At 44.1% G+C, this 44,897-nt stretch carries 38 protein-coding genes and 2 tRNA genes (1 of these 40 only partly in view); 10 read left to right on the top strand and 30 right to left on the bottom strand.

Going from position 1 to position 44,897, the window contains the following annotated elements:
• The 12 genes from NTW12_05305 to purB form a co-directional block, all read right to left on the bottom strand.
• Window positions 1–476, bottom strand: a 476-nt coding sequence (locus NTW12_05305; GenBank protein MCX5845762.1) for a response regulator, incomplete at its 3' end; no start/stop codon positions are given.
• Window positions 477–587: 111 nt separating this feature from the next.
• Window positions 588–953: a response regulator gene (locus NTW12_05300; GenBank protein MCX5845761.1), complete on the bottom strand. Its 366-nt coding sequence runs from the start codon at window positions 951–953 to the stop codon at window positions 588–590.
• A gap of 38 nt (window positions 954–991) precedes the next feature.
• Window positions 992–3,298 (bottom strand): ATP-binding protein, encoded by a 2,307-nt coding sequence (locus NTW12_05295; protein ID MCX5845760.1) that lies wholly within the window; start codon window positions 3,296–3,298, stop codon window positions 992–994.
• On the bottom strand, window positions 3,295–4,368 hold the full coding sequence (locus NTW12_05290) for a response regulator (protein ID MCX5845759.1): 1,074 nt from the start codon (window positions 4,366–4,368) through the stop codon (window positions 3,295–3,297). The genes NTW12_05295 and NTW12_05290 overlap by 4 nt, the downstream gene beginning before the upstream one ends.
• Window positions 4,369–4,403: 35 nt before the next feature.
• Entirely contained in the window at window positions 4,404–6,194 is a 1,791-nt protein-coding gene (locus tag NTW12_05285; GenBank protein ID MCX5845758.1) for a PAS domain S-box protein, read from the bottom strand.
• Between the two features lie 916 nt (window positions 6,195–7,110).
• Window positions 7,111–8,358 (bottom strand): group II intron reverse transcriptase/maturase, encoded by a 1,248-nt coding sequence (ltrA, locus tag NTW12_05280; GenBank protein MCX5845757.1) that lies wholly within the window; start codon window positions 8,356–8,358, stop codon window positions 7,111–7,113.
• Complete coding sequence (locus NTW12_05275) at window positions 8,355–8,489, bottom strand: hypothetical protein (protein ID MCX5845756.1); 135 nt, start codon at window positions 8,487–8,489, stop codon at window positions 8,355–8,357. Before NTW12_05275 ends, ltrA begins: the two co-directional genes overlap by 4 nt.
• Window positions 8,486–8,662 carry a hypothetical protein gene (locus tag NTW12_05270; protein MCX5845755.1) on the bottom strand — a complete coding sequence of 59 codons (177 nt, stop codon included), beginning with the start codon at window positions 8,660–8,662 and terminating at the stop codon, window positions 8,486–8,488. The genes NTW12_05275 and NTW12_05270 overlap by 4 nt, the downstream gene beginning before the upstream one ends.
• Window positions 8,663–8,903: 241 nt before the next feature.
• On the bottom strand, window positions 8,904–10,964 hold the full coding sequence (locus NTW12_05265) for a PAS domain S-box protein (protein ID MCX5845754.1): 2,061 nt from the start codon (window positions 10,962–10,964) through the stop codon (window positions 8,904–8,906).
• Between the two features lie 451 nt (window positions 10,965–11,415).
• The gene (locus NTW12_05260) at window positions 11,416–11,859 is read right to left on the bottom strand and encodes a DNA-binding protein (protein ID MCX5845753.1); all 444 of its coding nucleotides are present in this window, start codon (window positions 11,857–11,859) and stop codon (window positions 11,416–11,418) included.
• A gap of 12 nt (window positions 11,860–11,871) precedes the next feature.
• Window positions 11,872–12,501, bottom strand: a complete 630-nt coding sequence (locus NTW12_05255) for a hypothetical protein (protein ID MCX5845752.1) — start codon at window positions 12,499–12,501, stop codon at window positions 11,872–11,874.
• A 176-nt stretch (window positions 12,502–12,677) separates the two neighbouring features.
• Complete coding sequence (purB, locus tag NTW12_05250; protein ID MCX5845751.1) at window positions 12,678–13,970, bottom strand: adenylosuccinate lyase; 1,293 nt, start codon at window positions 13,968–13,970, stop codon at window positions 12,678–12,680.
• 290 nt (window positions 13,971–14,260) lie between these two features.
• On the opposite strand from purB, the gene NTW12_05245 reads away from it, so the two are divergent.
• The 10 genes from NTW12_05245 to NTW12_05200 all read left to right on the top strand — a co-directional run bounded on the left by NTW12_05245 (window position 14,261) and on the right by NTW12_05200 (window position 26,805).
• Window positions 14,261–16,192 carry a GNAT family N-acetyltransferase gene (locus tag NTW12_05245; GenBank protein ID MCX5845750.1) on the top strand — a complete coding sequence of 644 codons (1,932 nt, stop codon included), beginning with the start codon at window positions 14,261–14,263 and terminating at the stop codon, window positions 16,190–16,192.
• Between the two features lie 206 nt (window positions 16,193–16,398).
• The gene (locus NTW12_05240; protein MCX5845749.1) at window positions 16,399–18,093 is read left to right on the top strand and encodes an FG-GAP-like repeat-containing protein; all 1,695 of its coding nucleotides are present in this window, start codon (window positions 16,399–16,401) and stop codon (window positions 18,091–18,093) included.
• Between the two features lie 104 nt (window positions 18,094–18,197).
• A tRNA-Met gene (locus NTW12_05235) sits at window positions 18,198–18,274 on the top strand.
• A 221-nt stretch (window positions 18,275–18,495) separates the two neighbouring features.
• Entirely contained in the window at window positions 18,496–19,380 is an 885-nt protein-coding gene (locus NTW12_05230; protein MCX5845748.1) for an alpha/beta fold hydrolase, read from the top strand.
• Window positions 19,377–20,252, top strand: a complete 876-nt coding sequence (locus NTW12_05225) for a hypothetical protein (protein MCX5845747.1) — start codon at window positions 19,377–19,379, stop codon at window positions 20,250–20,252. Before NTW12_05230 ends, NTW12_05225 begins: the two co-directional genes overlap by 4 nt.
• Before the next feature lie 129 nt (window positions 20,253–20,381).
• Window positions 20,382–21,530, top strand: coding sequence for a pyridoxal phosphate-dependent aminotransferase (locus NTW12_05220; protein MCX5845746.1), 1,149 nt, complete (start codon window positions 20,382–20,384; stop codon window positions 21,528–21,530).
• Window positions 21,527–22,189 (top strand): HAD family hydrolase, encoded by a 663-nt coding sequence (locus tag NTW12_05215; protein MCX5845745.1) that lies wholly within the window; start codon window positions 21,527–21,529, stop codon window positions 22,187–22,189. Before NTW12_05220 ends, NTW12_05215 begins: the two co-directional genes overlap by 4 nt.
• A 259-nt stretch (window positions 22,190–22,448) precedes the next feature.
• Window positions 22,449–24,374: a GNAT family N-acetyltransferase gene (locus NTW12_05210; protein MCX5845744.1), complete on the top strand. Its 1,926-nt coding sequence runs from the start codon at window positions 22,449–22,451 to the stop codon at window positions 24,372–24,374.
• Window positions 24,375–24,391: 17 nt separating this feature from the next.
• Window positions 24,392–25,432 carry an AAA family ATPase gene (locus NTW12_05205; GenBank protein MCX5845743.1) on the top strand — a complete coding sequence of 347 codons (1,041 nt, stop codon included), beginning with the start codon at window positions 24,392–24,394 and terminating at the stop codon, window positions 25,430–25,432.
• Entirely contained in the window at window positions 25,432–26,805 is a 1,374-nt protein-coding gene (locus tag NTW12_05200) for a phosphomannomutase/phosphoglucomutase (protein ID MCX5845742.1), read from the top strand. Before NTW12_05205 ends, NTW12_05200 begins: the two co-directional genes overlap by 1 nt.
• A gap of 9 nt (window positions 26,806–26,814) precedes the next feature.
• On the opposite strand, the gene NTW12_05195 is transcribed toward NTW12_05200, so the two are convergent.
• The 18 genes from NTW12_05195 to rseP all read right to left on the bottom strand — a co-directional run.
• Complete coding sequence (locus NTW12_05195; protein MCX5845741.1) at window positions 26,815–28,101, bottom strand: MFS transporter; 1,287 nt, start codon at window positions 28,099–28,101, stop codon at window positions 26,815–26,817.
• 963 nt (window positions 28,102–29,064) lie between these two features.
• Window positions 29,065–29,141: transfer RNA gene (locus NTW12_05190), tRNA-Pro, on the bottom strand.
• 24 nt (window positions 29,142–29,165) lie between these two features.
• Window positions 29,166–29,762, bottom strand: coding sequence for an XTP/dITP diphosphatase (locus NTW12_05185; GenBank protein MCX5845740.1), 597 nt, complete (start codon window positions 29,760–29,762; stop codon window positions 29,166–29,168).
• On the bottom strand, window positions 29,759–30,481 hold the full coding sequence (gene rph, locus NTW12_05180) for a ribonuclease PH (GenBank protein MCX5845739.1): 723 nt from the start codon (window positions 30,479–30,481) through the stop codon (window positions 29,759–29,761). Before rph ends, NTW12_05185 begins: the two co-directional genes overlap by 4 nt.
• A gap of 46 nt (window positions 30,482–30,527) precedes the next feature.
• Window positions 30,528–31,322, bottom strand: coding sequence for an N-acetylmuramoyl-L-alanine amidase (locus tag NTW12_05175; protein ID MCX5845738.1), 795 nt, complete (start codon window positions 31,320–31,322; stop codon window positions 30,528–30,530).
• A gap of 12 nt (window positions 31,323–31,334) precedes the next feature.
• Window positions 31,335–33,485 (bottom strand): bifunctional (p)ppGpp synthetase/guanosine-3',5'-bis(diphosphate) 3'-pyrophosphohydrolase, encoded by a 2,151-nt coding sequence (locus tag NTW12_05170; protein MCX5845737.1) that lies wholly within the window; start codon window positions 33,483–33,485, stop codon window positions 31,335–31,337.
• Window positions 33,486–33,490: 5 nt separating this feature from the next.
• Entirely contained in the window at window positions 33,491–35,203 is a 1,713-nt protein-coding gene (locus NTW12_05165; protein MCX5845736.1) for a proline--tRNA ligase, read from the bottom strand.
• Window positions 35,203–36,282, bottom strand: a complete 1,080-nt coding sequence (gene ispG / locus NTW12_05160) for a flavodoxin-dependent (E)-4-hydroxy-3-methylbut-2-enyl-diphosphate synthase (protein ID MCX5845735.1) — start codon at window positions 36,280–36,282, stop codon at window positions 35,203–35,205. The genes NTW12_05165 and ispG overlap by 1 nt, the downstream gene beginning before the upstream one ends.
• A 537-nt stretch (window positions 36,283–36,819) precedes the next feature.
• Complete coding sequence (locus tag NTW12_05155; protein ID MCX5845734.1) at window positions 36,820–38,217, bottom strand: amidophosphoribosyltransferase; 1,398 nt, start codon at window positions 38,215–38,217, stop codon at window positions 36,820–36,822.
• Between the two features lie 149 nt (window positions 38,218–38,366).
• Window positions 38,367–39,560 carry a pyridoxal phosphate-dependent aminotransferase gene (locus NTW12_05150; protein MCX5845733.1) on the bottom strand — a complete coding sequence of 398 codons (1,194 nt, stop codon included), beginning with the start codon at window positions 39,558–39,560 and terminating at the stop codon, window positions 38,367–38,369.
• A 14-nt stretch (window positions 39,561–39,574) separates the two neighbouring features.
• Window positions 39,575–40,060 (bottom strand): pantetheine-phosphate adenylyltransferase, encoded by a 486-nt coding sequence (gene coaD, locus NTW12_05145; GenBank protein ID MCX5845732.1) that lies wholly within the window; start codon window positions 40,058–40,060, stop codon window positions 39,575–39,577.
• 13 nt (window positions 40,061–40,073) lie between these two features.
• On the bottom strand, window positions 40,074–40,631 hold the full coding sequence (rsmD, locus tag NTW12_05140; protein MCX5845731.1) for a 16S rRNA (guanine(966)-N(2))-methyltransferase RsmD: 558 nt from the start codon (window positions 40,629–40,631) through the stop codon (window positions 40,074–40,076).
• The gene (locus NTW12_05135) at window positions 40,628–41,644 is read right to left on the bottom strand and encodes an aspartate-semialdehyde dehydrogenase (protein ID MCX5845730.1); all 1,017 of its coding nucleotides are present in this window, start codon (window positions 41,642–41,644) and stop codon (window positions 40,628–40,630) included. Before NTW12_05135 ends, rsmD begins: the two co-directional genes overlap by 4 nt.
• A 113-nt stretch (window positions 41,645–41,757) precedes the next feature.
• Entirely contained in the window at window positions 41,758–42,549 is a 792-nt protein-coding gene (pssA, locus tag NTW12_05130) for a CDP-diacylglycerol--serine O-phosphatidyltransferase (protein MCX5845729.1), read from the bottom strand.
• Window positions 42,546–43,187 (bottom strand): phosphatidylserine decarboxylase family protein, encoded by a 642-nt coding sequence (locus tag NTW12_05125; GenBank protein ID MCX5845728.1) that lies wholly within the window; start codon window positions 43,185–43,187, stop codon window positions 42,546–42,548. The genes pssA and NTW12_05125 overlap by 4 nt, the downstream gene beginning before the upstream one ends.
• A 60-nt stretch (window positions 43,188–43,247) precedes the next feature.
• Window positions 43,248–43,469 (bottom strand): DUF465 domain-containing protein, encoded by a 222-nt coding sequence (locus NTW12_05120; GenBank protein MCX5845727.1) that lies wholly within the window; start codon window positions 43,467–43,469, stop codon window positions 43,248–43,250.
• A gap of 110 nt (window positions 43,470–43,579) precedes the next feature.
• Complete coding sequence (gene tsaB, locus NTW12_05115; GenBank protein ID MCX5845726.1) at window positions 43,580–44,269, bottom strand: tRNA (adenosine(37)-N6)-threonylcarbamoyltransferase complex dimerization subunit type 1 TsaB; 690 nt, start codon at window positions 44,267–44,269, stop codon at window positions 43,580–43,582.
• Between the two features lie 2 nt (window positions 44,270–44,271).
• A protein-coding gene (gene rseP, locus NTW12_05110) for an RIP metalloprotease RseP (GenBank protein ID MCX5845725.1) crosses the window boundary here: on the bottom strand, window positions 44,272–44,897 show its 3' portion. Its footprint extends 478 nt past the window's final position; only the last 626 of its 1,104 coding nucleotides appear in the window; its start codon lies off the right edge, out of view; its stop codon occupies window positions 44,272–44,274.

The raw sequence follows: 44,897 nt of genomic DNA, 5'->3' as shown, positions 1-44,897 counted from the left end.
GTAATCATGTTATCAATCATCCGGACGGTCGACAGCGAAACATAACGGGACAACTCCGACTTGATTTTAGACAGTTGATCGTGGGTGGACTTCACTCTCAAGTTGGTCTTGATTCTCGAAATCAGTTCAAACGTTTGGAAGGGCTTGCGGATATAATCATCTCCACCCGAATCGAGGCCTTCGACGGCATTCTGTTGATCCAGTTCACTGGCGGTGATGAAGATAATTGGAATATAGGGCAGCTCTTTTTTTTCTCGAATGCGGCGGCAGGTTTCAAACCCGTTCATTTCAGGCATCATGACGTCCAGAAGGATAAGGTCCGGAACCGATTTGTCGATGATTTTCAATGCATCGGCACCGCTTGCCGCTCCAATGACATGATACCCACGGGGTTCCAGCAATGCCTTCAAAAGTTCGATGTTTACGGGCATGTCATCCACTACCAGGATGTTGACCGATCCAGACCTGTCTTCCATTCGACTCTCCTCAGCATGAAGGCGGCTGTCCCCATATTCAAAACGTAAAAGGTATCGTTCGATTTCTTCATAATCTTAATGACAGAGGTCGGTTCGTTATTTCTAACTTTTTTACTTCAGGATCTCCTTGATCAGAACCGGAAGCGCCCGGGTATTGATGGGTTTGGCAATATAATGATCAAAACCGGCTTCCATGATGCGCTCCTTGTCTCCTAACATGGCGAAGGAGGTCACGGCGATCATCTTGATTTCTTTCGTATCCGGGTCGCCCCGGATGATTTTTCCGGCAGTGAAGCCGTCCATGACGGGCATCTGGAGGTCCATGAGGATCAGATCAGGCCTGTATTTCTTCGCCATTTCGATGCCCGCCTGACCATTTTCCGCCTCCATAATCTCATACCCATGAAACTCCAGGACGTCCTTTACAAGCAAGCGGTTTTGAGGATTATCCTCTACTATTAAGATGCGTCGCCCCATATAAGCCTCCCTCATTCTTCGATTTTATCTTTTTTCCCTTATGATACCGGCAGGGTGAAATAAAACCGGCTCCCTTTGCCATATTCACTCTCTACCCGGATGCTGCCGTGATGGAGTTCCACGAGGCGCTTCGTCAGGGCCAGCCCCAGGCCGGTACCCTCGTGTTCCTTTGTTAAAACAGACTGGTGAAGCTGGGTGAACTCGCCGAAGAGCCTGGGCAGGTCCTCCTCCTTTATGCCTATGCCCGTGTCCTCTATGCATACTTCGAGCATGCGCTGCTCTTCGCTCCCATTTTCGACCGCCGCCATGCGCACCCGCAACGTTACCCTTCCCCCGTCGGGCGTGAACTTGACGGCGTTGGAGAGAAGATTGAAGACGATCTGCTTGATTTTTCGCTCATCGACATCGACATGGATATCGGCCTCGGGCTCGACCTCAACGCTCAATGCGATGCCATGTTTCATGGCCTTTTCCTTCAGCATGACGACGGATGAATCCAGGACCGCACGGATGGGAAAACGGCTGACCTCGAATTCCATTTTCCCCGCCTCGACTTTGGACAGATCAAGGATGTCATTGATCAGGCTGAGCAAGTGCTTTCCCGAGGTGTAAATATGACGGACATAGGTTTTTTGCCGGTCATTGAGGTCGCCATAGAGTCCATCCTCCAAAACCTCCGAAAAGCCGATAATGGCATTGAGAGGGGTTCGCAGTTCGTGGCTCATATTGGCCAGAAAGTCGCTCTTGGAGCGGTTGGCCGTCTCTGCGTCGCGTGTTCGTTCTGCCAATTCTCTTTGCAGTTTCATTTTTTCAGTGATGTCTTCGATAGCCAGGAGAATCATCTGAGAATGGATTTCTTTTTGAGTGATCCGGCGGGCATTAAGCAGCATTATCCTGCGCCCGATGTTTGGAAAGTTATGGTCAATTTCATAGTCATCGAACTTGCTATCTTTGGAAAGAATCTCTTCCAGTAACGTCCGAAGCCTGGGAATATTCCATTGTCGGTTCCCGAGGTCATAGATAAGATTACCTATAGTTTCCTCCGGTGTTACCTTGAAGTAACCATGGAAACTACGGTTGGCGGAGAGAACTCTCAAGTCTGAATCCAGCACCAAGAGGGGTTCGCGTACTGTATCTATGATATCTTCATTGGCCCTTGTTGACGCCTCCGCCCGCAGTATGGCCGCATCAAGCTGCCCGGTCCTCTCCCCGACAAGGCCTTCCAAGTTTGCTATGAGATGTTCATTTTCCGCAAGCGCCTTCTTGAGAGCCACCTCGCGCTCCTGGAGGGAATCCGCCATCTGGTCGAACGCAGAGGACAGTTCGCCGATCTCGCCCCCGTGCTTGACCAGGCCCGTCCTAACGTCCAGATCGCCCTCCGCCACACGCCGCGTGGCCATTAATAATCTCTTGATGGGGTTTTCTATGTACCGATTTACCAGCCACCATGCCCCGGAAAAGGCGAGCAGTGCGATGACACCGAGCACTGAAAACTGGGTGATCATCATGCGCCGCACCTCTGCGAAGGCGACTTCCGCAGGTATCCCGACGGAGACATAGATTTCGCCTCCCGCCTGCCCAAGTTTTGTGAAACCATAGAGACGATCTTTTCCATCAACACCCCGTGCTTCTACAGTGCCTACCTTCAGGGACAGCGCTTTCCGGACGATCTCCGCCTCGGGCATGACCTTGCCCACAAAATCGCCTGCGGGATGGCGCATAAGGACAGAGCCCTTTTGGTCAAAAACGCTGACCTCAGACCCTGCCGGCAGTCTTATCTTTTCCGGAGATATGTCGAGGGCATCCAATTTAACGGCTGTAAGCAGAATGGCCTTGAGGTTGCCTGCATCATCCAATATGGGCGCTTCTATGGGAAGTACCGGTGTGCCTGTCCAAGGTCCAACGGTATATTCTCCGACGGCGAAGGACCGGTTTTTCAATATTTTCTGGAACAAGGGTCGCCCCGCGATATTTACCTTCTTCATCGTGGGAAGGCTGGTAATATATGAATCTCCATTGAGAAGGATGATATTGATGACCGAATATAATTTGCTGTTATCCCTTTGGAGATCGGCCAGAATTTTTTTAGAGGCTGTTCGGTCCAGTTGCCGGACAGACGGCAGATAGGAAATGGTAGTAAGGAGAGTTCTGGTATGGTTGATGATCTCTGCGTGTGTAACGGAGATTTTGTTTGCCTCATCCAGCGCCGCTCTGAAGGCGTCGTCTCGGGCGCGGCGCTGGGCTTCCAGGCTGCTATAAAGTGAGTAGGCAAACATGGGAAGCAGGATAATGACGATCAATAAAATCAACTTGAACCGCAGGCTGGCAAAATTAAACCGTTTCATGTGACCGCCTCCGCATGATTGGTATGCTCTTCATATATCTCGTCAAACCGCCGGTGATTGTCTTTGAAGGCTTCCAGTACGAGGGGATCAAAGTGTCCCGGCAGGGTGCGGCCGTCTCCCTCGGCGATGATGCGCAAAGTTTGCTCATGAGTGAAGGGGGGCTTGTAGGGCCGTCTGCTGCGCAGGGCGTCGTAGATGTCCACGATACCGAACATCCTTCCTTCCATTAGGATTTCCTCCTGCCTCAACCCTGCCGGATAGCCCGTGCCGTCCCAGCGTTCATGGTGATGGCTGGCGAAGCGCACCGCCGATTTCATGATGAGAGAACTGCCTCCGGCAAGGATACTCGCACCAATGGTGGTGTGGGTTTTCATAATACCAAACTCCTCCAGGGTCAGGGGGGCAGGTTTCAAAAGGATCTGGTCGGGGATGCCGATCTTGCCGATGTCATGCATGGGACTGGCATAAAAGAATGTGTCCACATCCTCATCGGAACAGCCGCTTTCCCTCGCCAGAAGGCGGGTGTAATGGCTCGTGCGCTTGATGTGGGAGGCCGTATCGTCATCTCTGTATTCTGCCGCTCTGGTGAGACGGTAAATGCTGTCGATGAAGGACTCCCGGAGATCCTGCGTCTTCTCCGCCACCTGGACGGTGAGAATCTTGTTGTGCTCTTTCAGAAAATCCTCGAATTCCTTGATACGTAACAGGTTATGCGTGCGGACGAGGAGTTCGATGCTGTCGATGGGTTTGCTCAGGAAATCGTTGGCCCCCGCTTCCAGCCCTTGCAGCCGGGATTGCTTATCCGCCAGGACGGTGACCATGACCACAGGGATGTGATTCATGGCGGGATTATCCTTGACGATCCTGCACACCTCGAAGCCGTTCATTCCGGGCATCATCACATCGAGCAGGACGAGATCAACCGCCTGGACGTTCATCATTTCCAAGGCCTCCGCACCCCCTTGCGCCTTCAGGATGATGTAATCCTTTTGCTGCAGAATCGCCTCCAGAAGATCGAGGTTAACGGGATCGTCGTCAACGCATAGAATCCTTTTTCTCAGGTTCTCCATAGTTGCCTCCATAAATCAGGTCGCGCGCCTTTTGTTCATTTCTCATGCCTATCCTTGACGGGGATGGTAAAGATAACCTTGGTTCCCTTGCCATAGTCGCTCTCCACCCGGATAGCGCCGCCATGAACCTCAATGAGTTTTCTGGCCAGGACCAGCCCCATCCCCACCCCTGCAAACTCCTTGGTCAGGGGCGCCTCTAACTGTTCAAAAGGCCGGAAGAGCCGGGGCAGGTCCTCCTCCCTGATGCCGATGCCCGTGTCCTCTACCGTGACTTCCATAAAGTCGTCCTTACCGGATTCTTCCGAACCTTTTCGATAGCGGACACTGAGGGTTATCTGCCCCCCATCCCTGGAAAACTTCACGGCGTTGGAGAGGAGGTTATGGAACATCTGGATAACTTTGCCCCGGTCCGCCCGGATCATCCTGTCCGCTTCCTTTTCAATGTCGGGGGTGAGGGTGAGATGATGAACTTCTGCGGCCTTCCGGAAAACGGACAACGCCGAAACGACGATATCCTTCAGGCGGAAGTCTTCCCAATCCATATCGGGATTACTGACATCCATACGCACAAAGCTGACAATGTTCTTCAGAGTGTCATGGAGTTGCTCGCCGGAGTTTAAAATATTCTCCAAATACCTCTGTTGCTTTTCATTGAGGTTTCCAAAATTCCTCGTTAAAAGGACCTGGGAAAAACCGATGATGCTGTTGAGGGGCGTGGTGAGCTCGTGACTGATATTCGCCAGGAACTCTGCCTTGGCCCGGTTGGCCTCTTCTTCGAGGGCCTTCGCCTCGGTGAGTTCCTGCAAACGGTCTTGAAGCTCCTCATTGAGCGCTCTTATCTTTTCTTCCGTCTGCTTGCGCTCGGTGATGTCGCGGAAAGTTCCCTGCATTATAGGCCGGCCATGCACGTGTGCAAAAGTGCCAGTGATGCTCACCCACCTCTGCTCACCGTTAGGCCTGAGGATCCATGTAACGAAAGGTTCCTGGTTATCGGAGTCTTTAAACTTGCGGAACGCCGCCATGGTCCGGTCCTGTTCCTCTGGCGGATACAGAGAGGAGAAGGGCTGGTCCAATATCTCTTCACGCCGCCGGCCCAAGAGCCGTTCAGCCGCGCGGTTCCATTCCGTCAGCATGCCGGTGGTCGGGTCGGCCCATAAGATCGCGTCGAGGTTCTTCTCGAAGAGCGTGCGGAAACACTGTTCACTCCAACGCAGCGCCTCCTCGACCTGCTTGCGCCCGGTGATCTCTTGGCGGAGCTGTTCATTTGCCGTCTGGAGTTCGGCTGTCCGCTGTCGCACCAGTTCCGCAAGGTGGTCACTATGCTGCTTCAATTCTTCTTCAAGCTGCTTGCGGTTGGTGTTGTCATATAGGATTGACCGGCTCATCAGATAATTCCCGTCAATGTCTGCAACGGCGGTCGCACTCAGAAGAACCGGCAGGAGGGTGCCATCTTTACGGATCAGTTCATACTCCAAATCCTGAACCCATCCACGTTCCTCGAAAATAGCGAAATTTTCCTGAAAGTCTTCTGAACTTTTTGAAGTAAGAAGAACGGACAAATTCATTTTCCCGATCACTTCATTACGAGAATACCCGAGCCAGTTTAGTTCCGTATCGTTTATGCGAATGATCAGGCCATCTTTGTCCAACGAGTGGTAACCACAGGGTGAATTATCGTATAGGTCATAAATCTCCCTTTCCGATTTTAGCAGCGACTCCTCCAAATGCTTGCTCTCAGATATCGATTGCTCAAGCTCTGCAATTCTCTGTCTCAGAGAAGCCAGTTCCTGAATTAATCCCTGCTGAATCTTTGCTTTGTTACTCAAAACGATACTCCTTCTCTCTGCATAGGCGCAGGCAGGCAGCGACCACTTCCCAATCGCACAATTATAACAAGTCCGATTTGACCTATAATCGCCATTACTACTTCCCCCCCTGCCTGACATGAAAACACTATCGCATTACCAGGTCGAGAATTTCCCTTTCCGGACCATTGCGCCAACCGGGAGTTGAAACTGAGCACTTACATCAAAGCAAATTTTATAAAAAACCCGGCCTTTCAGAAAACCATAGAACGGTTCACTGACGCCGGGCGCTATAGGTATACTTCTGGTAGTATTGTTTATTAAGATAAAAGAGTGAGTGAGTGAGCGAGCGCAAACACCGGGCCATCGTTAAACCCTCCATCGCAAAACCGGGCCTTTTTTTAGCGTTTGTCAGGAGATAACACGAGACGTTCCTTGCAATAAATGTATTGCTGAAATTGATTTTTCAATATTTTGAAGAAAAATCTGGCTCTTGTCAAGCAAATATATAAAGAAATCATCATTATTACGAGCATCGGATAGTGTTTCCTCTTGCAGGTCCAAAGAAGGAACTGACAATAACGAGTACCTTCTGGCCTTCTCCTGCAAGCGCAGGCATTTAGCTTCGCTGATTCTTCGAATTCTGCCCATCCTGTCATCAGAAACGGGTGGTCGAATTCGGAGAGTTGCTGTGATGCGATGTACTCAAGAAAGTTCCCCACCGACATTTTGTCGCTCGTGCCCTTTAGGGTATCAGCCTCCCGAAGATCCTCCGCAGGTATTTTCTCTATGAGAGAAACATGAAACCTCTAAAGCACTGCTTATAAATGGTAATCCTCACCTCAAAGGCAAATTGAAAGGGTGAGTGGCGCAGGGGAACTACCCCCCTGCGCTCTCTCAAATCCGGACGTGAACCTCTCGGCTCATCCGGCTCCCATTATCCAGCCGTTGGTCTTATACCAAACTGCCAATGCGTGAATAACTGGGGTTGCCTTTTGGCTATTCTCCCCAACCAATATACCGCCCTGGTTAGATGGCTTTTCAACCTTTTAAATTTCCTCCTTGCCCATCTGACCAGTATATTGTTCAGATGTTGCAAGGTTGGATTCAGCGCAGATTTATAAAAGTTTCCGTAGTAGTTTATCCACCCTCTTATGATAGGGTTGACTACCTTCGCCAAATCTTCCAAGGAGTTATCACTTCTCAGATGCAGTTGCCATCGCCGACTCTTTTGTCTCATCTCTTTCCCTGCCTTGTTGCTTACGCCAGGGGAAAAGCTGACGAAGTATCTCCCTTTTCGATCCTTCGATTTCCTAGGCCGGAAAGTGAAGCCCAGAAAATCAAAGCTTATCGATGGGTATTCTTCTCTGCGGTTAGAATCCTTGCAGTAGACAATCCGAGTCTTTTCAGAGTGAAGCTCTAACTTACATTCCCCGAATCTGACTTCCAGTGCCTTCCTTAGTGCAATCGCTACTGGTTTCGTCCGGCAATGCACGATTCCATCATCAGCATAGCGGCAAAATGGAAGCTCCGGATAGTTCCGCTTCATCCAGACATCAAACACATAATGCAGAAAGAGATTGGATAGCACCGGGCTTATTACACCACCCTGCGGCGTTCCTTTCGTCCTCCCCAGCAGTGTGCCGTCTGCTTTCTGAAACGGAGCCTTCAACCATCTTTCGATGTAAAGAAGTATCCATTTGCTGCCCGTATGTTTTCTTACCGCCCGCATCAGAAGTTCATGGTCAATATTATCAAACAGACCTTTTATGTCAAATTCAAGCACCCAGTTGTATTGCCAGCATCGCTGCCTTGTTACACCTACTGCCTGAATCGCCGATTTACCTGGCCTGTACCCGTATGAGTCTTCGTGAAAGTGTGGCTCTACTGCTGGCTCAAAGTTCAACTTTGTCACCATTTGCGCCACTCTGTCAGACACCGAAGGAATACCGAGCATTCTTTCCCCGCCTGTCTTCTTCGGTATCGCTACCGTCCTGACCGGCGGAGGAAAATAACTTCCCGATGACATACGATTCCAGATTCTGTAGAGATTATTCTTCAGGTTCCTCTCAAAATCCGCTATTGACTCATGGTCTACACCTGCCGCTCCCTGGTTCGCTTTTACATGTTTCCACGCCTCTACGACAACCTCCTTGGAAATCTCAAACGACTTTGCCTTCTTCACAGGTTCCTCCCACCAACTGGTTGACCTCTGAATCCGACTGAATAATCCATCCCCTTCGCTCCAGACGCATTACCATCCTTCATCGCTACTACGGGGTGGTCCGTCCCTGTGCTCCGCATCGGTACTCTCATTCTTGTGGGTCCTCCACTTGAATTTCTTCCTTAACATCGGAACGACAGGTTCCCACGTTGCACATGAAAGCCTGAATCAAGTTCACGCCGCCTCCATACCGGATGTCGCCCAGCCTGTAAGCAGGTATCATCTGAGCTTGTCCCGAGACTACGTAACCTCTCGGTTTTGACATCGCCTTAAACTTTTCGACACGTGATCAGCGGTTCACTGGTATTCGTCTCCTTGATCCGCACCTGACAAGATCTTGCCTTGCCTTTTCCTTAACGCTCACCACAATGGCTCTTTACCACTGCAGCTTAAGGTGGTTTGAAGCCAGTTCCTGCAAACCGACTCCGAGGGACCTACCCTCATCTTCCATGCACCTTCGTGGCGCACTTACGTATAGATACTTGTACTGGCGGAAATGTTCGTGCCTATTTCCGGTCCAGTTCCTTCCTGATCGCAAGACCTATCTTCTCCAGAATGTAGGGTTTCCGGACAAAAGCCCCGGCACCCATTTCCTGGGCCTTCCTTACCCGGTCGCTCTCAGAAAATCCGCTGACAACTACTGCCTTTTGCCCAGGGTTGATTTCAAGTATTCTCCGGTAGGTCTCCATCCCATCAATCCCGGGGTCCATGATCATATCCAGGATCACCAGGTCCGCTTTTCCGTTTTTGAGGTACTCAATCGCCTTCTCCCCACTGGAAACAGCCTCGACCTGATACCCAAGCCTCCCCAGCATACTCATGGCGACCTCTCTCTGCGCCTCCACATCGTCTACGATCAGGATCGATTCACCTCTGCCCATGTAGGCTTTGGTTGATATGGCCTCTTGGACCTTGGCAAGATCTTCCCTGGTAGCAGGGAAATAGAGGGTAAAGGTACTCCCCTTGCCCTCCTCACTCTGAACGTCGATGTATCCATTGTGATCTTTCACGGTCCCCCAGACAACGGCTAACCCCAGACCCGTACCACTTCTCCCCATGACCTTCTTCGTATAGAAGGGCTCGAAGATCTTACTGATATCATTGGCGGAGATACCACTGCCGGTGTCGGATACTGTCAGGACTACATAGTCCCCTTCCTGCATATCGTCATACCCGCGGAGGGGGTAGTCCAGATATCTGTTCTCTGTTCTTATCGTCACTTCTCCCTGATCGGCGATAGCCTCTACGGCGTTGGAGATGAGGTTCATGATCGTTTTTCCCAGATGGACAGGGGATCCCTTGATATTCAAGAGCCCATCTGCTAGCTCCGTCCAGATTTTCACGTCCGGGTGGTAGGACTTCTGTTTTTCAAACTCCGGTGTCCTGAGATAGTTGAAAACAACTCGATTAAGATCGACCACTTCCGAAACAGTCACCCCTCTTCTGGCTAAAGTTAAAAGATCCTGTATAATCGCTGCCCCCCTCAGGCTGGACTGGAGGATGTTGTCGGCATATCTTTTCAGGGGACTCTCTACTGGTAGCTTTTCTGCAAGCAGCTCCGAGTACCCGACCATTACCCCAAGGACGTTATTGAGGTCATGGGCCACGCCGCCAGCCAGTCTTCCGAGGCCCTCCATCTTCTCCGAGCGGTTTAAACGCTCCTCCAACCTTCTGCGCTCACTGTTGTCACGGATACACTCTATGGCAGCAATAATTTCGCCCTTGGAATTACGCAACACAGATGCCGTTGCAGAAAGATGTATATCACCAGGTGGCAGGTTAGGGGTGAAGGATTCACCGAAGAGTACGTCACCTACCCTCTGAATAGCCGTGTATTGTTTTTCCATTTCCCTATCCGGATGAAGGGCAAGATCGATGAGAATGGGTCTTCTATCACCATAGAAGGGTAGAGAATATTCGTAGTTGCCCTTGCCGAGCATACTTTTCTTCTTGATGCCGGTCATGATTTCGATGGCCCGGTTCCAGGCAATGACTTTGCCATCTTTGTCGATAACCAGAGTGGCGTCTGGCAGAAACTCAATGATGTCAGAGAGCCTCTGCTGGGATTCCCGAAATTTCTCTTCAGCCTTTTTTTGATCGGTTACATCGCGGACATTAACCACAAAACCGGCAATAGCCGAATTATGCATGAGATTTTTGCCGACACCTTCCATAATGAGTTCGGTACCATCTTTATGTCTGATACGGAAACTGTTGGGAATAGCAACATCATTTGTAAGCAGAGCCAGGCTAAAATCATCAATGGCTCTTGGAAGATCGTCAGGTATAAACAGATTGAAAGTGCTCGTTCCGATCAACTCGTCCGGACTGAAGCCGACTATTCGTTCAACGGAGGAACTCACATAGGTGATTATTCCCTGTTCATCCACAGTAAAGAGGACGTCTGATGCATTTTCGGTGATTGTCCGGAAATACTCCTCGCTCTCCCGCAGGGCTTTCTCTGCCTGCTTACGTTCTGATTCCGATTGTTCGAGTTCCTGGATTCTCTGCCTTAAAAAGGAATTCTCTTCGAGCAGTTCTTGATTTGTTCTGGATGGATCTTTCACATGATGCCCCTTTGTAATGACTAACAGTGCCGGCTAAAAAGAAAGACTGGTAGTTTTGGTTACGAGACTTGTTAACGGATGCGAACGTTACTGGATACCCATTGAGATGTCAAATGGAATATAGTTCGTCAGATACTGCTTGCCATTCGAAATCATGTATTCTGATCGAGATTAACGTTTGTGTAGTACATAAAGGAAGTTGTTCACTTTTTCCTTGGATGAAAAAATAAACAGTATGGAATTGAATGTTTCCAATATTATTCAATAAACTGACATGATGCTTGCTACTGAAGATTTGTATTTGCTATATAGTTATCTTGTCTTCGATGTTGTTTAATTCTTTGCGGAAGGAGTTATACATCAGCGCCTAATTGAGTGATTGCTGTATCAACTTCCCCTCTCGAGGATTTCTGAAACCGCCTCACGGCAGTCTAATACTTGAATCGAATCATCACGGATTCATGAGCTTGAATCCTGAGGCCGGCTCCAGGAGACGGACACCAGTGCTGTCCAGAAGCTCAAAAAGGATGATTTCCATCACATGCCAGACGCTAACACCCTGGCGAACGCATCCGGTTGTTGTCGCTGTCTTTCTGCCGCAGGCCACGTGCATGTGCAGGATTGGATTGCCATTGTCGTCGGGAAAGACAGTCCCCACACCTGATACTTCATTAACGTTCTCTAAGATGTGTATCATGGGTACAATCGGGGATGTTCGACCCTCCTCGGGACCTACTGTCAGTGTGCTTCCTTCGTCCGCACAACCGATGACAATCAAAGCGGCAGCATTTATAGACTGCTGTCGTGCAAAATTCTCGATAACCTCATGAATGATGTCTCCATCCTCGAGCCTGATAACAAAGATGCGACCTTGTTTTGCCTGGGAATACTTCATAGAATATATTCTCTACAACTTCCATTCCAACTCAACCTTGCTAAGCACACTGGTAAAAATCAGTTTCATGATTTTACTTTTGGTATTGCCGGTTTTCACCCCGCTCTCTGCAGCGGGAGGAAATTTGATACTGTAAAACGTTCCGTAATATTGATTCACATAGGGGTAGAATACAGTAATGACAGGGGTAATTTTATCGATTTTTCTGATCTCAACCGGATTTATTCTCTTCCCCTTTTCGTCTAAAAGAAAAACAGTCCATATCGAACGTGCCTTGCTGAAATCATTTGATTCTTTTTCCGGGGTATAAGCATAAAAGAGAAATTCCGTGAAATCAGAAGAGAGATTGATCTGGGCATCCTCCCTCATCTTCCTTTCTTCATCGGGCAACTGGTATATTCTCGTATATTCTTTGAAATACGCTTGGTTAAATGCCGTCCCTTTATAAGTGGCTTTAATAGTAACCCTGGTCTCGAACTCGGAATAGACCGTCTGAGATCTTGTCCATGTGTCTAATGTATCAAGATATTCTTTTGATAGCCCCTTCTCCTTTACGATGTCGATATAGCTCGCAACGTGACTGCACCCGGTATACATGACGACAACCATCAACATAACGAAAAGCCGGCATGTGTTCATCATTTCTCTCCAAACACCTTACGACTCCGTTAAAAATTCCATATGCTGCGTTCCGATTCATCCTTCGTCATTGCAGCGTACTTATTAGGTACGCCTCATTCCTCAGGATTCGCGCGCCTTGCCTCTGGAACTTTTTACGAAGCCGTCCATTTCAGCCCAGTTTATGACTCTTTATGAGATTAACCAAACACCCTGTTAAAAATTAATCCTATATGTCCCAAAAAATTCTCGATTCTGAAAACTGTATTAATGTCTTCTGTGTTCAGATAGGACATCACTTCATCATCTTCCAAAAGCAACCGCTTAAAATCACTGTCCTCCTGCCATGATTTCATGGCATTTTCCTGAACGACAGCATAGGCATTTTCCCTGGACATCCCTTTATCAATAAGCTTCAACAGCACCATTTGTGAAAAAATGACCCCTCTGGTCATATTGAGATTGGCAAGCATCCTGTCGGGATAAACGACGAGTTTGTCTATCAGGCCGGCAAATCTGTTCAACATGAAATCAAGGAGAATCGTGGCGTCTGGAGCGATAACCCTCTCAACGGAGGAGTGGCTTATATCCCTCTCATGCCAGAGCGCTATGTCTTCCAGGGAAGCCAGGGCATATGATCTCATCAACCGTGCAAGCCCGGAGAGGTTTTCCGACAGAACAGGATTTCGTTTATGGGGCATCGCCGATGACCCTTTCTGTCCGGGTGTAAAGTACTCTTCTGCCTCTCTGACCTCCGTTCTTTGAAGTAATCTGATCTCCTGAGAAAATTTATCGAGAGAAGATGCAATGATAGCCAAAGTGGTAAAAAATTCGGCGTGCCTGTCTCTCTGGACTATCTGGGATGATACCGGTGCAGGCTTAAGACCCATTTTGTGACAGACATATTCTTCAACGGAGGGATCGATGAAGGAGAAAGTCCCAACAGCCCCGGATATCTTGCCATAGCTGATGGTCTCTTTTGCCCGGATCATACGCGTCAGATTTCTCTCCATTTCCTGGTACCAGAGCGCCATTTTCAGACCGAATGTTATCGGCTCAGCGTGAATTCCATGAGACCTCCCTATCATCAAGGTATCTCTATGCTCTGCTGCCTTATTTCTCAGTACTAAGAGAAGCTGGTTTACATCATCGATGAGAATATCAGATGCTTCTTTAAGAAGAACAGCAAGTGATGTGTCCAGAATATCCGATGATGTAAGGCCCATGTGAATAAATCTACCATCTTCCCCTACCCTTTCCGTTACCGAGGTCAAAAAAGCAATAACATCGTGTTTAGTCGTCTTTTCTATCTCTTCAATTCTCGCTACATCAAATGCAGCCTTTTCTTTTATATTCTTAAGAGAATATTCAGGAATTTTGCCCATTTGCGCCATGGCTTCACATGCTAAGATTTCAATATCCAGCCATTTCTGATATCTGTTTTCAGGGCTCCATATGGCGCTCATTTTTTCTCTTGAATATCGAGGGATCACTTTATTCCTCCTGACATCTTTGTTCCATGTTTATATTAATTTCATTGCGTCGAAATATAGAACAAATCTCGAGAAAAAGAAATCAAAAAAACTATCCAAATTAAAGTATATATCGTATAATAAATATGTTTTAAACCAATATGACGGTTTCGTAAAAAAAATCAGGTTCCGTCTCAAATTGTCATTCCTGCGAATGCGTGAATCCAGTAATATATAATAGTTATGGACTCCCGCCTCCGCGGGAGTGACATGGCTAAGGGAAATATCTTTTTTAAAGAGGAACTATTTTCATGATCATCGAGGACAATTCAAAATGGAAAGAAAAGGTGGTTTTGCCTGATGAAGTGTTGATGAAAATCAAACCGGGCATGAGCATTTTCCTTGGGACAGGAGTAGCCGAACCGAGAACTCTTGTAAAACATCTGACATCATCCAATCTTTCAAACCTTACCGATCTCGAGCTGGTTCAGATTGTCAGCCTCGGAGAAGCGATAGCCTTCAGCAGCACAACAACCGCCCAGAAATACAGGTTGAAAACCTTTTTTGGCGGTTGGGCCGCGAGTAAAGCGATCATGTCAGGCTCCGTGGATATGATCCCGTGCCGCTTTTCACGAATACCGAAACTCTTTCAATCCGGGGCTATCCGTGTCGATGTAGCTTTTGTTCAAATCACACCGCCTGATGAAAGAGGCTATTCCAGTTTGGGTGTCTCGGTGGACGTAGCAAAACATGCCATTGATCGAGCATCAATCGTCGTGGGCGAAATTAATGATAAGGTTCCCCGTACCCAGGGGAACACATTCGTTCATGTAAATGATTTCGACTTCATGATCTATGCAACCGAACCGCCTATTTATTTTCCTCGATGGCCTTATGACGACGTCATTGATAAAGTTGCTGCCAATGTAGCCTCAGTGATTGAAGACGGAAGTTGTATCTCATTTTATTCCGGCGCACTGTTTGAGGCCCTGGGAAAACACCTCTCTCACAAACGCGATCTTGGCGTCCACACCTTTTTCTTCACCGATCCTCTCATGGATCTTGTTGAATGCGGTGCAGTGACTAACAAAAAAAAGGGGCATTTTCATGATAAATCCCTCACCGCCTATGCTCAGGGGACGCCGGAGCTTATGAAATGGCTGCATCGCAACCCGCTTATTGAATTTCAAAGCATCGATGTTGTTTCCGATCATATGCGGATCAGCTTGAATAACAAGATGATTGCCATTCTTCCTGCAAGAAAAGTTGACCTTACGGGAGGCATTGCCCTTCCCATTGGTAAAGGTAATGTAACGCCGGGACCGGGCCAAGCCCAGGAGTTCTTCGCAGGCGCGGAACACTCGCGTGGCGGAAGGACAATCTTCGCCCTTCCAAGCCGGAATCTGCAGGGAGAGTCTAACATCCTCCTTTCTGCAGATGATTTCCCGAACCAGTTCACAAATCGTGAATCCTTAGATCTGATTATCACGGAGTACGGCATTGCATCCATGTTCGGCAGAACAGTACGTGAACGAGCACAGGCATTGATCGAAATTTCTCATCCCGACGACCGAGCCGAGCTTGTCCGGAAGGCCATAGCGGCGAATATACTCTACCCTGATCAGATCTATTTAGAAGAATCGGGACAGCTCTATCCGGACAGGATTGCCTGCACCCACATTTTCAAGGATGGACTGAGCGTCCACTTCCGTGCAATAAAGCCTTCAGATGAAGAGGAAATGCGCAGGTTATTCTATAGATTTTCCGATAAAGCGGTTTTTTACCGCTATTTCACTCCCATAAAAGTCATGCCCCATGTCAAAATGCAGGAATATGTCAATGTGGATTACAGACGCCGTATGTCCATAGTCGGTCTTATCAGGGAAGGAGGAATTGAGCGCCTCATTGCAGAGGGACGTTATGTTCTCCTCCAGGATCGTCCCTTTGCCGACACCGCCTTCGTCGTTGACGAAAAATATCAGGGAAGAGGCATTGCGAAGTTCATCCTCGACATGCTTATTACTTCTGCACGCGAACAGAGCATTAAAGGCTTTACCGCTGACGTCCTTGCCGACAACAAGGCCATGATGAAAGTCTATGAAAAATTGGGCTATCCAATCCAGGCTATCGTTGAATCTGGAGTTTACCATCTTACAATCCCGTTTTCTGAGCACCCTGAATCAGTAACCGATTTGACTACAAAAAAAATAATTGATAACGAGCGAATAAGAAACTCCAAATAGTATGATTATGGGAGTGAAGGAATCCTTTTTTGTGAAAATTAATAATGATGCTCGTATTAAAGAAACGATGCTTGAATTAATCACACTTAAATGTTAGTAGATGCAACTTATCAAAGTCCTCAGCTTAAAAAGGGGTTTTTTAGAAATCAAGATAGTGGTATAGGGCGCGTTTTCGAATACGTTCCCCGTCAATCAGGAGAAACAATATGAAAAACATTATAAAATTGGCAATAAGCCTCCTTCTTTTGTTTGCAGTATCCGGTTCGCTTGAGGCAAAGGGAGAAAAAACGGTCGCTGTCCTTCCTTTTACCGTCCATAGTGCTGAAAATATCGACTATGTAAGACAAGGTATATGGGATATGCTGTCTTCCCGAATAACCGTCATTGAAAAGATTGAGGTTCTCAGTAAGGAAATTGTCATTCAGGCCATGAAAGAAAAGGAGGGGAAAGATCTTGCCCTCGCAGACGTTTACAGCCTTGGGAAAAAGATGAATGTCGATTTTGTTGTGTTCGGAAGCATTACTAAGATTGGCAACAGTATGAGCATTGATGGGAAGCTTATCGACATAGCCGCAAATAAATCAACAGTAACTATCTTTACTCAGACTCAGGGCATGGATGAGGTTATACTAAAGATTAATGACTTTGCCCGTAACATCGACAATCATATTCTTGGTATGGTGCCCTCAACGTTTACATCAGCGTCTGCGCCTCCACAAGCCGCAGCATCACAACAGCAGACCCCGCAAAATGTCCGTGAATCAGAAATGATTGCGGGAATGAAAACAAGCAAAAGAGGAACCTTTACCTCTATCATTAATCCTGACTTCATAAATGCCGCAAGGCCCCTCGATAGAAAAGGTTTCTGGATGAGCCAGAAATTCCCCATCGAGTTTACGGGTATGGATATTGGAGATGTGACGGGTGATGGTTTAAATAAGGTTGTCATTATCGATAGTCATAATGTCATGGTATATCAAAAAAAAGATAGTGATTTTAATCTTATTTACAAAATACCGGGAAGATCTCATGAGAAATATATAGCCGTAGATGTGGCCGATATCAATAAAAACGGCATTAAAGAAATCATCGTTACCAGCTTAGTAAGAAACACCGTCGAATCCTTTGTCCTCGAATACAAGGATGGGAAATTTGTCAAGATTGCTTCAAAGCTGCCCTGGTTTTTGCGGATTATCGATACTGCTTCAGGGCCGCTGCTGTTAGGTCAACGGCGTGGCTTTGACAAACCTTTTAGTAACCCTATCTATGAGATAGTTTGGGAAGATGGACAATACAAAGCGGGCAAGAAAATGAAAATCCCTGAAGGGCTCTCTGTCTATGGTCTCACCATAGACAATTTGGGAACCTCTGGAGGTGAAAAAATCATAGCTCTCGATGACTATGATTACCTTAACCTATACGAACAAACAGACAAACCGCTCGCAAGGCTCCAGACATTTGGAGGAAATGATGAACGTATCTGGAAGAGTGATGATGTTTATGGGGGAAGCAACACCGCTGTCGAAAATACCGATCTTAAAATAGATGCGGAAGATAAATATACCTATATTAATTTAAGAATTTTAACATTCGATACCAACAAAGATGGCAAAAAAGAAGTCATTATCGTGAAAAATTTATCTTCGACTGCAAGACTTTTCAAAAATATAAAACTTTTCACATCTAGCGAGGTGTACAATCTCGAATGGGATGGTCTTGGTCTTGTCGAAAACTGGAAAACGAGAAAGATCAACGGATATGTAGCTGATTATCAATTTAAGGACATCGATAACGATGGGCAAAATGAGATTGTACTTGCCCTCATTTTGTCTACGGGCGCATCCGTTTCAGATAAAAGCGTCATTGTCTCTTATAAGATGATCCCTCAACAGAATCCTTAACAGGGGTTGACAATTATGTTCGTTTTATATATTAATCCCAACAATGATTCTGCGTTAAACGAAAATGGATGATCTCTAAATATCTTTTACTTTAATTAAGCCGTGGCGGTGTAGCTCAGACGGTTAGAGCATACGGCTCATATCCGTAGTGTCCGTGGTTCGATTCCACGCACCGCCACCATTTGAAACTCTTTAAAAGCCTGGTATTCACCCAGGCTTTTGTGTATCCACACTAAAAGCGTCTCAAAGTGGGTCTGAAACTTTATATTAAAATCAGAATCTCCATGCATAATCGATCAATTGCACATGCAGGATAAATTTATTCCCAAACCCTGGGCCGAAAATCCTCACTTGCAGACGATTTTGGGCAGCTTAAAAATGCGATACCGGGGTAGACATCCTATGGTTGACCTCGCAAGAGAAATGATAATTGATGCAGAAGATGGCGTCCGTCTTCTCGGATATTACTCCACACAACCTTTAAAAAATGGAAGAGGCCTCATCACATTGCTTCATGGATGGGAAGGGAGTTCTGATTCGACATACGTCGTGTCCACGGGAAAATATTTTTACGATAAAGGTTATGATATATTCCGTCTTAACCTGAGAGACCATGGTAACTCTCATCATCTCAATGAAGGTCTTTTTCATGGAGCTCTCATAGACGAGACATTTAATGCCGTTCGCACTATCTCTCGTTTATCCAATGACAAGCCATATTACGTCATTGGCTTTTCCCTCGGTGGAAATTATGCGCTTCGCATAGCACTCAAACACTCTGTATCAAAAATCCCAAATCTTAAGCATATCATCGCCATCAGTCCTGCCCTGGATCCCTATAAAGCCACGTTATCCATCGATGAAATTCTTCCCATCTATCGATATTACTTTCTTAATAAATGGAAAAGATCTTTAATAAAAAAGCAGTCGCTTTTCCCTGAAAAATATGATTTTTCTGATATCATGAAAATAAAAACGTGTATGGACCTTACAGAGGCTATCATGCCTTACTATCCGGAGTTTCGCAATTACAGGGAATACTTTAATCAATATACTTTACGGGACAATGTGTTTGACGATCTTTCCATACCTGTTACCATCATTGCCTCTGAAGATGACCCGATAGTGCCAATTCATGACGTTTATGGGTTAAAGGAAAACAGCTATCTGCGGCTTTCTCTTCAGACCTACGGAGGACATTGCGGATTCATCGATTTTTTCCCTTTCGAATGCTGGTATGAAAGGATAATTGAGCAAATATTTTCCCGGTTGGAAAAAACAGGATGAGTGCCATAGATACCGAATGTCTGTCGAACAAGGATCAGTTTCTCACATTAGTCGTAAAAAGTCTCGGTAGGTGTTCCATTGATTATACGGAAAAGATGCGTTTTGTTCAAACGACCCGTAAAACTGAGAATGTTCATTTTGCTGCAGGTGTTTTTCTGCTTTTATATTTCAAAAGCATTGAATCAATGCCGGGAAATAATAATAAAGGTGAATTCTTTTTCCAGCTCATTAAACGTTCCTCAAAAGTAACACAACCCGGTGACCTCAGTTGCCCCGGTGGTTTGTTACACAATTTTTTAGATCCCCTCCTAAGGCCTTTCATTACGAGCAGACTCATCTCACCTTTGCAGGGTGACGCGCTGAAATACGTTCAGATGAGGGAAATCGACACCTCCAGGATAATTACCCTTTTTCTGACCAATGCCCTGAGGGAAGCTTGGGAAGAAACTGGGCTGAGACCTTGGGAGATTCTTTTTTTAGGTCCCCTTCCCTCTTACTCACTCCATTTGTTTAGGCGGACGATCTTCCCCCTTGTAGGTTTTGTAAAAAGGGAATGGCATTTCCATCCCAATCAAGAGGTTGACACTATTGTAGAAATTCCCCTGATGAATTTTTTCGATGAAAGTAACTACGGGCTTTATCATATTGAGACTTCCAACCAGTTAAATACAAATAAACAGAATCCAAGAGAATTCCCCTGCCTTATCACCCGTGACAATCAGGGCAAAGAAGAGATCCTCTGGGGGGCTACCTTCACTATCATTGTAAACTTCCTGAAAATCGTCCTTAATTTCGAAATTCCTGATTTGCATAAAAAAAGAATCATAAAAAGAACCCTTGGGCCTGAATACTTAACAGGTCATCAAAAATAGCCTGAGGATTAATTTTTTTTATTGACAAGGCACAATCATGCAGTTACTTACGATGCATATCTGAAGTTTTCCTCTCTGTGGGTTGAGCTTCAAAAATGTTTATATAAGCGAGGTTATTTCCATAATTCTATGATTACGAAAAGAGCATCAGAAATTCCTCCTTTTATCGTCATGGACGTCCTTGAAAAAGCCCAGGAGATGCAAAGGAGAGGAGAAGATATCATTCATCTTGAAGTCGGTGAGCCGGATTTTGATACCCCGGAGTGCATCAGGGAAGCGTGTTGCCGAGCGATGCGAGATGGGAAAACCCATTATACAAACAGTCTCGGACTTCTCGAACTGAGAGAGGCAATCTGTGAACACTACTTTGATCAATATAATGTGACTATTTCACCGGATCAAGTTTTGGTTACTTCCGGTACCTCTCCCGCTATGTTGATTCTCTTCGCTGCAATACTCGAAAGGGGTGACGAGGTCATCATTTCAGACCCCCATTATGCCTGTTATCCCAACTTTATAAGATTCTATGAAGGAATCCCTGTTAGCGTAAACGTTTATGAAGATGAAGGTTTCCAATATACTTCAGAGGCAATAAAGGAGAAAATAACCAAGCGTACAAAAGGTATTATGATCAACTCACCCTCCAATCCGACAGGCAACCTTCTCAGTGCAGAAAGAATGGCAGAAATTGCATCTCTGGACGTACCCGTAATCTCCGATGAAATATACCACGGTCTTGTTTACGAAGATAAGGCACACAGTATTCTTGAGTTTACAGACAACGCCTTTGTATTCAATGGCTTTTCAAAAACATACGCAATGACAGGATGGCGGCTTGGATATTTAATCGCACCAAAATACACTATCAGGCCAATGCAGAAGTTGTTGCAGAACCTTTTCATATCTGCCAATTCATTCGTTCAATGGGGTGGTGTAACTGCCCTGCGGGAAGCGGGCGGTGAAGTAATCCGTATGAGAAACATTTATAATGAAAGGAGAATGTTTTTAATCAAACGACTTCGCGAAATAGGGCTAGGTATCAAAGTGGAGCCCACCGGTGCGTTTTACGTCCTCGGAAATATTAAGTCGTTTTCCAATGACTCATATAAAATGGCCTTTGAGATTCTCGAAAAGGCCAGGGTTGGTGTAACTCCGGGTATTGACTTTGGTAAAAACTGTGAAGGGTATTTGAGATTTTCATACGCTAATTCACTTGAAAACATCGAGGAAGGCATAAATCGTATTGAAAAATATCTAAAGGAAACGTACAAAGTTTGAAAGTTGGAATATCGATAAGAGCCATCGTTTTTGACTTCGACGGTACATTGGCAAAACTGAATATCAATTTCCCCCAGATGAGAAAGTCTGTTATTAGTCTCATCGAATCTTACCAGATCCCCCTGGACGGACTCAGTGATCTATTCGTTCTCGAGATGATCAATGCAGGGAAGACATTAATTTCCCGTAAACATCCTGGAAAAGAAACTTTCTTTTTTCAGCAAGCGAGTAACTTGATTGCACATATCGAAATCGAAGCGGCAAGCAAAGGGGAACTCATAGACGGTACACGAGATATGCTCATCGAGCTGAAAAAATGTAACATTAAAGCGGGAGTTGTAACCAGAAACTGTAAATCGGCAGTCATGCGGGTGTTCCCTGATATCCTCGAATATTGCGATACTGTCATAACAAGAGAACTCACCAACAACGTCAAACCCCACCCTGATCACCTCATGACAGCCTTACAATCACTTGATGCGGCGCCGGAATTCACATACATGGTCGGTGATCATCCTATGGATATCAAAATGGGGAAAGATGCAGGTACATTCACAGTAGGTGTCTTATCAGGATATTCAACAACAAGCGACCTGTTAAATGCGGGGGCAGATCTTATTGTTAACAAAGCAGCAGATATTATCGGCGTTCTGCTATAAGTATCTGTATTTTTGGTTCTTCTCCCATTTAGTTGCAAGAAAGGATTCAGCTGAAAGCTTTCAACTGACAGCTAATCCTGAAGATGCTATTAACTTTTTCGGAGATGAACATAAATCATGAGAAAAATTCTTGGTTTTATACTCTTCCGGCATTCTTTTCTTGACAGAGATATAACTTATCGATTAGTTTGAGACGTTAAAAATATTACATTCCTTTATCGGAAAAGACCTCTTCTTTACATAAAAAGGTTGGACCTTTATGAGTTTTGCAAATAGTGCGACGTCGCTTGAAGAATGGAAAAAGATTTATCCGGAAAAGTTTGCCAGTGAGAACGAGATATTCAAACATATTCGTCGCGGTCAACATATATTCGTCACATCAGGTTGCGGTGAACCGCAGTATCTCATAAGCGCCATGACAAAATATGTGGAATCCAACCCCAAGGCTTTTTTTGATGCGGAGATCATACAAATCTACTCTCTTGGCATAGCTCCCTACACTCATGAAAAGTTCAAGAGCAATTTTCGCCATAATTCCTTTTTCATCGGCAATAATACAAGAGAAAACGTCAATAAGGGAGCGGCAGACTACACCCCTATATCTCTTTCAGACATTCCGGCATTGATCAACAGCGGTATTGTGCCCATAGACATAGCGCTCATTCAGACCAGTTTTCCCGATGAGCATGGATTTCTGAGCCTCGGCGTCAGTGTCGACATGGTCAAGACAGCAACGGAAAAAGCCTCTCTGGTTATCGCCCAGGTCAACTCTTATATGCCTCGAACTCATGGGGACGGCTTTATACATATTAAAGATGTGAATTTCATTATACCCCATGACGCGCCACTCCTTGAAATCCAGAGATCATTTTCTGAAGAGAAGACACTATCGTTGCAGCGGATAGGAATTTATGTTTCGCGTCTTATTCAGGACGCTGACACGCTGCAGGTAGGATATGGGAGTATCCCCAATGCCATTATGGCTCATCTCTATAATAAAAAGAATTTAGGCATTCACACGGAGCTTCTGACCGAGGGTATTGTAAACTTAATCAAGGCTGGTGTAATAGACAACTCAAAAAAAACCTTGAACCGTGGAAAAACGGTAGCCACCTTCTGCATGGCTAAAAGTGAAACGTACCAATATATTCATGACAACCCCTCTATTATATTCCGAACCGTAGATTACACAAACAATCCAATGATTATCGCCCGAAATGACAACATCGTCGCTATTAACAGCGCCCTTGAAATCGATCTTACCGGACAAGCCACATCGGAATCGATAGGCAGCATGTTTTACAGCGGGATAGGCGGTTTTCATGACTTCATGAGAGGAGCGCTCCTTGCAAGAAACGGCAAAACGATCCTGGCAATGAAATCAACAGCGGTAAATGAGACCTTATCCAGAATTGTGCCGACCCTGAGCGCATCAGCCGGCGTTACCCTCAATCGAGCTGATGTCCGTTATGTTGTTACCGAGCACGGAATCGCATATCTGCACGGGAAAAATATCCGGGAGCGGGCCATGGCATTGATCTCCATTGCTCATCCAAAATTCCGTCCCTGGCTGATTGAAGAGGCGAAAAAGAGAGGGCTGATTTATCAGGATCAGGCATATATACCCGGCGAGAGAGGCAGATACCCTGAAACTTTGGAAACATACAGAACTTCAAAGACAGGATTTCAACTCTTTTTGAGGCCCGTTAAAATTACGGATGAACCCTTGTTGAAAGATTTTTTCTATGCTCTGTCAGACAGAAGCCTTCACCGTAGATTTATGTCGTGGCGGACGGACATACCCCACGAACGTTTACAGGATTTTGTTATTATTGACTATACAAAAGAAATTTCCATCTTGGCGATTGTCGGAAGTCAGGAAAATGAAATCATCGTGGGGCTGGGCCAGTATGGTGTTGACGAAGCCACACACACGGCGGAAGTTGCCGTTGCCGTAAGGGATGATTATCAAAACAGAGGCATCGGGAGTGAAATATTATCCTACATGACCTATCTTGCAAAGAGAGAAGGTTTACTTGGCTTTACGGCTGAAGTTCTTGTTGAAAACAAACCCATGCTCCAGGTATTTGAGCAGGGCGGATTTGACATCACAAGGCAAACAGAGGTTGGCGTGTATCATTTGAAAATGGCTTTTAAGACTCCTGAGAGCAGACGAGAATTATAAAACGGAGAGGTATGATAATGCACAGGCTGGTAATAACATCCACGCACCAAAATGCAGGCAAAACAAGTATAATAATCGGTTTGTCAAAGGCATTACAAAAAAAATTCGGCTATATAAAACCTTTTGGAGACAGGCTGCTCTATCGTAAAAAAAGACTGTGGGATTATGATACCGCACTGATTAATAGCATATTCGGTCTGGGGGAAGACCCAGCGGAAATGAGTATCGGCTTTGATCATGCCAAGCTTCTCTATATATTTGACAAAGAAACCATAACACAAAAGGTTCTTGAGCTGCAAGAAAGCGCCGGCAAAGATAAGGATATCTTGTTTATCGAAGGCGGAAAGGAAATACCGTACGGTATTTCTGTCCACCTTGATGCCATATCTTTAGCAAAATCATTAGCTGCCGAACTATTGGTTGTGATCAGCGGAAAAGAAGAAACAATCATCGACGACATCATCTTTTTAAAAAACCACGTTAATTTTGGTACAGTCAATTTCAAAGGAATTATTATTAATAAAGTACCTAACCTGGAAGACTTCAACAATGTCCACCTTCCCAAGATAGAACAGTTAAATATTAAAGTACTCGGGGTAATCCCGTATTATGAGGAATTGTCCCACTTTACCGTAAATTTCCTGGCTGACCGTCTGTTTGCAAGAATTATAACGGGTGAATCATTTCTGAATCGCCCGGTAAAGAATATTATCATAGGCTCCATGTCCGCCCGTGCCGCAGTACAAAGTCCTATCTTTCATGAAGAAAACAAAGTCGTTATTACCAGTGGTGACCGCAATGATATGATTTCGGCCGCTCTGGAAAGCAGTACAGCGGCTATTATACTCACATGTAATATCGAACCTTCCCCGGACCTCATCTCAAAAGCATCAGCTCTCAAAATCCCTCTTCTTCTTGTATCGCCGGATACATACCAGATTGCAAAACAGGTCGATTGCATTGAACCTTTACTCCAGAAAGATGATACCGAAAAGATGCTTCTCATTGAAGAAATGATTAAAAAGCATGTCGACTTGAAGGAGTTTTCCGGTTCATAATGATCGGCACTGTAATAAACCCTGAAGTTTTCAGAGAGTATGACATCCGGGGCATCGTTGACAAAGATTTTAACTTTGACTTTGTTTACAATCTTGGAAGATCGATCGGAACTTACGCGATTCCTCGCGGAGTTAAGACCATGACTTTTGGCATGGATTGCCGACTCAGTTCTCCCGAATACTGCAACTCAATCGGAAAAGGCATTAATTCAACGGGGATAAATATCATTAATGTCGGTCTGTGCGCCACCCCAATGCTTTATTTTTCCATAAGACATTTTAACGCAGACGGCGGTGTGATGGTGACAGGAAGTCATAATCCTCCCGAATTCAACGGTTTTAAGATATGTGTGGGGCCTGATACCATCTATGGCCTGGATATTCAAGAGCTGAGGAAAATCATGGAAAGCGGCAAGTATTTAGCCGGAAAAGGATCTTCCCGCTTCGCGGACATTTCAAAACCGTATAAAGATTATTTGTTTAACAACATTGAGATAAATGAAGGGTTGAATATCGTTGTAGACGCTGGAAATGGTGTGGGAGGTATTTTTGCGCTCCCTCTTTTTAAACGATTTGGTTGTCATGTTACTGATATTTACTGCGACCCGGATGGCCGCTTCCCTAACCATTTCCCGGATCCGACTATTCCCGAAAATCTCACTGAATTGATTGGCCTCGTTAAAGAGAAGAAAGCCGATATAGGCATTGCTTACGATGGCGATGCGGATCGAATCGGTGTAATAACCGACCGGGGTGATATCCTCTGGGGAGATGAACTCCTCTTATTTTTTTCCAGATTTATCCTTCAGAAAACGCCTGGTGCAGCCATTATCGGTGAGGTTAAGTGCTCGCAAAAGCTTTATGACGATATTGAAAAACATGGCGGTAGACCAATCATGTGGAAAGCCGGCCACTCTTTGATCAAGAGCAAAATGAAAGAGGAAAAAGCCCTTCTCGCAGGTGAAATGAGTGGTCATATGTTCTTTGCAGACCGGTATTTCGGTTATGACGATGCCATCTATGCTTCTCTAAGATTGCTGGAAATCCTATCCGCTTCAGGTAAAAAAATCAGTGAAATCCTTTCCGATGTTCCTCCGACCTTCAGCACTCCTGAGATTAAGGTAGACTGTCCAGACCATATTAAATTTAAGGTGGTTGAAGAGATCAAAAATTATTTCAGGAAAAACTATAGAATTATCGATATCGACGGTGTAAGAATCCCCTTCGGTGATGGATGGGGTCTCGTACGTTCATCCAATACCCAGCCCGTTTTAGTTCTGCGCTTTGAGGCCTCGACAGAGGAACGTTTACACATCATAAGAAAATTAATTGAGAACGTTCTTTACGATATAATGAAAAGGCGCCTGCAATAGCTACGCTGCTCATATCTTCGTATTATCCTTTCCAATAAAGCGGCCGCATAAAAAACAGAAAAAAGACGCTACGATGATAGCAATAGGGGTGATGAGGAGAGAATACCTGAGCCCCCAGAGGTCTGACAACCACCCCAATACGGTGGGTGAGAAGGCGTCTCCAAGGGCATGAATGATAAAAATGTTTACTGCAAAGGCCCTGGCTCGTACGTCTGGATGCGTCACGTTCACTATGACAGTATTGAGTGGACCGGTATTTAAAAACAGGAAAAATTCGGCAAAAAATATTGCCGCAAGGCAATTGCTCAGTGTCGGTGTAACGAGGGCATAAGCTGCCATTGGAGCCCCAAATAGAAAACCCCAACCGGACACTAAGAGGTACCCCTTCGGGGTCTTTCTCTGAAAATAATCTCCCAGCCAACCGCCAATCAGAGTACCGGTTATCCCTGCAAGTACCGTGATACAGCCAAAATAAGTATTCGCAGTAACCAAATCGAGTTCATGAATGCGGTAGAGATACGTAGGAACCCACTGTGCCAGACCTCCCATCGCAAATGTCATTGCCGTCATAGCCAGGGTATTGATAATAAAGGGACGATTTGAAAACAGAGAACTGTAGCCTCCTGACTGCATCAAGTCTCCCGTAACTTTTCCTTCACTGCCGCCGCGTTTTGGTTCGTTAAGAAACCATAAAGGAATAGCCAGAAGAACTCCGGGTACTCCGACCATAAGGAATGCTGTTTGCCAGCCAAATTTTTGCCCAAGAATTCCACCTAAAATATAGCCAAATGCACTCCCGACAGGAATTGCAAGATAAAAAAGTGAAAGTACTCGTCCTCGTTTCTCTTTTGGAAAGTAGTCGGCCAGAAGGCCCGGAGATACCGTACTGAAGCTTGCTTCGCCTATCCCGACCGATACTCTTGCTAAAAGAAGCGTATGATAGCGGGAAGCAATGCCCGTAAGTGACGTGGCCACACTCCAGACAACCAACCCGGCAGAGGCAAGTTTCACACGGCTTATACGGTCTCCCAGCCACCCGAGTACGGGAGCCGATACCATATAACAAAGCATGAAGGCACTGCCCAGAAAGCCGAGTGAAGTATCCGTCAGTCCGAAATCGTCTTTGATAAGTGGAAATACGGCATATAAAATCTGCCTGTCGATATAATTTAAGAAATTAACACTAAGAAGCAAGAGGAGGGCGTAACAACCATATTTATCCAGGGACGAAGTGTTCATTAAGGTGCTAAAATTGTATACTGAATTATCAGCATAAAAAAATACTTCACTACTCACAAACAATTTACATTCTTGAAGCTTTTAGCACGGGGATTGCCAAAAAGCAATTTGTTACATGACGATGAATGTGTCTCACAAGACCAATCACGCAAGGAGTATCAGATTTACTGTATCAGAAAATTTTTTTTAGGTACGTCTATATATAATGAGAAAAGATATTAAAATGCTCCATCGACGCTAATGAAAGTAAATGTATGAAAGGTTAATAGAAGATAACCGGATAAAAATATATGGTTTTACCTATTAAAACACATAAGAAATATTATGAAGAAGGAACGTTGACATATTCCTAAAAGAGCTGATACGTAATTACCTCATCACCTTGCCGTGTACTCTATTTGTCTTATAGAGCAGTAATATACTGTTCAATGTTGGTAGCAGAGATACCGGAATTATCATGATACATGGCGATTGCTTATGAGAAAGGAATTGGGGAAAATGGGTAGCAGTAATAAAAATAATAATTGGACACCTACTCGACAAAAATTAACACCCTGTATATGCCCCAGGTGCAAGGTTAACCATAAAAAGATGATATTCTGGACTGGAAAGATACCTGCAAGAAAATATTGTCAATCCTGTGAACAAATAGCAGAACGGGACTATTCACCGGAGACTTTTACGATAGGGTATCAAGATAAAGATAAATCAACATCATCGTGAATTACTCCGATTCTCCATAGCACATCATAAAAGCAATAAATTATCCTGTTTACAAAAAAGGCTCCTTCTTGCTTGCCATTTTCAACTGATTGGTGATGTCTTTGAGAATATTCCAAAAGAATATCAGAAAGCAGTAAGAAGCAAGTCAATGAAAAATCCTCACAATGAACGACCCCGCCGCAAACAGCGGGGTATCTCGGGGAGTTATATTTCATTCGCCGCAAGCGGCGGGGAATTATAGCCAAAAAGATTAAAAAGAAAAGGAGTTAACGATATTCGCTAACTCCTCTCATTTACTGGTCGGGGCGCCAGGATTTGAACCTGGGACATCCTGCTCCCAAAGCAGGCGCGCTACCGGGCTGCGCTACGCCCCGTTTTCTTTATCGAATTATTTTACTCTATACACTCTTTCTCTTGTATGCTTCTTTAAATTTTTCAACAGCCCGGGCTCTGTGGCTGAGTCGGTTCTTCATCTCCAGCGGAATCTGCGCTACTGTTAACCCCAGTTCCGGCAGAAAAAATACCGGATCATAACCAAAGCCTCCGGCACCAACTGGTTTATCATTTATTATTCCTTTCAAACTGCCCTCAAAGGACACATATCCTCCATCTGGCTCATAAAGAACAAGAACACATCTGAAAGAAGCGCTTCTTTTTTCGACAGATACTCCTTCCATACGTTCAAGAAGCTTTTTAATATTGCTGCTATCTGTCGCCCCATTTCCTGAATATCTTGATGAGTAAACACCCGGTTCTCCACCGAGACATTCCACTTCCAATCCTGAATCGTCGGCAAGGACCATTTCACCCGTAAGTTCAGAAATTATTCTTGCTTTTTTGAGAGCGTTTTCAAAGAATGACGTACCGTCTTCGTTGATATCGGGAAGATCTTTATAATCATTAAGAGAAAGAATCTCTATGTCCAGATCTTCAAGAATAGCGTTAATTTCTCTTATTTTCCCTTCGTTTCGAGAAGCTAAAATGATTCGCATCAGGTTAATTTTCCCAATACCTCCACCTGCTTTTTTGTAATCTCCGCGATACCTTGGACAGCAATATCAGTCATTTTATTAAATTCATCACGGCTGAAGGGGACTTCTTCCGCAGTACCCTGAATTTCTATGAAAAGTCCCTTCCCTGTCATTACGAAATTCATATCTACTGCAGCCCTTGAGTCTTCCTCATATTCCAGATCGAGACATATCTGGCTACCTACAACTCCAACACTGACAGCGGATACATAATCTTCAACTGGAATTCCGCTCACTATTCCCTGCTGTCTTAATTTTCGAAAAAGATCGACTAAAGCAACAAAACCACCTGTAATTGAGGCAGTTCTTGTTCCGCCATCTGCCTGAATCACATCACAATCTATATAAATTGTTTTTTCGCCAAATGTGTCCAAAGCAGTAACAGCGCGCAGTGATCTGCCGATCAGTCTCTGAATTTCATGTGTTCTCCCACCTATTCTGCCTCTTGCTGATTCACGGGGCGTACGGTTTTGAGTCGACATGGGAATCATTGAGTACTCGGCTGTCAGCCAGCCCTTGCCGGACCCTTTTAAGAACGCAGGCACTTTATTCTCAATTGTAGCTGTACAGATGACTTTAGTGTTCCCCATTTCAATCAGGACAGCCCCTTCAGGATATTTCAAATATTCCCTTGTAATCTTCACTTCTCTGATTTCATTCCACCCGCGCCCGTTAGCCCTCATAACCTGCATGACTCCTGTTGCTCTTTATTTCCGCACATCATAACTTTTAAAAGTAGTCTTTTATGCTTTTGCTTAACGCAAGCGCAATCTCATTTTGAATATTTCCATCTACAATCTTTTTTCTATCTTCCGGATTCGTGGCAAAACCTATTTCTACGATAACTGCCGGTAGTGATAAGCCCTCAAGGATAGCTATGGGCGCATCCCGGAGACCTCTACTTTTTTTCGGAAAGACACTATCCATGTTTTTCTGTATCAATTGTGCTAACCTTACAGATTCATTCAGATATTTGTTTCTTGCCATATCCTTGAGAATTTCCTTTGAATCACTTTTTTCTGCTGAAGCTGTCTTAAATCCAGGAAAATACAATTCGTATCCAGTTGAATTTTTACCGAAACCCGCATTAACATGAATGCTCACAATCAACTCTGATTTCAATGCCACTATTTTCTTCTTCTTTTCAGATAATGATACATCCTCATCGGATGATCTTGTCAGTTGTATTCGAATGTTTCCAGATTTATCCAATTCTTTTTTTATTAATAACGATATGGCAAGGGTTAACTTTTTTTCATATTCCTTATCAGATATTTTAACACCAAAATCCGTTCCACCATGTGCAGGGTCTATTATTACCAGATGTTTATTCTGAGGTTGCTGGGCTACCGCGCTGTAAAGCGGAAGAACAATCACAATTAATAATATTAGAAAAATTCTCACTACCCAAAGCTTCATCCCAATTGATATTATCCCTTTCATGCTATTTGTTTTTTTGGTGTGCGTTTCATACAGCAAATATGTATTTTCTGTCAATGAATAAACGTTAGGCTTTATTTTCAAATTTTCCTCTTTCTATGATTTTCTGAGCCTCTCAACCGAAATGACGCTTTTGAGTTTTTTGATCGCAAATAATACCTGGTTGAACTGTTGTAGATCACTTACATCCACTTTAAAGCTTAATATTGCCTGCATGTCTGCCAGCCTCGTATCAACTTCAGCGTGACTGATGTTAATATCCAAAGACGATATTACCGTACTGACTTCAGCGAGCAGGCCCTTCTTATCCCGGCATACAACCCTCATATTCACCGGGTACGTCTGCTTTTCTTTGATATTCCACGATACATCTACGATTCTTTCCATATCCAGGCCTTCAACAAACGAGCAATTGACCGTATGAACGGTAACTCCTCTTCCCCGTGAGATATACCCCAAAATATCGTCTCCTGGAATTGGATTACAGCATCTTGCAAATCTGACCATAATATCCTCAATCCCCGTTAAGGAAATGCCTACGGATGCGGATGCACCCCCCTTCTTTTTCTCCTTTATAAGGGTTGTCGCGTCAGTCTTTACTTCCTCTTCGGGCAGAAATTGATTAACAATCCGCTTTGCCGATACCTTCCCATAACCGATAATTGCCATCAAGTCTTCAATTGTATTTACCGAATATTCTGTGTAAATTTTCTTGATTTCTTCGGACTTGACAATTTGACTGAATTTAAGGTGATGCTTTTTGAATTCTTTCTCCAGGAGATCCTTGCCAAGAGAGACACTCTTTTTTCTTTCTTCCGTTTTAACCCAGTTTCTGATTTTCGATATTGCTCTCGATGTTACTGCATATTTCAACCAATCCTTACTGGGGTGGTGTCCCGTCTGTGTTAAAATCTCGACAGTATCACCATTCTGCATTTCATACTTGAGAGGCACTATGTTTCTGTTGACCTTCGCTCCAATACACTGGTGTCCCACATCAGTGTGAATACTGTATGCAAAATCAATAGGAGTTGCTCCTTTGGGAAAGGAGTTTACATCACCTTTCGGTGTGAATATATATACCTCATCCGGGAAAAGGGCCATTTTCAGATTAGACATGAACTCCCGGGGATTTTTAAGTTCCTGTTGAACTTCCAGCAAATCTCTTAACTTTTTTATTTGATCATCTTCATCGCTAATAAACGATCGCCCCTCTTTATACCGCCAGTGTGCGGCGATACCTCCCTCTGCCCATTCATGCATAATCCTGTTTCGTATCTGAATTTCCACCCTTTCACCATAGGGGCCGATTACAGTCGTGTGCAATGCACGATAGTTATTTGCCTTCGGCATGGCAATATAGTCTTTAAAACGTCCAGGTACCGGCTTCCAGAGAGAATGGACAACGCTGAGAGCTTCATAGCATTCACTTTCCCTATCTGTATCAAGGATGATTCTGAAGGCAATCAGGTCGTATATGTCATCGAAGTCTAAACGCTGTTCCTCCATCTTTCTGTATATGCTATATAAATGCTTCGCTCTCCCTTCAACATCACCTTTCAGTCCAAATCTATCGATCTCCGTTTGGATGATATTTTTCACTTCTTTGGTATATCGTTCTCTTTCCTCTTCCTTCTTTGCAAGACGGCTGTCCAGCTCATAATAAGCTTCAGGATTGAGAAAACGGAAAGCCAGATCTTCCAATTCTATTCTTATCCAGTTAATTCCAAGACGGTTCGCTAAAGGAGCATACAATTCAAGGGTTTCTTCAGCGATAAATTTCTGTTTTTCCGGAGGTTGAAATTCAAGAGTCCTCATATTATGCGTTCTGTCAGCCAGTCTCACCAGAAGTATCCGGATATCGGAAGACATTGCCAGAATCATCTTCCTGAAATTTTCCGCCTGATGCTCAACCATGCTCCCATAGGTGATTCTACTTATCTTTGTTAATCCCTCAACCAGGAATTCGATTTCTTTACCGAATGCCTCCTTTATCTGCTTAAGTGTAGCCAGCGTGTCCTCTACCGTATCATGGAGGATGCCTGTTACAATGGTAGCCGCATCGAGTTTCATATCAGCCAGTATTCCTGCCACTTCCACGGGATGGGTGAGATAAGGCTCTCCTGACAGGCGTACCTGCCCCTGATGCACAGATGCTGAGAAGATGTACGCCTTTTCTATTATCTCCTGTTCTTCCGGAGATAAATAGGATTGGGTTTTATCGAGTATGTCTATAATACGCAGCACAAATTTTATACGCCTACATTTATATAATTGACAATAAACTCATCTACCCGATCAATGGTCAGACTGTTAACCTCACCTGATGCTCTGATTTTAATTTCTATCCTCCCCTCGGCGAGTGATTTATGTCCAATCGTCACGCGCAGGGGGATGCCGATGAGATCTGCATCTTTAAATTTCACACCTGCTCTTTCATCTCTATCATCAAGAATAACTTCAATACCTTTTTCCGATAGGGACTTATACAAATCTTCCGATACCCTCCTAATGGGTTCATCATTAACATTAACCGGGGTAATGATCACATGGTAGGGGGCTATTGGTAGTGGCCATATAATACCATTTTCATCGTAATTCTGTTCAATGGCGGCAGCAACAGTCCTTCCGATACCGATGCCGTAGCATCCCATTACCATGTACTGTTCCTTTCCATTCTTATCGAGGTAAATGGCCTTCATTGCTTTGCTGTACTTTGTACCCAGTTTAAAAACATGCCCGACCTCGATACCGCGAGCAAATTTGAGAGGAGAGCCGCAGCGAGGACATAAATCATTTTCCCTGACTATTCTTAGATCAGCAAAGGCGTCCACGGAAAAGTCCCTTCCGATATTTACATTTTTCACATGATAATCCGGTTTATTTGCACCCATCACAAAATTGGCCATATTGATTAAAGAATAATCAGCAATCATTTTCGCTTTTATTCCAACAGCCCCTGCGAATCCACGAGGGGCTCCTGTAACTTCATAAATCATGTCGTCAGACGCCTTCTCGACGGCATCACACCCCAAATAGTTTTTTAATTTAATTTCATTGACTTCTTCATCCCCTCTGACAAGAACAGCAACCGGCACATTGTCAGCGCTATATATCATGGTTTTTACAACATCAGATGAAGTTACGTTGAGAAATGTAGACACTTCTTCAATGCTCTTCATATCCGGTGTATGGACTAATTCAAGGGGAAGGAAATCTTCCTTTCGAATTTCTCTTCGATTGGGTATAGAAACCTCCGCCTTTTCAAGGTTTGCTGCGTACTCACAATTACTGCAAAAGACGAGGGCATCCTCACCTGAATCGGCAATCACCATGAATTCATGGGAAAAGTTCCCTCCAATACTGCCTGTATCAGCCTCTACTGCCCTGAACTTCAGACCACACCGCTGGAATATTCTACTGTAGGCGTCAAACATTTTTTTATAGCTTATATCGACACCTTCCTCGTTTACGTCGAAACTATACGCGTCCTTCATACTGAATTCCCTGCATCTCATGACACCGAATCTCGGTCGGATCTCGTCACGAAATTTCGTCTGGATCTGATAGAGATTCTTAGGAAGTTGTCTATACGTCTTAATTTCATTCCTGACAAGATCGGTGACAACCTCCTCGTGTGTCGGCCCCAAACAGCACTCCCTCTCATGACGATCTCTAAACCTCAGAAGTTCTTTACCATAGTGGTTCCACCGACCAGATTCTTCCCATAGTTCACGTGGCTGAATCGTCGGCATAGAGATCTCTTGGGCTCCCGCCCTGTTCATCTCCTCCCGTATTATCTTCTCCACTTTTTGAATAACCCGGTAGCCTAAAGGAAGGTACGTATAGATACCGCTTGTCAACTTTCTTATCATTCCTGTTCTTATCATGAGTTGATGGCTGATAATTTCCGCATCTGAAGGCACTTCTCTTATTGTAGGCAAGAATATTTCCGAATAACGCATTATCCCTCCTTAATTTCAGCAACCATCGAATGAATTTCATTCATCAAAGCTGCCATTAATTCTGTTTCCTTTATTTTTTTTATAACACGACCTTTTTTAAAAAGCAGCCCATAACCTTTACCACCGGCGATCCCTACATCCGCCTCAGCGGCTTCTCCGGGTCCGTTTACAACGCAACCCATCAAGGCAATTTTTATATATGCCTTTATACCTGTTAATTTCTCTTCAACCTCCTGTGTAAGCTTGAAAAGGTCTATCTCACAACGACCACATGTAGGACAGGATATGATGTCCGGTCCTACTTTTCTGATACCCATAGCCCTGAGGATCCCATACGCCACGCCAATTTCAGAAACAGGATTCCCCGTCACCGATACTCGGATTGTATCACCAATTCCTTCATAGAGAAGAATTCCCATCCCAATGGAAGATTTAACGGCAGCATTAACGATACTCCCTGCCTCTGTGACACCAAGATGAAGGGGACAATTTGTCTTCTTTGATAATTCCCGATAAGCCTCTACCATCGTGGTTACATCCGACGATTTAACAGATAATTTTATCGCTTCACAACCTGAGTCTCTGAGAAAAGCATGACTTTTTAAAGCACTCTCGACCAAAGCAGGGGCGGTCGGTCCTCCATATTTTTTCAATAAATCTTTTTCAAGAGAACCTGCATTGATACCTATGCGAATAACAGTTCCACTCGCTTTCGCAAACTCAATAATCTTTACTATTTTTTCTTTACCGATATTGCCTGGATTGATTCTGATTCCTTCCACGCCATTTCGCATTGCGTCAAGAGCAAGGCGATAATTAAAATGGATATCAGCAATGAGGGGAATGGTGATCTGCTTCTTGATGTCAGAAAGCGCAGCAGCTGCTTCTCTATCGGGAACAGCAACCCGGATGATCTCACAGCCTGCTTCCTCAAGCTTTTTTATCTGCTCAACTGTTGCCCTCACATCCCTGGTATCGGTGCAGGTCATAGACTGAACCGCAACAGGAGCATTCCCGCCGACCTGGAGATCACCAAGAAAAACAGGTTTCGTTTTTTTTCTTTCTATACAGGCTTCCAATACAATACACCCCAAACATAAGTGACGCTTCCGTAAAAAGTGCCAGAGGCAAGGCGCACGAACCCTGAAGAATGAGGCGTACTTGGATGTACGTCGCATAGCCTGCCCCGCACTCGATACGGTGGGAGGATGAAGCGCAACTCAACAGGAGCCTTCCCCTGTGAAGGCAGGGGGACTTTTTACAATGCCGTCATACGTTACATAGGTGATTTTATATAACACGAAGCAGTGACTGCAATCAATGGGTAATCCCATACGTTTTCGTCGTTTTAATAACGACTTCTGCCTTCGTACAGGCTTGAACCGGAGCATTTTCCGTGAACACGCCTACAGGGGCGCACGGTAAAGATACCTTCTTTGCCAGGAAACCCTGTCTCTTTGGCGGTGAGTTTCATTATGGGATTAACAGATTGATTTTACTTGGTAAATACTCCTCAGCTTTTCCTAATTTTAATGATGAAGAGCGTATTAATCTAACGGGAATCTTAAGACCTGAAATGTATTATTAATTAAACAATGACACTTAATGAAAAAAATTTAGTGGCCGCGCCAGCAATACAGACACAATTGCTCCTTTGGTAAGCCAATTGCATTAACCATATCTTCAATACTTAAGTATCTCAGAGAAGTGACATTTAAGTCTTTTTGTATCCATTCAACCATATTTCTGTACTTTTCTGAGCGATGGTCAAGATAATCTTCAATATGCTCACTATCTTTTCCTTCAATAGCCCTTATTGCCCTGCGTGATGCAAGTTCCGAAATCGACCGTGTTGAAAACGCATATTTACAAGGGTACATAAGCGGTGGACAAGCAGGCCTGATATGTATTTCCCTGGCCCCACTATCCCATAGTTTCTTGATAGTATAGTTTTTCAATTGTGTTCCCCTCACAATCGAATCGTCACAAACAATCATTCGATTACCATTTATGACGTCTTTTATGGCATTGAGTTTCATCGTAGCAACCAAATCCCTTATATCCTGAGATGGCGGCGTATAACTTCTGCCGTAACCCGGAGTGTATTTTACAAGAGGTCTCCTGTAAGGAATACCGGAAGCCATGGCATACCCTATGGCATGACCTATTCCAGAATCCGGAATACCTGTCACGAAGTCCGCATCGACTTCATCATTCGTCGCAATTGCCATTCCACATCTTTCCCGGGCATTTTCAACACTGACGCCTTCATATATCGATGAGGGATCTCCCGTATATATCCAGAGAAAGGCACATATCTTCTTATTTTTATTTTCCGGTTTCAGGGTTCTTAATCCTTGTGGGGAAAGCAACGTAATCTCCCCGGGACCAAGGAACTTCATCAATTCATAACCCAGATTTCTGAATGAACTCGCTTCGACGGCAACCGCAAATTCCCCTTCAGAGCCTTTCTTTCCTATCGCCAAGGGAAATCTTCCATGCTTATCTCTGGCAGCATAAATACCATCTGACGTAATGATCAGCACACATATGGATCCTTCTATCGCATCCTGCATCTTTTCAATACCAGCAACAAGATTATCTCCCGAGTTGATAAGCTTTGCCGCGAGTTCAACAGTGTTCACACCACCACCCGTCATTTCGCTGAATGACATACCTTCGGCGAGCAGATTTTTTGTCAGGACATCTTTATTTGTAATCATGCCCGTTGCGGCAATGGCGTATGTGCCGAACTTTGACCGCACAATAAGAGGCTGGGGCGATTCGTCATCAATGGCACCAATCCCCATGGTACCCTTCAACCTCTTATAATCATCATAAAATCTTGATTTAAACTGTGCCTGACTGATCCTATGTATGGCTTTATAAAAGCCATTAGGACCAAGGACAGCCATCCCTCCATTTTCTGTACCTAAATGAGAGTGATAATCGGTACCGTAGAAAAGTGCTTTGGAACAGTCTTCACTTGAAATTACTCCAAACAGACCACCCATATTCGTCCTTCCTCAGCAAAAATGAACATGTATTATTCAAAGAAATTTCTCTCAGCGGATGGAAGAGTTTGACTGATCGACTCTTTTACCGTGAATGCATCCCAGATACTGCCGTGTTGCATGTAGTTTGAGCGGGTTTCCTTATACTTTCATGAAAGATTCATGACGGCACTTCTTAACCGCTTCAGTCCTTCTTCTATATTCTTCATGGATGTGGCGTAGGAAAGGCGAATATGATCATCATGACCAAAATCATCCCCTGGAACGACGGCGATATCGGCCTCATCCAAGAGATACTCTGTCAGATCAGATGAGTTAGATATTGTTCTTCCCTGATATGAACGTCCGAATAACGCAGAAATATCGGGAAAAACATAAAAAGCTCCCTGTGGATTCATACAGGTAATGCCGGGTATGGCATTGAGTTTTTCCACGATGACATCTCTCCTCTTTCTGAACTCTGCTACCATTTCAGCCACACCATCTTGATTTCCGTTCAAAGCCTCTACGGCTGCTTTTTGAGCAATAGATGTTGGATTCGATGTATTTTGACTTTGAAGTTTCGTCACGGCAGCAATAATCTCTTCGGGACCGGCGGCATATCCTATTCTCCAGCCCGTCATGGAATAAGCTTTGGAAACACCATTGACAACGATCGTTAAATTCTTCATCTCTTCATTGACGGATGTAATGTTACTAAATGGCAAACCATCGTAGATGATTTTTTCGTAGATATCGTCGGATATGACAAGAATACCTCTTTTGAGTATTATTTTAGCCAGGGCATCCAGTTCCGAAGCATTATAGACCACACCAGCAGGATTCGACGGGCTGTTTAAGATGATCACTTTTGTTTTTTCATTGATCGTACCTTCAAGCTGCTGTGGATGCATTTTAAAACCCTGTGATTCATTGGTTTTAATAATTACTGGTCGTGCACCGGAAAGAACGACCATGTCCAGATAAGAGACCCAATAGGGAGATGGGATAATAACCTCATCGCCCTCCTCACACAATACCTGGATAAGGTTATAAAGGGTATGCTTTGCTCCGCAGGAGACAACAACCTGGGATCTGCCGTAACTTAATTGATTATCCCGTTGCAACTTATGGATGATCGCATCTTTCAATTCAACAATTCCATCAACGGGTGTATATTTCGTAAACCCTTCCTCTATTGCCTTTATGGCTGCCATTTTGATATGGATCGGGGTATCAAAATCAGGTTCTCCGGCACCAAAACCGATTATATCCCTGCCCTCTGCCTTTAATGCATTTGCCTTGGCAGTAATTGCCAGTGTAGTTGATGGTTTTATCGCAGATATCCTTGATGATAGTTTCATAAATATTCGTTCTCTTACTTTGCGTATTTTTCTTTTAACTTCTTACAGACAATATCCGGAACCAGTCCCTGTACAGATCCCCCCAAACTGGCCGCTTCTTTGATTATTTGAGAGCTTGTAAAAAACCATTCGTAACTTGTCATAAGAAATACGGTTTCCACATCGTTGTTAAGTCTTCGATTGATAAGGGCCAGCTGAAATTCATATTCAAAATCGGAAATTGCTCTCAAACCTCTTAATATGATATTTGCACCGGACTGTTTGACATAATCAACGAGAAGTCCTGCGTAACTATCTACTCGCACTCTCTCATAACTCATAATTACTTCACTGATCATTTCCATCCGCTCTTCAACAGAAAAGAGATACGTTGGCTTATTCGGGTTATAAGCTATAAGAACAACAATCTCATCAAATATTCTCGATCCCCTTTTTATAAGGTCGACATGTCCGTTGGTAATAGGATCAAATGAACCAGGATACACAGCCATTTTTTTCATATATACATTCCTTTTATAGCCTTCTTATTTTTAAAAAAGTAAGAAGCGTATCGCCATATCTTCTCTGATCTGTCAATATAAAATCACCCGGATACTGTTCATGCACATCTTCTCTTATTGAATGCTGGATTATTACAACTCCGTCGTCGGAAACCACATTCCCTTCACCAAGACATTGGAAAATCTCACTGATAAACCCTTTTTCATACGGTGGGTCAGCAAATAAGAAATCAAATCTTTCGCTTCTTTTTTGCAGTTGCCTTATACCCCTTGCGGCCTCAATTGCTATAATTTCGTACCTGCCGCTGAAGCCTAATTCCACAATGTTTTTCCTTATGGCATTCACCATAGCAGCATTTTTTTCAATAAAAACTACCTTTGCGGCGCCCCTGCTTAAAGCTTCCAAGCCCACATTCCCGCTCCCTGCAAAAAGATCAAGGAATAACTTACCGGTAAATTCTTGAAGTATATTGAAAAGTGATTCCTTGATCCCGTCCGAGGTAGGCCTTATTTTACTTTTTTTTGGTAAATGGATGTGTCTGCCCTTGGCATCACCTCCAATAATTCTCATAGGTAGTCTCTGATAAGAATTTCAGCAATCTGCACAGCATTCAATGCGGCACCCTTTCTCACATTATCCGAAACAATCCACATATTGATACCGTTTTCTATGGATTCATCTTCCCTGATCCTTCCGACAAACGTATCATCTTTGCCCGCCGCATCAATGGGAAGCGGATATATATTTCCTTTCACATCGTCCATCACCGTTACTCCGGGTGCACAAGAAAGAATGCTCCTTAGTTCTTCTGCGGTAATCTTTCTTTCCGTTTCGATATTTACAGACTCTGAATGTCCATATAAAACGGGCACTCTTACCGTAGTGGCAGTTACGGCGATCGTTTGATCATTGAAAATCTTCTTGGTTTCATTTACCATCTTCATCTCTTCTTTGGTATAGCCATTATCCAAAAACACATCAATATGGGGCAAGCAGTTAAATGCTATCCTATGGGGATATACCTTAACCTCCGGTACGCAATTGCTTAAAATAGCCCTCGTCTGCTCTATCAGCTCTTCAATGGCTTTCTTCCCCGTCCCCGATACGGCCTGATACGTAGATACAACAACTCGCTTGATCTTCACCGCATCGTGAATCGGTTTGAGGGCTACGACCATTTGAATGGTAGAACAGTTCGGATTTGCTATTATCCCTCTGTTCTTGTACATGCCGATTGTTTCAGGATTTACCTCGGGTACCACGAGAGGGACATCAGGCTCCATCCTGAATGCGCTTGTGTTGTCAATCACAACACATCCAGACGCCACGGCAATAGGGGCAAAACGCTGACTGATGCTTCCTCCAGCCGAAAAAAGCCCTATTTCGACTCCTGAAAATGACTTCTCATTCAACACTTGAACGGGAATCGACTTACCATTAAATTTTAGATCCTTTCCGATTGAACGTTCTGAAGCAAGGAGCGTTATATGGCCAACGGGAAATCTTCTTTCTTCAAGAATCTTAACCATCTCATTCCCGACAGCGCCCGTGGCGCCAACTACCGCAACATGATATGCCTTCACAAAATTATCCTTCGCCTTAGATATTTTTAAATTCAAGACCGCTGAAAAGGTCCCCGTGTATGTATCACCATCGAAGAGAGGAGGCGCGTCTTCTTGCGTTTATTCCCACTTTTTTACTTTTTCAGCATCCGCTTTGAATAAACCCTAAACCCTTTTGACTTCAATTCTGTGTATGCCTTTTTGCCTACCTTCATCATCAGCCATATCGGACCGGACAAACTATAACCGAAAGAAAAGGTAAACATCATAATCTGAGGTTCTGCAATAACAATAATCATGATAAGCACAATCAAAACAAAAGACATGAAGGGCTTTCTTGAAAAATAGTTTAGGTCTTTAAAACTGTAAAATTTGATATTGCTTACCATCAGTAATGCTAAAATTACCATACCTATCAATATCGATAGATTATTAAATTTCCCCTCTCCTCCAAGGTAGAAGAAAAGCAATATCCCGGTTGCAACAACAGCGGCTGCTCCCGGAATCGGGAGCCCATTAAAAACCTTGCTTTCAATTAAGCCTATCTGAATATTGAATCTTGCCAGACGTAGTGCACCACAGACGACAAAAAGAAATGCTGCAAGCCACCCCCATTTCCCGTATACTGAAAGAGCCCACGTATAGGTGAGAATGGCCGGTGCAACACCAAAGGCCACCAGGTCTGACAGGGAGTCGTATTCCGAACCGAACTTGCTGGTCGTGTTCGTCATTCGTGCAATTCTGCCGTCCAGACCATCAAGGACGAAAGCTATCAAAATAGCTACCGCCGCTAGCCAATATTCTCCTTTCATGGAGGCGATTATAGAATAAAATCCACAAAAAATACTTCCCGTTGTTAAGAGGTTGGGCAATAAATATATTCCTTTTTTTACACGCTCTCTTTTAAATGTGGCATTCTTTTTCATTTTAGCCATCCTATCAGTGTCTCTCCTGCCTTCACCTTATCGCCCACTTTTACGGATGTTATCGAATCGGAAGGAAGAAAGACTTCAAGACGCGAACCGAATCGTATAAGACCAAATCGCTCGCCTTTGTTAACGTACATCCCTTCTTTTATCCAGCATTCGATCCTTCTTGCTATTAATCCTGCTATCTGTACCGTTAAAATTTTTTTGCCGTCATCGGTTTTAATAATAATTGAATTTTTTTCATTATGTAATGATGCTTTATCCAAACTTGCAGAAAAAAAATCTCCTTTATTGTAGTGTATGCTTTCCACCGTTCCCGAATACGGTATCCGGTTGACATGAACATTAAAGACATTCATGAATATACTTATTTTTTTTGATGGACCTTTGAGATAATCTCCTTCAAGAACACCTTCTATCTTAATAATTTCCCCATCTGCAGGAGATATAATGGCATTTGCATCATCGGGTACTTTTCGCTGAGGATTCCTGAAAAACCAGGTCACAAAAGCAGTAGCAATAAAAAAGAGAGATGCAAGCCAAAAGATATTGAAAAAAGCGAACCCGATAGTAAAAATAACGAGCGGTACGATGAATGGAAGACCCTCACGGGCTATGATGCTGTCATGATCCATTTTTTATATTATACACTCTTTAAAATCTCTTCATGGCGTTTACCTTGATCTCTCTAATGGCTAGTCACGGTACTTATGGAGGATTCTGTATATCTGCTCTTTTCCCCGGAGTTTCCTTTTTTGTAAATTCTTCTTTTCAATTTCTTCCTCAGCCGTCAGATAGATACGCTTGTTATAATTCTCAATATCCGCTTCAAGTTTTTCGTGATTTTCAATGTAATTCCTTAACTCCTCATCCTGATGAATATATTTTTTGATCAAGAGCTCATCAGCCTCTTCCATATATACATCCTCCTGCTATTATTTTTATATTAAACGAAAACGCTTGTCAACACTTCATATTCCTTATATTCCCTCGGTCGCTGAGCATCTTCCCACCGATAAGTAAATAATTACCGTAAGGTGTGTTTCACCTCCGCCTCAGAAGGACGGAGATACCTCGGTGTAAAGGTAAGAGAATCCAAAACATCTCCTTCAGAATATTTTCTTCTCCCTAAAAGACCTACTGCTGATGCTCTCACATATTGATGCCAACAAGATGCGAAAAAAGATTTGCCTGGCAATATGTCATTAATGAGTCCGGCGTATTTTATAGCTCCATCACCCACGAATATGACATCTTCGTACATGCGCTGTAAAAATTCCTCGACATCAATCACCTTTTCACTTTCAATTTTTTCAAGTATGCTATCTTGCCCAATCCTGAAGAGTGTCGTATAGACCTGGTTTTTCTTTGCATCCAACATAGGGCACACTAATTTCTCCGAGCCGACGATATTAAACGCCAAGGCGTCCAGAGTTGATACACCGACAACCGGTTTATCTGTTGCCATGGCAAGTCCCTTTACGGTACTTGCACCAACTCGAAGCCCTGTAAATGACCCAGGCCCTATTGTGCACACGAAAAGATCAATACTGCCAATGTCTACACATGACAGTACGCATAAATCATGTAAGGCGGGCAACAACACAATGGAATGATTTACACCCAGATTTACGAAAATATCAAACAGTATATCATCATCATTGAGCAGCGCAATGCCAGCCGTTTTTGTAGAAGTATCAACTGCTAAAATCAACATAATTATCGGCTAAATACTTTATTTATATCGTCAAATAAATTAATATTGAGTCTCTCTATATCCATGATAAAAACAAATATCATGAGAATTATCAGCATGACGAAGCCGATTTGCTGAGCCATTTCTCTCCATTTAATATTGACTTCCCTGCCGGTTACAATTTCTACAAGATAGAATAAAAGGTGTCCCCCATCGAGGATGGGGATAGGAAATAGATTGAGAATAGCGAGATTGATACTTAATAAAGCCATGAATAGCACAAATGGTATAATGCCTTCCTTTACCTGAGCCCCGGCAATCTGGGCAATGAGAATGGGACCACCCAGTGTTTTCGGAGAAACGACACCTTCAAAAATCTTAATAATGCTTACTACCGTCAACTTACTTATGAACCACGTTTGCTTCAGGCTTGTCCAAAAGGCTGTAAATGGATTCATTCTCTCAATTACAGTATGTTGTGATGAGGGACTGATACCCATCTTATAAGACTCGATTTCTTCGCCAAAAATGTTTTTTGTTTTTGTCAATCTTGGCTTTAATACGACTTCACGTATTTGATCATCCCTTCTTATTGTGATCGTCAATTCCCTGCCGTCACTTTTACTAATGATTTCTGCAAGTGTCTCCC

The organism is Deltaproteobacteria bacterium, from assembly GCA_026388545.1.
Lineage (GTDB): Bacteria > Desulfobacterota > Syntrophia > Syntrophales > UBA2185 > JAPLJS01.
The sequence above is the reverse complement of the archived record's forward strand: the minus strand, read 5'-3'. Positions and strand labels throughout refer to the sequence as shown.

Excerpts from the sequence above, each read along its gene's own strand:
- NTW12_05300 (MCX5845761.1), bottom strand. The coding sequence starts at position 953 with ATGGGGCGACGCATCTTAATAGTAGAGGATAATCCTCAAAACCGCTTG.
- NTW12_05295 (MCX5845760.1), bottom strand. The coding sequence starts at position 3,298 with ATGAAACGGTTTAATTTTGCCAGCCTGCGGTTCAAGTTGATTTTATTG.
- NTW12_05290 (MCX5845759.1), bottom strand. The coding sequence starts at position 4,368 with ATGGAGAACCTGAGAAAAAGGATTCTATGCGTTGACGACGATCCCGTT.
- NTW12_05275 (MCX5845756.1), bottom strand. The coding sequence starts at position 8,489 with ATGAGAGTACCGATGCGGAGCACAGGGACGGACCACCCCGTAGTAGCG.
- NTW12_05270 (MCX5845755.1), bottom strand. The coding sequence starts at position 8,662 with ATGTCAAAACCGAGAGGTTACGTAGTCTCGGGACAAGCTCAGATGATA.
- NTW12_05260 (MCX5845753.1), bottom strand. The coding sequence starts at position 11,859 with ATGAAGTATTCCCAGGCAAAACAAGGTCGCATCTTTGTTATCAGGCTC.
- NTW12_05255 (MCX5845752.1), bottom strand. The coding sequence starts at position 12,501 with ATGATGAACACATGCCGGCTTTTCGTTATGTTGATGGTTGTCGTCATG.
- NTW12_05245 (MCX5845750.1), top strand. The coding sequence starts at position 14,261 with ATGATCATCGAGGACAATTCAAAATGGAAAGAAAAGGTGGTTTTGCCT.
- NTW12_05240 (MCX5845749.1), top strand. The coding sequence starts at position 16,399 with ATGAAAAACATTATAAAATTGGCAATAAGCCTCCTTCTTTTGTTTGCA.
- NTW12_05230 (MCX5845748.1), top strand. The coding sequence starts at position 18,496 with ATGGTTGACCTCGCAAGAGAAATGATAATTGATGCAGAAGATGGCGTC.
- NTW12_05225 (MCX5845747.1), top strand. The coding sequence starts at position 19,377 with ATGAGTGCCATAGATACCGAATGTCTGTCGAACAAGGATCAGTTTCTC.
- NTW12_05220 (MCX5845746.1), top strand. The coding sequence starts at position 20,382 with ATGATTACGAAAAGAGCATCAGAAATTCCTCCTTTTATCGTCATGGAC.
- NTW12_05210 (MCX5845744.1), top strand. The coding sequence starts at position 22,449 with ATGAGTTTTGCAAATAGTGCGACGTCGCTTGAAGAATGGAAAAAGATT.
- NTW12_05205 (MCX5845743.1), top strand. The coding sequence starts at position 24,392 with ATGCACAGGCTGGTAATAACATCCACGCACCAAAATGCAGGCAAAACA.
- NTW12_05200 (MCX5845742.1), top strand. The coding sequence starts at position 25,432 with ATGATCGGCACTGTAATAAACCCTGAAGTTTTCAGAGAGTATGACATC.
- rph (MCX5845739.1), bottom strand. The coding sequence starts at position 30,481 with ATGAGGGCTAACGGGCGCGGGTGGAATGAAATCAGAGAAGTGAAGATT.
- NTW12_05165 (MCX5845736.1), bottom strand. The coding sequence starts at position 35,203 with ATGCGTTATTCGGAAATATTCTTGCCTACAATAAGAGAAGTGCCTTCA.
- NTW12_05155 (MCX5845734.1), bottom strand. The coding sequence starts at position 38,217 with ATGGGTGGTCTGTTTGGAGTAATTTCAAGTGAAGACTGTTCCAAAGCA.
- NTW12_05150 (MCX5845733.1), bottom strand. The coding sequence starts at position 39,560 with ATGAAACTATCATCAAGGATATCTGCGATAAAACCATCAACTACACTG.
- coaD (MCX5845732.1), bottom strand. The coding sequence starts at position 40,060 with ATGAAAAAAATGGCTGTGTATCCTGGTTCATTTGATCCTATTACCAAC.
- rsmD (MCX5845731.1), bottom strand. The coding sequence starts at position 40,631 with ATGAGAATTATTGGAGGTGATGCCAAGGGCAGACACATCCATTTACCA.
- pssA (MCX5845729.1), bottom strand. The coding sequence starts at position 42,549 with ATGAAAAAGAATGCCACATTTAAAAGAGAGCGTGTAAAAAAAGGAATA.
- NTW12_05125 (MCX5845728.1), bottom strand. The coding sequence starts at position 43,187 with ATGGATCATGACAGCATCATAGCCCGTGAGGGTCTTCCATTCATCGTA.
- NTW12_05120 (MCX5845727.1), bottom strand. The coding sequence starts at position 43,469 with ATGGAAGAGGCTGATGAGCTCTTGATCAAAAAATATATTCATCAGGAT.
- tsaB (MCX5845726.1), bottom strand. The coding sequence starts at position 44,269 with ATGTTGATTTTAGCAGTTGATACTTCTACAAAAACGGCTGGCATTGCG.